Origin of the sequence: Rhizobacter sp. LjRoot28, from assembly GCF_964253025.1 — a bacterium.
Classification (GTDB): domain Bacteria; phylum Pseudomonadota; class Gammaproteobacteria; order Burkholderiales; family Burkholderiaceae_C; genus Rhizobacter.
Genome location: NZ_CAXUQC020000001.1, coordinates 2,238,358 through 2,295,701, shown reverse-complemented (window position 1 = coordinate 2,295,701; position 57,344 = coordinate 2,238,358). Strand labels below are relative to the sequence as shown.

46 protein-coding genes (2 of these 46 only partly in view) are annotated in these 57,344 nt (G+C 69.4%); 27 read left to right on the top strand and 19 right to left on the bottom strand.

All coding sequences use genetic code 11. The annotated features are described in order from the left end of the window. Positions 1-393, bottom strand: partial view of a hydroxyacylglutathione hydrolase gene (gene gloB / locus ACSQ2F_RS10575; RefSeq protein ID WP_436022503.1) — the 5' portion only. 378 nt of this gene lie to the left of the window's left edge; only the first 393 of its 771 coding nucleotides appear in the window; it begins with the start codon at positions 391-393; the stop codon falls past the left edge of the window. Here gloB and ACSQ2F_RS10570 point away from each other — a divergent pair. The 4 genes from ACSQ2F_RS10570 to ACSQ2F_RS10555 all read left to right on the top strand — a co-directional run bounded on the left by ACSQ2F_RS10570 (position 392) and on the right by ACSQ2F_RS10555 (position 6,173). Then, complete coding sequence (locus ACSQ2F_RS10570; protein WP_436022501.1) at positions 392-1,246, top strand: class I SAM-dependent methyltransferase; 855 nt, start codon at positions 392-394, stop codon at positions 1,244-1,246. The two genes, gloB and ACSQ2F_RS10570, sit on opposite strands and share 2 nt — an antisense overlap. A gap of 117 nt (positions 1,247-1,363) precedes the next feature. Further along, complete coding sequence (locus ACSQ2F_RS10565) at positions 1,364-1,816, top strand: ribonuclease H family protein (protein WP_436022499.1); 453 nt, start codon at positions 1,364-1,366, stop codon at positions 1,814-1,816. Between the two features lie 61 nt (positions 1,817-1,877). After that, the gene (locus ACSQ2F_RS10560; protein WP_436022497.1) at positions 1,878-3,086 is read left to right on the top strand and encodes an efflux RND transporter periplasmic adaptor subunit; all 1,209 of its coding nucleotides are present in this window, start codon (positions 1,878-1,880) and stop codon (positions 3,084-3,086) included. A 12-nt stretch (positions 3,087-3,098) separates the two neighbouring features. Beyond that, a complete protein-coding gene (locus ACSQ2F_RS10555) occupies positions 3,099-6,173 on the top strand; it encodes an efflux RND transporter permease subunit (protein ID WP_436022495.1) in 3,075 nt (1,024 codons plus the stop codon). Between the two features lie 30 nt (positions 6,174-6,203). Here ACSQ2F_RS10555 and ACSQ2F_RS10550 read toward each other — a convergent pair whose 3' ends face one another. From ACSQ2F_RS10550 to ACSQ2F_RS10535, 4 genes are read right to left on the bottom strand one after another with little or no spacing between them, the layout of a single operon-like run. Beyond that, on the bottom strand, positions 6,204-6,773 hold the full coding sequence (locus ACSQ2F_RS10550; protein ID WP_436022493.1) for an N-acetyltransferase family protein: 570 nt from the start codon (positions 6,771-6,773) through the stop codon (positions 6,204-6,206). Beyond that, positions 6,748-7,341, bottom strand: a complete 594-nt coding sequence (mobA, locus tag ACSQ2F_RS10545) for a molybdenum cofactor guanylyltransferase MobA (RefSeq protein WP_436022491.1) — start codon at positions 7,339-7,341, stop codon at positions 6,748-6,750. The genes ACSQ2F_RS10550 and mobA overlap by 26 nt, the downstream gene beginning before the upstream one ends. Before the next feature lie 14 nt (positions 7,342-7,355). Further along, complete coding sequence (moaA, locus tag ACSQ2F_RS10540; protein ID WP_436022489.1) at positions 7,356-8,471, bottom strand: GTP 3',8-cyclase MoaA; 1,116 nt, start codon at positions 8,469-8,471, stop codon at positions 7,356-7,358. A 43-nt stretch (positions 8,472-8,514) separates the two neighbouring features. Next, a complete protein-coding gene (locus ACSQ2F_RS10535) occupies positions 8,515-9,261 on the bottom strand; it encodes a C40 family peptidase (protein ID WP_436022487.1) in 747 nt (248 codons plus the stop codon). A 254-nt stretch (positions 9,262-9,515) separates the two neighbouring features. On the opposite strand from ACSQ2F_RS10535, the gene ACSQ2F_RS10530 reads away from it, so the two are divergent. After that, complete coding sequence (locus tag ACSQ2F_RS10530; RefSeq protein ID WP_436022485.1) at positions 9,516-11,414, top strand: propionate--CoA ligase; 1,899 nt, start codon at positions 9,516-9,518, stop codon at positions 11,412-11,414. Here ACSQ2F_RS10530 and ACSQ2F_RS10525 read toward each other — a convergent pair. The 4 genes from ACSQ2F_RS10525 to ACSQ2F_RS10510 form a co-directional block, all read right to left on the bottom strand. Further along, entirely contained in the window at positions 11,411-13,024 is a 1,614-nt protein-coding gene (locus ACSQ2F_RS10525) for an ATP-binding protein (protein ID WP_436022483.1), read from the bottom strand. The two genes, ACSQ2F_RS10530 and ACSQ2F_RS10525, sit on opposite strands and share 4 nt — an antisense overlap. A 342-nt stretch (positions 13,025-13,366) precedes the next feature. Next, positions 13,367-15,019, bottom strand: a complete 1,653-nt coding sequence (locus tag ACSQ2F_RS10520; protein WP_436022481.1) for a PhoH family protein — start codon at positions 15,017-15,019, stop codon at positions 13,367-13,369. A 229-nt stretch (positions 15,020-15,248) separates the two neighbouring features. Further along, positions 15,249-15,725 (bottom strand): peroxiredoxin, encoded by a 477-nt coding sequence (locus ACSQ2F_RS10515; protein WP_436022479.1) that lies wholly within the window; start codon positions 15,723-15,725, stop codon positions 15,249-15,251. A 125-nt stretch (positions 15,726-15,850) separates the two neighbouring features. Beyond that, complete coding sequence (locus ACSQ2F_RS10510) at positions 15,851-16,231, bottom strand: Mth938-like domain-containing protein (protein ID WP_436022477.1); 381 nt, start codon at positions 16,229-16,231, stop codon at positions 15,851-15,853. Between the two features lie 69 nt (positions 16,232-16,300). Between ACSQ2F_RS10510 and ACSQ2F_RS10505 the strand changes: the two genes are divergently transcribed. From ACSQ2F_RS10505 to clpB, 10 genes are all read left to right on the top strand, one after another. Further along, entirely contained in the window at positions 16,301-17,527 is a 1,227-nt protein-coding gene (locus tag ACSQ2F_RS10505) for a pyridoxal phosphate-dependent aminotransferase (RefSeq protein WP_436022475.1), read from the top strand. 50 nt (positions 17,528-17,577) lie between these two features. Continuing rightward, positions 17,578-18,888 (top strand): homoserine dehydrogenase, encoded by a 1,311-nt coding sequence (locus ACSQ2F_RS10500; RefSeq protein WP_436022473.1) that lies wholly within the window; start codon positions 17,578-17,580, stop codon positions 18,886-18,888. Between the two features lies 1 nt (position 18,889). After that, a complete protein-coding gene (gene thrC / locus ACSQ2F_RS10495; RefSeq protein ID WP_436022471.1) occupies positions 18,890-20,305 on the top strand; it encodes a threonine synthase in 1,416 nt (471 codons plus the stop codon). Positions 20,306-20,326: 21 nt separating this feature from the next. Continuing rightward, on the top strand, positions 20,327-20,875 hold the full coding sequence (gene mobB, locus ACSQ2F_RS10490; protein ID WP_436022469.1) for a molybdopterin-guanine dinucleotide biosynthesis protein B: 549 nt from the start codon (positions 20,327-20,329) through the stop codon (positions 20,873-20,875). Next, on the top strand, positions 20,829-22,085 hold the full coding sequence (locus tag ACSQ2F_RS10485; RefSeq protein WP_436022467.1) for a molybdopterin molybdotransferase MoeA: 1,257 nt from the start codon (positions 20,829-20,831) through the stop codon (positions 22,083-22,085). Before mobB ends, ACSQ2F_RS10485 begins: the two co-directional genes overlap by 47 nt. Beyond that, on the top strand, positions 22,082-22,333 hold the full coding sequence (locus tag ACSQ2F_RS10480) for a MoaD/ThiS family protein (RefSeq protein WP_436022464.1): 252 nt from the start codon (positions 22,082-22,084) through the stop codon (positions 22,331-22,333). Before ACSQ2F_RS10485 ends, ACSQ2F_RS10480 begins: the two co-directional genes overlap by 4 nt. 4 nt (positions 22,334-22,337) lie before the next feature. Continuing rightward, on the top strand, positions 22,338-22,823 hold the full coding sequence (locus tag ACSQ2F_RS10475; RefSeq protein ID WP_436022462.1) for a molybdenum cofactor biosynthesis protein MoaE: 486 nt from the start codon (positions 22,338-22,340) through the stop codon (positions 22,821-22,823). A gap of 61 nt (positions 22,824-22,884) precedes the next feature. Further along, positions 22,885-23,286 (top strand): CrcB family protein, encoded by a 402-nt coding sequence (locus ACSQ2F_RS10470; protein WP_436022460.1) that lies wholly within the window; start codon positions 22,885-22,887, stop codon positions 23,284-23,286. Between the two features lie 37 nt (positions 23,287-23,323). Then, positions 23,324-23,863, top strand: coding sequence for a hypothetical protein (locus ACSQ2F_RS10465; RefSeq protein WP_436022458.1), 540 nt, complete (start codon positions 23,324-23,326; stop codon positions 23,861-23,863). 48 nt (positions 23,864-23,911) lie between these two features. Beyond that, positions 23,912-26,506, top strand: a complete 2,595-nt coding sequence (clpB, locus tag ACSQ2F_RS10460) for an ATP-dependent chaperone ClpB (protein WP_436022456.1) — start codon at positions 23,912-23,914, stop codon at positions 26,504-26,506. Between the two features lie 138 nt (positions 26,507-26,644). Here clpB and ACSQ2F_RS10455 read toward each other — a convergent pair whose 3' ends face one another. Continuing rightward, positions 26,645-27,901 carry a hypothetical protein gene (locus ACSQ2F_RS10455; protein WP_436022454.1) on the bottom strand — a complete coding sequence of 419 codons (1,257 nt, stop codon included), beginning with the start codon at positions 27,899-27,901 and terminating at the stop codon, positions 26,645-26,647. A 207-nt stretch (positions 27,902-28,108) separates the two neighbouring features. On the opposite strand from ACSQ2F_RS10455, the gene nadB reads away from it, so the two are divergent. Further along, on the top strand, positions 28,109-29,782 hold the full coding sequence (gene nadB, locus ACSQ2F_RS10450) for an L-aspartate oxidase (RefSeq protein WP_436022452.1): 1,674 nt from the start codon (positions 28,109-28,111) through the stop codon (positions 29,780-29,782). A gap of 115 nt (positions 29,783-29,897) precedes the next feature. On the opposite strand, the gene ACSQ2F_RS10445 is transcribed toward nadB, so the two are convergent. The 5 genes from ACSQ2F_RS10445 to ACSQ2F_RS10425 all read right to left on the bottom strand — a co-directional run bounded on the left by ACSQ2F_RS10445 (position 29,898) and on the right by ACSQ2F_RS10425 (position 34,794). Then, positions 29,898-30,185: a late competence development ComFB family protein gene (locus ACSQ2F_RS10445; RefSeq protein WP_436022450.1), complete on the bottom strand. Its 288-nt coding sequence runs from the start codon at positions 30,183-30,185 to the stop codon at positions 29,898-29,900. Positions 30,186-30,323: 138 nt separating this feature from the next. Further along, positions 30,324-31,190 carry a carboxylating nicotinate-nucleotide diphosphorylase gene (gene nadC / locus ACSQ2F_RS10440; protein WP_436022448.1) on the bottom strand — a complete coding sequence of 289 codons (867 nt, stop codon included), beginning with the start codon at positions 31,188-31,190 and terminating at the stop codon, positions 30,324-30,326. A gap of 20 nt (positions 31,191-31,210) precedes the next feature. Then, on the bottom strand, positions 31,211-32,317 hold the full coding sequence (nadA, locus tag ACSQ2F_RS10435) for a quinolinate synthase NadA (protein ID WP_436022446.1): 1,107 nt from the start codon (positions 32,315-32,317) through the stop codon (positions 31,211-31,213). Positions 32,318-32,566: 249 nt separating this feature from the next. Beyond that, positions 32,567-33,793, bottom strand: coding sequence for a hypothetical protein (locus ACSQ2F_RS10430; RefSeq protein WP_436022444.1), 1,227 nt, complete (start codon positions 33,791-33,793; stop codon positions 32,567-32,569). Between the two features lie 149 nt (positions 33,794-33,942). Further along, positions 33,943-34,794, bottom strand: coding sequence for an AraC family transcriptional regulator (locus ACSQ2F_RS10425; RefSeq protein ID WP_436022442.1), 852 nt, complete (start codon positions 34,792-34,794; stop codon positions 33,943-33,945). 104 nt (positions 34,795-34,898) lie between these two features. Here ACSQ2F_RS10425 and ACSQ2F_RS10420 point away from each other — a divergent pair, with 104 nt between their 5' ends. The 8 genes from ACSQ2F_RS10420 to ACSQ2F_RS10385 all read left to right on the top strand — a co-directional run bounded on the left by ACSQ2F_RS10420 (position 34,899) and on the right by ACSQ2F_RS10385 (position 48,544). Further along, on the top strand, positions 34,899-36,152 hold the full coding sequence (locus ACSQ2F_RS10420; RefSeq protein WP_436022440.1) for an MFS transporter: 1,254 nt from the start codon (positions 34,899-34,901) through the stop codon (positions 36,150-36,152). After that, a complete protein-coding gene (locus tag ACSQ2F_RS10415) occupies positions 36,149-37,906 on the top strand; it encodes a thiamine pyrophosphate-binding protein (RefSeq protein WP_436022438.1) in 1,758 nt (585 codons plus the stop codon). The genes ACSQ2F_RS10420 and ACSQ2F_RS10415 overlap by 4 nt, the downstream gene beginning before the upstream one ends. 198 nt (positions 37,907-38,104) lie before the next feature. Continuing rightward, positions 38,105-38,590, top strand: a complete 486-nt coding sequence (locus ACSQ2F_RS10410) for an Lrp/AsnC family transcriptional regulator (protein WP_436022436.1) — start codon at positions 38,105-38,107, stop codon at positions 38,588-38,590. Next, on the top strand, positions 38,587-39,084 hold the full coding sequence (rraA, locus tag ACSQ2F_RS10405) for a ribonuclease E activity regulator RraA (RefSeq protein ID WP_436022434.1): 498 nt from the start codon (positions 38,587-38,589) through the stop codon (positions 39,082-39,084). Before ACSQ2F_RS10410 ends, rraA begins: the two co-directional genes overlap by 4 nt. A gap of 140 nt (positions 39,085-39,224) precedes the next feature. Continuing rightward, entirely contained in the window at positions 39,225-42,641 is a 3,417-nt protein-coding gene (gene recC / locus ACSQ2F_RS10400; RefSeq protein WP_436022432.1) for an exodeoxyribonuclease V subunit gamma, read from the top strand. Further along, positions 42,634-46,269 (top strand): exodeoxyribonuclease V subunit beta, encoded by a 3,636-nt coding sequence (recB, locus tag ACSQ2F_RS10395; RefSeq protein WP_436022430.1) that lies wholly within the window; start codon positions 42,634-42,636, stop codon positions 46,267-46,269. Before recC ends, recB begins: the two co-directional genes overlap by 8 nt. After that, on the top strand, positions 46,266-48,302 hold the full coding sequence (gene recD, locus ACSQ2F_RS10390; RefSeq protein ID WP_436022428.1) for an exodeoxyribonuclease V subunit alpha: 2,037 nt from the start codon (positions 46,266-46,268) through the stop codon (positions 48,300-48,302). The genes recB and recD overlap by 4 nt, the downstream gene beginning before the upstream one ends. A 92-nt stretch (positions 48,303-48,394) precedes the next feature. Further along, complete coding sequence (locus ACSQ2F_RS10385) at positions 48,395-48,544, top strand: hypothetical protein (protein ID WP_436022426.1); 150 nt, start codon at positions 48,395-48,397, stop codon at positions 48,542-48,544. Positions 48,545-48,852: 308 nt separating this feature from the next. Here the strand turns inward: ACSQ2F_RS10385 and serB are convergent, their stop codons facing one another. Beyond that, positions 48,853-49,548, bottom strand: coding sequence for a phosphoserine phosphatase SerB (gene serB / locus ACSQ2F_RS10380; protein ID WP_436022424.1), 696 nt, complete (start codon positions 49,546-49,548; stop codon positions 48,853-48,855). A gap of 44 nt (positions 49,549-49,592) precedes the next feature. Further along, on the bottom strand, positions 49,593-53,021 hold the full coding sequence (gene mfd, locus ACSQ2F_RS10375; RefSeq protein ID WP_436022422.1) for a transcription-repair coupling factor: 3,429 nt from the start codon (positions 53,019-53,021) through the stop codon (positions 49,593-49,595). A gap of 87 nt (positions 53,022-53,108) precedes the next feature. Between mfd and ispD the strand changes: the two genes are divergently transcribed. Beyond that, entirely contained in the window at positions 53,109-53,801 is a 693-nt protein-coding gene (gene ispD / locus ACSQ2F_RS10370) for a 2-C-methyl-D-erythritol 4-phosphate cytidylyltransferase (RefSeq protein ID WP_436022420.1), read from the top strand. Beyond that, a complete protein-coding gene (gene ispF / locus ACSQ2F_RS10365; RefSeq protein WP_436022418.1) occupies positions 53,801-54,301 on the top strand; it encodes a 2-C-methyl-D-erythritol 2,4-cyclodiphosphate synthase in 501 nt (166 codons plus the stop codon). Before ispD ends, ispF begins: the two co-directional genes overlap by 1 nt. A 27-nt stretch (positions 54,302-54,328) precedes the next feature. Here the strand turns inward: ispF and ACSQ2F_RS10360 are convergent, their stop codons facing one another. Together ACSQ2F_RS10360 and ompR are read right to left on the bottom strand one after the other, a co-directional pair. After that, positions 54,329-55,591: an ATP-binding protein gene (locus tag ACSQ2F_RS10360; RefSeq protein WP_436026792.1), complete on the bottom strand. Its 1,263-nt coding sequence runs from the start codon at positions 55,589-55,591 to the stop codon at positions 54,329-54,331. 154 nt (positions 55,592-55,745) lie between these two features. Continuing rightward, positions 55,746-56,480, bottom strand: a complete 735-nt coding sequence (gene ompR, locus ACSQ2F_RS10355; RefSeq protein ID WP_436022416.1) for an osmolarity response regulator transcription factor OmpR — start codon at positions 56,478-56,480, stop codon at positions 55,746-55,748. 270 nt (positions 56,481-56,750) lie between these two features. Between ompR and ACSQ2F_RS10350 the strand changes: the two genes are divergently transcribed. Further along, positions 56,751-57,344, top strand: the 5' portion of a protein-coding gene (locus ACSQ2F_RS10350) for an SIMPL domain-containing protein (protein WP_436022414.1). It continues 129 nt past the right edge of the window; only the first 594 of its 723 coding nucleotides appear in the window; the start codon lies at positions 56,751-56,753; its stop codon lies off the right edge, out of view.

Sequence of the window (57,344 nt, the reverse complement as noted above, 5' to 3'; positions counted from 1 at the left end):
GGTGTCGCCACAGAAGAGGACCGGCGCGCCGGAGGTCGGGCGCTGCACGTACGCGACGTGGCCGGCGGTGTGGCCCGGCACGTCGAGCACGTCGAAGCGAAGGCCCATGACCTCGACCGCATCGCCCTGGCGGACCGGCTCGCAGGGCCCCGGAATGGATTCGTTGGCCGGGCCGAACACGGGCCCCTGCAGCCGGGGCCGAAGGGCCGCGAGGCCTCCGACATGGTCGCCGTGGTGGTGAGTCACTAGAATGCCGACCAGCGCCAACCCGTGGGCATCGAGCGCCCGTTGCACCGGCTCGGCCTCACCCGGATCGACGACGAGCGCGCGCTGCCCATCGTGAAGCATCCAGATGTAGTTGTCGGCAAAGGCGGGCAGTGCAAGCAGGTTCATGACACAAGTCGACGGGATTATAAGTTTGGGCCAATGGCTCGAAACGCCACCGGGACGCTACCTCCTGGCCTGGGAGCAAGCACAGCTCGACCGAGGCGTGGCCGACGTGTTCGGATTTCACGCGCTGCAGCTCGGCTTGCCCCAACTCGACGCCCTGCGCGACAACCGCATGCCGCACCGCTGGCTGGCGATCGACCAGCCCACGCTCGCGGTGGAGTCGCCGGGCAGTGACGAAGTTCCGATCATGACACCGTCGCCGGCGGCTCCGCGGGCGAGGGTCGTGCTCCAATGCGATTTCGATGCGCTGCCCTTCGACAGCCAGAGCCTGGACCTCGTCGTGCTGCCTCACGCGCTCGAACTCACCCGCGATCCGCACCTGGCCCTGCGCGAGGTGGAGCGGGTGCTGATGCCGGAGGGCAAGGTCCTGATCCTCGGCTTCAATCCCAACAGCCTGTGGGGTGTGCGCCAGCGCTTTGGCCGGCTTCGTCGGCAGATGGGCTTTGGCGCCCGGGACGGCTTGTTCCTGCCCGGCGAGAGCGAGTTCATCGGCTACCGGCGTCTGCGAGACTGGCTGCGCCTGCTCAGCTTCGAGGTCGAGGCCGGGCAGTTCGGCTGTTATGCCCCCGCCCTGCGGTCGGAGCGCTGGCTCACCCGGTTTGCCTGGGCCGAGCGGGTGGGCGAACGCTGGTGGCCGGTGTTCGGCTCGGTCTACATGGTGCTGGCCGTCAAGCGCGTGCGCGGCATGCGGCTCGTCGGCCTGGCGCGCCAGCACCGGCAGGCGGTGAAGGCCGCTGCCCCGGTGGTGAGCCATCGCCAAGGGAGCGCCCGCCGGGCGAAGGCGCCCGACCGCTGAGCGAGGCCGCCGGGCACCCTCCCGTTTCCTGCTCCTCGCGGTGGCGCGGCTGGCGGCCACGCCGCGGCGCCCACCACCACTTCTGCTTTTTTTCACTGACAAGGGAATCTTCCATCCATGAAATGGGTCGCTTACACCGACGGGGCCTGTGCGCCCTCCAACCCCGGCCCCGCTGGCTGGGGTGTCGTCCTGATCGCCGCTGACGGCGTCACCGAGACCGACCACTACGGGTTCATCGGCCCGGGCACCAACCAGATCGCCGAACTCACTGCGGCGCTGGAAGGGCTCAGCCGCGTGCCCGTGGGCGCCGCGGTGGAACTCGTCTCCGACAGTCAATACGTGCTCAAGGGCCTGAGCGAGTGGCGCGCGGGCTGGGAGCGCAAGGGTTACCGCAACTCGAAGGGCGAGCAGGTGGCCAACCTCGCCCTTTGGAAACAACTGTTTGCCGCCGCCGATGCGAGAAAAGTCACGACACGATGGGTCCGAGGCCACAACGGCGATGTCTACAACGAACGGGCCGATGCCCTGGCCAACAAGGCGCTTGCCACCCGTTCGGCCAGTCCCCGCTGAGTTGCGCGCGCGTGCACGAAATGCGTCGGATCGCTAGAGTGCACGCCGGAGATCCTTATTCATGACCATCAAGAAGTTGCACGCGATCGTGGCCGTGGTCGGCCTTGCCGGGCTGAGCGCCGCTGCGTACTGGTATCAGCGCCAGGACGGCGCATCAGGGCGAGGGTCCGCGCCGGTTGCGGCGCAGGGCGCGTCGGCGCCTGCCGCCTCCGAGCCCGTTCCCTCCGTCGAGGTGGCCCGGGTGGCGGCGATGCGGCTCAATGACGAGACGGTCACCGTCGGGTCCGTTCGCTCCCGCCAGGGCGTGATGCTGCGACCCGAGACGAGTGGCCGCATCGACAAGCTCGGCTTCACCGATGGGGCACGCGTGCGGCGCGGGCAGCTGCTCGTGCAGCTCGACGACACGCTGCAGCGGGCGCAGCTCGCCCAGGCCAAGGCGCAGGCGAGCATCGCTCGCACCAACCTGCAGCGCAATCGCGACCTGGCCGCCCAGAACTTCGTCAGCCAGAGCGCGGTCGACCAATCCGCCGCCGCGCTCGAGGTGGCGCAGGCGCAGGTGGCCCTGGCCGACGCGCAGCTCCTGCGCATGCGGGTGGTCTCGCCGTTCGACGGCGTCGCCGGCATCCGCCTCGTCAACGTGGGCGACTACGTCAAGGACGGCGCCGACCTCGTCAGCATCGATGACGTCGCGGCGATGTATGTGGACTTCCGGCTGCCCGAGAGCGTGCTGACGCGGCTGAAGGTCGGACAGGGCGTGGATGTCACGCTGGACGGCCTGCCGGGTCGCAGCTTCAAGGGCCGGGTCGACGCCTTCGATTCGCAACTCGAGGCCAACGGCCGCTCCCTGCTGGTGCGGGCAAGCATCGCCAACACCGAGGGCCTGCTGCGGCCGGGCATGTTTGCCCGCGCCCGCATCGTCTTCTCGTCGCGCGACGATGCCGTGGTGGTGCCCGAGGAAGCCCTCGTGCCCCAGGGCGGACGCCAGTACGTGATCAAGGTCGTCGAGGGCCCTGGAGGCCCGACGACACGCCGCCTGGAGGCGCGGCTCGGGCTGCGCGTGCCAGGCAAGGTCGAGATCACCCAGGGCCTGCAGCCGGGCGACGTCGTGGTGACGGCCGGTCAATCCCGCGTCATGCGGGCCGACGGCCTGCCGGTGCGCATCGTGCAGATCGGTGAGGCGGTGGCGTCGGGCGCTCCCGCCTCTGCCGCGGGGTCGACGCCAGGCGGGCCCAAGGTGGCGGCTGCTGCCAGCGCCGCGCCGCTGCGCTGAACGGAACCGGTCATGAGAATCTCCGAGACCTCCATCCGTCGCCCGGTGTTCGCGACGGTCATGTCGCTGCTCATCATCCTCATCGGCGCGGTGTCGTTCTCCCGGCTGCAGGTGCGCGAATACCCGCGCATCGACGAGCCGGTGGTCAACGTCACGACCCGGCTCACCGGAGCGTCGTCCGAAGTCATCGAGTCGCAGGTGACCAAGGTGCTCGAAGACTCGGTGGCCGGCATCGAGGGCGTGGACATCATCACGTCGGTCTCGCGCGCCGAGGAAAGCCGCATCACCGCGCGCTTCAAGCTCGACAAGAGCCCGGAGGACGCCGCGGCCGACGTGCGCGACCGCGTCTCGCGGGTGCGTGGCCGCCTGCCCGACGCGATCGACGAGCCGGTCATCTCCAAGGTCGAGGCCGACGCCACGCCCACCATCTGGCTGGCGTTCAGCAGCGACACGCTGTCGCCGCTCGTGATCACCGATGTGCTCAACCGCGTGGTGAAGCCGCGCCTGCAGACGGTGCCCGGCGTGGCCGACGTGCAGATCAACGGGGACCGCAAGTTCTCGATGCGCGTGTGGGTCGACCCCGACAAGCTGGCCGCCTACCAGCTCACCGTCCAGGACGTCGAGGATGCGCTGCGGCGACAGAACCTCGAGGTGCCCGCAGGACGCATCGAGAGCCAGCAGCGCGAGTTCAGCGTCACCGCCCAGACCGACCTCACCACGCCGGAGCAGTTCGCCGACGTCGCGCTCAAGACCGTGAACGGCCACTCGGTGCGGCTGCGCGATGTGGCCCGCGTGGAGGAAGGCCCTGCGAGTGAACGCTCCAGCGTGCGCCTGAACGGCAAGCCCGCCGTCTCGATGGGCGTGATCCGCCAGGCCACTGCCAATCCGCTGGAGGTGTCCGCCGGCGTCTATGCCGTGCTGCCTCGCATCCAGGAGGATCTGCCGGAAGGCCTGGTCGTGCAGCAGGCGAACGACAACGCCGTCTTCATCGACCGTTCGGTGAAGTCGGTCTACTCGACGATCGCCGAGGCGGTGGTGCTGGTCGCGGTGGTGGTGTTCGTCTTCCTGCGCACCCTGCGGGCCTCCATCATTCCGCTCGTCACCATTCCGGTGAGCCTGATTGGCGTGTTCGCCCTCATGGCCCTGGCCGGCTTCACCATCAACACGCTGACCCTGCTGGCGCTGGTGCTGGCCATCGGCCTCGTGGTCGACGACGCCATCGTGATGCTGGAGAACATCTTCCGCCACATCGAGGAGGGGCTGAGTCCCTTCCAGGCCTCCCTGAAGGGCGCCCGGGAAGTGGCCTTCGCCGTGCTGGCGATGACCATGACGCTGGCCGCCGTGTTCGCGCCGCTGGCCTTCACGCCGGGCCGCACCGGTCGCCTGTTCGTGGAGTTCGCCCTCACCCTGGCCGGGGCGGTGATCGTCTCCGGATTCACCGCACTCACCCTCACGCCGATGATGTGCAGCAAGCTGCTGCGCCACAACCCGAACCCGAATCGCTTCGACCGCATGATGGAGTCCTGGCTCGTCTGGCTGACGGGGCGCTATGAAGTCGCGCTGCGCTGGACCCTCGGCCGGCGCTGGCTGGTGCTGGTCGTGATGGCGGTGTCCGCGGGCGCGAGCTGGTGGCTCTTTTCCACCACCAAGAGCGAGCTCGCGCCGCTCGAGGACCGCGGCGTCGTGCTGGCCTCGGTCAATGCGCCGGACGGGTCCACCATGGCCTACACCGCGCGCTACATGCAGGAGATCGAGAAGATCGGCCTGCAGTACCCCGAGTTCGACCGCGTGTTCGTCGTGACCGGCAACCCGACCGTGTCCCAGGGCGTGGCCTTCATGCGCACCACCGACTGGTCGGTGCGGGACCGCAGCACCCAGTGGCTCGCCCGCGACATGCTGCCCAAGTTCGGCAACCTGCCGGGGGTAAGCGCCTTCCCGGTCACGCCGCCGTCGCTCGGGCAGGGCTTTCGCGAGCGGGCGATCAACTTCGTCATCGTCACCTCCGATTCGTACCAGAACCTGGCCCAGGTCGCGCAGCAGATCATGGCCGAGATGAACAAGAACCCCGGCATCGTGCAGCCGGACAGCGACCTGCGGCTGAACAAGCCGGAGATCTTCATCCAGGTCGATCGCAAGCGCGCAGCCGATGCCGGCGTTCCGGTCGACCAGGTCGCGCGCGCCATCGAGACCATGCTCGGCGGACGCAACGTCACCCGCTACAAGCGTGAGGCGGAGCAGTACGACGTCATCGTGCAGACCGACGTCTCGGGACGGACGACCCCCGAGGACATCGAGCGGATCTTCGTGCGCGGGCGAGGCGACGCCATGATCCCGCTCTCGTCCCTGGTCGAGGTGCGCGAATCGGTCAGTCCACGTGAACTGAATCACTTCAACCAGCGGCGCTCGGTCACCATCTCCGCCAACCTCGCCCCAGGGTATGCGCTGGGCGAGGCGCTGACGTTCATGGATGACACGGCGGCCAAGGTGCTCAAGCCCGGCTACTCGACGGAACTCAACGGCGCGTCGCGCGAGTTCCGTTCGTCGAGCGGCGCCCTCGGCCTCGTGTTCGTGCTGGCCCTGCTCTTCATCTTCCTCGTGCTCGCCGCCCAGTTCGAGAGCTTCGTCGATCCGTTCGTCATCATGCTCAGCGTGCCCTTGTCGATGCTGGGCGCGCTGGGCGCGCTTCAGCTGTCAGGGGGCACGTTGAACGTGTACTCGCAGATCGGGCTGATCACGCTCGTCGGCTTGATCACCAAGCACGGCATCCTGATCGTCGAGTTCGCCAACCAGATGCGACAGCAGGGCCTGGACACCCTCGAGGCCGTCGTCACCGGCGCTGCCTTGCGCCTGCGCCCCATCCTCATGACGACCGGTGCCATGGTGCTGGGCGCGCTGCCGCTGGCGCTGGCGAGCGGCGCGGGCGCGGAGAGCCGCCAGCAGATCGGCTGGGTGATCGTGGGCGGCATGACGGTGGGGACGCTGCTCACCATCTTCGTGGTGCCGACCATGTACATGCTGTTGGCGCGCAAGAACGTGCCCGGTGAGATTGCCGAGGCCTCGCTCGACCAGCCCGGCACCGCGCACTGAGACTGCGCCGCGCCAGGCGCGGTGCAGAGCTCAGTGCGCCGCGAGCATCAGGCGCAGCAGGTGCTTGTCGACATCGCCTTCGTCCAGGCGCAGCGCCTGGGTGAGGGTGCCGTAGCGCACGAAACCCGCGGCCTCGTAGAGCGCGATGGCGCGGGGATTCGTAGCCGTGACGGTCAGGAGGAGTTGTTCGAGCGTGGTGACGGTGCGCACCCGATCGATGCAGCCGCGAAGCAGGGCGCGTCCCACGCCGCGCCCCCCGTGCTCCGGAAGCACCATCATGCCGACGATGTGGCCGATGTGGGCCACCTTGGGCAGCGACTCATGCTCGCAACTGATGGCGCCCACCAGGCGGTCGCCGCTGAGCGCGCCCAGGGTGAACGTGGCCGGGTCATCGCCGCCGAGCCCGAAGCGGGCCTGGTACACCTCCGCGGCCTTGGGCCACTCGCTCTGCGGGTCGGCGGTGAAGGCATCCGGAGCCAGCAGCAGCATGGTGTCGCGCAAGGCCTTGTAGTCGGCCAGGTCGTCCGCGCCGAGCCGGCGCACGGCAAAGGGAGCTGCCGCGGCGGCCAGCGTTTCAGTGAAGGCGCTGGAGTTCTTCAAGGGTGTTCGCGTTCGTGAATGCCTCGGGAGTCTCGAAGGCCGCCACCGCAGCCCCGAGCGTCGCCGCCCAGTGGCTCAGACCTCGACCGCCCTGTTGCACGAAACTGCCGAGCGCCGGTTCGAGCGTTCGGCGGAGCAGGCAGAACACGGGCTGGCGTTGCAGGCCACCGTCGGGCGTGCGGCTGGCCGCCAGCACGATGTCGGCGCCATCGAGCACGGCTTGCGTGGCCATGCGCTCCGCGAGATCGAGCGGGAAGGCAGGCGTGTCACAGGGCACGGTGAGCAGCCAGTCGGTGGCTGCCGCCTGCAGCCCCGCAAGCAGCCCGCCCAGCGGCCCAGGGTGGTCCGGCAGCGCGTCGCTCACCACGGGCACACCGAAGCTCGCGTACGTGGGCAGGTTGCGGTTGGCCGACACCAGGCAGCGCTCGACCTGCGGCGCGAGCCGGCGCAGCGCGTGCAATGCCAGCGGCACGCCGCGCAGCGGCTGCAGGCCCTTGTCGGCGCCCCCCATGCGCGCGCCACGTCCACCGGCAAGCACGAGACCCGTGATGTCGCGGCGCTCGATCATCGAGGGGCGAGGGCTCAGCCGCCGATGTAGTGCATCTCGACCCGGCGTGCGCCATCGGCCGGTGCCGGCGGCAGCTGCGCCCGCAGTTCGGAATAGCGGTCGCTCCGGCCCTGCCAGATGCCGGCGATGGCGCCGCCGATCGCTGCATCGGCATGGTCGCCGCGCAGCAGCGCGCGCAGGTCGTGGCCCTGGGTGCCGAACAGGCAGAGGAAGAGCTTGCCCTCGGTCGTGAGGCGGGCGCGGTTGCAGTCGCGGCAGAAGGCCTGCGTCACGCTGGAGATGACGCCGATCTCGCCCTGCCCGTCGCGGTAGCGCCAGCGCGCAGCGGTCTCGCCCTGGGCCGCGGCGCCGAGGGGCTCCAGCGGGAAGACCTCGCCCAACCGGGCGATGAGTTCACCCGAGGGCAACACCTCGTCCATGCGCCAGCCATTGGTGGCCCCGACGTCCATGTACTCGATGAAGCGCAGCACCACGGGCGTGCCGCGGAAGCGCTCGGCCATGGCGACGACCTCATGGTCGTTGGTGCCGCGCTTCACGACCATGTTGACCTTGACGGGGCCGAGGCCGACGGTGTGGGCCTCGTCGATGCCCTCGAGCACGTCTGCGACGGGGAAGTCGGCGTCGTTCATGCGCCGAAAGATGGCGTCATCCAGCGCGTCGAGGCTGACCGTGACCCGCTGCAGCCCGGCATCCTTCAAAGCCCGGGCCTTGCGCTTCAGCAGCGAGCCGTTCGTGGTGAGGGTCAGGTCGAGCGGCTGGCCTTCGAGCGTGCGCAGACCGGCGAGCATCTCCACCAGGCGTTCAAGGTTCTTGCGCAGCAGCGGTTCGCCGCCGGTGAGGCGGATCTTGCGCACGCCGAGCGACACGAACACGCGCGCGGCTCGGGTGATCTCCTCGAAGCTCAGCAGCGCGTCGTGTGGCAGGAAGCGGTAGTGCTTGTCGAAGATCTCCTTCGGCATGCAGTAGCTGCAGCGGAAGTTGCAGCGGTCGGTGACGGAGATGCGCAGGTCGTGCAGCGGCCGGCCGAGGGCATCGCGCAAGTCGCCCTCGAACGGGGCCGCGGGTGCGGGCGGGGGGGGCGTGCTCGCCAGACGGCGGAGGTCGGCGAGCGGAATCACTTTGGCGACCATCGCCGGATTGTCCCTCAGCGAAACGACCGCGTCTTGTCCGGGGTCAGTTCCAGTGGTTCTCGGTCGCGGCCGAGAAAGCCGGGGGCGTGGCGGGCGCCGAGGTGTGGACCATCGCCGGCTGGGACGACGGGAGCGGCGTCGCAGCCACCGTGAGGTGCTTGTCGGCGACGCGGCGTGCACCGGTGAAGCGCTTGGCCCAGTAGGACACCCGCATGTTCTCGACCCGAACATTGCCGCCGCTGCGCGGAGCATGGATGAACTTGCCCTCGCCGACGTAGATGCCCACGTGCGAGAAGGTGCGGCGCAAGGTGTTGAAAAAGACGAGGTCGCCGGGTTGCAGTTCTTCGCGGCGAACCTTCACGAGGCCGGGTGCGGTGGCCTGCTCGTCGGCCCGACGCGGAAGGATGAGGCCGATGCTGTTCTCGAACACGTGGCGCGTGAAGCCGCTGCAGTCGAAGCCTTCTTCGGCGGAGTCGCCGCCGCGCACATAGCGCACGCCGAGGAAATTCATTGCCGACACGACCATGCCCGAGGCGGATTCCCGTACCTGCTGCGCAAAGGTGGCAGGGCGCTGTACCGCCGGCGCAGTGCCGGCCGGCAGCAGGTGGCCGGGGTTCGGGTTGGCCACGAAGGGGGCGGCCAGGCCGCGGTCTTCGATGAGGCCGGCAAGCGGGTCGGTGCCGGGCTGCGGCGATGCGACTGCTGCGCCGCTCACGAGCGCGCCAGCGAGCAACAGGCTTGCGGCTCGAGCGGCATGGCGGGACAGGGCAGGGCGGTACAGCGTCGACATGGGGCGGAGCATAGGGAAGGCGCTGGGCTCAGTCAACCCGGAAATCCTTTGTACAACGCGGACTTAGCACGGCTTTTCGAGCCTTCGGATGAGCATCGCGCAGGGCTCAGGGTCTGCCCTCATCAGGTTTCCCCGGGGGAATTGCGTCAGTGGCCCGTCAGTCCGCGGGCCTGCAATGCCATCGCGTCCCGCATCACGGCGACACAACTGGATGCAATTCAGCAGGCGATCCGGCCTGCCCCAAGGAGAGACCGATGACCCGCTATGCCGACTTCTACCAGCGCTCGATCCACGACCGCGACAGCTTCTGGTCCGAGCAGGCCTCGCTCGTCGACTGGCATCGCCCCTTCGACCAGGTGTGCGACTACAGCAACCCACCCTTCGCCCGCTGGTTCGTGGGTGGCGAGACCAACCTGTGCCACAACGCGGTCGACCGGCACCTCGCGGCGCGGGCCGAGCAGAACGCACTCGTCTGGGTGTCCACCGAAACGGACCAGGAGCGGGTCTACACCTTCGCGGCGCTCCACGAGGAAGTGCAGCGGATGGCGGCGATCCTGCAATCGCTGGGTGTCGGCCAGGGCGACCGCGTGCTGATCTACATGCCGATGATTCCGGAAGCGGCCTTCGCCATGCTGGCGTGCACGCGCATCGGCGCCATCCATTCGGTGGTGTTCGGCGGCTTCGCCAGCGCGAGCCTCGCCAACCGCATCGATGACGCGTCGCCACGCGTCATCGTGAGCGCCGACGCAGGCAGCCGCGGCGGCAAGGTGCTGGCGTACAAGCCCCTGCTCGACGAAGCGATCGAGCTGGCGAAGCACAAGCCCGAACGCGTGCTGCTGGTGGATCGCGGCCTCGCGCCCATGGCCGTCAGCAGCCCCCGCGACGAGGACTATGGCGCGCTCCGCGAGCGCCACCTCGATGCCCGTGTGCCGTGCACCTGGGCGCCTGCCACGCATCCGAGCTACACCCTCTACACCAGCGGCACCACCGGCAAGCCCAAGGGCGTGCAGCGCGACACCGGCGGCTATGCCGTGGCGTTGGCGGCCAGCATGAAGCACATCTACCAGGGGCAACCCGGCGAGACCTTCTTCTGCACGAGCGACATCGGCTGGGTCGTCGGGCACAGCTACATCGTGTACGGGCCGCTCGTGGCCGGCATGGCGACCATCATGTACGAAGGCCTGCCGGTGCGTCCGGACGCCGGCATCTGGTGGCGGCTGGTCGAGAAGTACCGCGTGAGCGTGATGTTCTCGGCGCCCACGGCTGTGCGCGTGCTGCGCAAGCACGACGAATCGCACCTCAAGACCCACGACCTGTCCTCGCTGCGGACCCTGTTCCTGGCCGGCGAACCGCTGGACGAGCCGACCTCGCGCTGGATCACCGGCGCGCTCGGCAAACCGGTGATCGACAACTACTGGCAGACCGAGACCGGCTGGCCCATCCTGTCGATCGCCAACGGCGTCGAACGGGCAGAGGGCAGGTTCGGCAGCCCGGGCCTTGCCATGTACGGCTACGACGTCAGGCTGATCGACGAGAACACCGGCCTGGAGCTCACCGCCCCGAACCAGAAGGGCGTGATCGCGATCGAGGGGCCGCTGCCCCCGGGCTGCATGCAGACCGTCTGGGGCGACGACGCCCGTTTCGTCAACACCTACTGGAAGACCGTGCCGGGCCGCCTGGTCTACAGCACCTTCGACTGGGGCGTGCGCGACGAAGACGGCTTCTACTTCATTCTCGGCCGCACCGACGACGTGATCAACGTCGCGGGCCACCGGCTGGGCACGCGCGAGATCGAGGAGAGCATCTCGCACCATCCCGCCGTGGCCGAAGTGGCGGTCGTCGGCATCGCCGATGCACTCAAGGGCCAGGTGGCCGTCGCGTTCGCCGTGCTCAAGGATCCGTCGCTGGCCGATGGGGATGCACGGGCCCGGGCCCTGGAGGCCGAGGTGATGAAGACGGTCGACCAGCAGCTCGGCTCGGTCGCACGTCCGGCGCGCGTCCGCTTCGTCACGGCACTGCCCAAGACGCGCTCGGGCAAGCTGCTGCGGCGGGCCATCCAGGCGGTCTGCGAGGCGCGCGATCCGGGGGACCTCACGACGATGGAAGACCCGGGCGCGCTGCAGCAGATCCGCGAGCACATGCAGGCGCATTAACTCCTGCGGTCGTGACGAGGAAGACTCACACGGAAATGGGATCCTGCTTCAGGGGCCGAAGTCACGTCGAGGCTGCCACCCATGGCCTGGACCAGCGCCTTGGCGATGACGAGACCCAGCCCGGTGCCCGGCACGGCGGAGCGTTCGGCGCCGAGCCGGTTGTACGGCTCGTAGAGCTTGGCCAGCTGCGCCGGCGTCATTCCGTGGCCGGTGTCTTCGACATGGAGAACGACGGTGTCGGTGTCCGAGGTGGCGTGGATGCGCACCTGGCCCGATTCGCGGTTGTACTTCACCGCGTTGCTCAGCAGGTTGCTGACGACACGGTCGAGGGCCTTGGCGTCGGCCAGCACCTGGACGTCGTCGGCCAGGTCGATGTCGACCGTGACGTGCTTGCGGCTGGCGTCGTTGGCCACCATGAACGCTGCTGAACGAACGATGGGCGCGAGGAGCACGCCGGTGCGAGCCAACTCGATGACGCCGTTCTCGATTCGCCCGAGGTTCAGCATGTCGTTGGTCAGTGCGAGCAATCGATCCGAGGCGTCCCGGATGTGGCCGAGGTGAGCGCGCTGCGTGTCGGTGAAGCCAGACTCGTCCAGCTGCAGGAGCTGGGTAAAGCCCATGATCGCGTTCAGGGGAGTCCGGAACTCATGGCTGACCTGCGAAATGAATGCCGTCTTGCCCTGGCTGGCTCGTTCGGCCGCCTCCTTCATGACCGTGGCCTGGTGCAGCCGCTTGTTTGCCTCGATGAGGGCCGTCATGTCGGTTGAAACGCCGAGGTAGCCCTCGAATCGCCCGCGGTGGACGAGGGGCACGCCGGAACGGTTGGCCACGACGTGCCCCGACGCGGTGGGAATCCGGATGAGCCTGTTGGCGAACGGTTCGCGGGTGGCCAGCAAGTCTTCGAACGATTGCGGCGGCTCGACGGGCTGCCCCAGGAAGTCGACCTCCGGTCCCCCGAGGATCTTCTCGCCGATGAGGCTTTCCGGCGTGCGTCCCACCTTGGCTTGAAAGGTGGCGCCTCGGATCCGGACGTACCGGTTGTCGGGGTCGGTGACCCAGGTCCAATCGCTCGAGATTTCCGCGAGGGCCCGGGCCTCGATCTCGTCCTGCTGCATCTGCCAGCGTGCCATGCGGGAGTCGAGAAGCCCCTCGGTGACGGAGGCGAGGTGCGACAGAATGGCGTACTCCTCGCGGGTGAAGGTCCGCGGGACCGTGTCCAGGGCGCTTAGCGTGCCGATGAACTTGCCGGCGTACTTGATGGCGATGCCAGCGTACGCGGCGACTTCCGGGTGGCTTCGTACCACGGGCAAACTGCCGAAGCGCGGGTCGGCGTGCACGTCCCGGATGGCCAGCGGTCCCGGCATCCCTTCGACGAATCTGCACAGCGAGTCCCCGGTGGGGTACCGACGGTCCTGCCAGCCGACGGCGGCTTTCACCCACACCCATTCATTCTCGAAGAACGACAACATGGCCGAAGGGGTGTGAAGGGCCTCGACCGCCACCCGGACGAGCGACTCGAAGCACGCCTCGGCGACCGCGTCGCGCACCCCGAGGGCGTCCAGCAGTTCAGTTCTGCTGAGGGGGACCTGGGTGAGTCGATGGGTGAGCATGCCTTCCCTTTGGCTTCCGGGGCGGGACCGGATGCAAAGCACAGTATGGCGCCGTGATGACTCAGCATGCACTCCCATGTTTCACCACGGGTTACTTTGCAACAGGACCGGGATGGGCGCGACGAGCTGAACCCGTCGGACGCAGGGTGCGTCAGGGAGCCGCCGCCAAGGGGCGGTGTGCCCAGCGACGATGAGGACGCCGCCCCCAACGCATCCGAAGTGCGCCAAAGGCACGGCCGCCAAGCGCGGTTCGGTCGGTCGACGAGCCGTGAGCGCGGCAGTGTGGGTGCCGTCCCGGCTGGCACCGGGACGGACGGGATCAAGCTGCCGTGGGGTTCCGGATCAGAGCACCTCGGAGGCGAAGTCGGCCAGCCGCGAACGCTCGCCACGCGCCAGGGTGACGTGGCCGCTGTGCGGCCAGCCCTTGAAGCGATCGACGGCGTAGGTGAGGCCGGAGCTGCCTTCGGTCAGGTAGGGCGTGTCGATCTGGGCCAGGTTGCCCAGGCAGACGATCTTGGTGCCCGGACCTGCCCGGGTGATGAGCGTCTTCATCTGCTTGGGCGTCAGGTTCTGGGCCTCGTCGATGATGACGAACTTGTTGAGGAAGGTGCGCCCCCGCATGAAGTTCAGGCTCTTGATCTTGATCTTGCTGCGCACCAGGTCGTTGGTGGCGGCACGCCCCCATTCACCGGCCCCGCCATCGGTCTTGGACAGCACTTCGAGGTTGTCGTCGAGGGCGCCCATCCAGGGCGACATCTTCTCTTCCTCGGTGCCCGGCAGGAAGCCGATGTCCTCGCCGACCGGCACGGTGACGCGGGTGACGATGATCTCGGTGTAGCGTCGATCGTCCATCACCTGCGACAGCGCCGCGGCCAGTGTCATGAGTGTCTTGCCCGTGCCGGCGGTTCCGGTGAGGGTGATGAAGTCGCAGTCCGGGTCCATCAGCAGGTTGAGCCCGAAGTTCTGCTCGCGGTTGCGTGCGGTGACGCCCCACACCGCGTTCTTCTGGTGGGTGTACTCGCGCAGCGTGCGCAGCACCGCCGTCTTGCCGGTGATCTCCGTGACCTTGGCGTAGAGCGGCGTGGCGCCGGGCGCCTCCAGGTAGACGAACTGGTTGATGAGGAGCGACGGGACGAGCGGCCCGCTGATGCGGTAGTAGGTGAGCCCGCCCTGGTTCCAGCTTTCCATCGTCTTGCCGTGCAGCTCCCAGAAGTCGGAGGGCAGGGCCATGACGCCGGTGTAGAGCAGGTCGCCGTCGTCCAGCGTCTTGTCGTTGTAGTAGTCCTCCGCACACAGGCCCAGCGCGCGGGCCTTGATGCGCATGTTGATGTCCTTGGACACCAGGACGACCTCGCGGCCCGTGTGCTGGTCGCGCAGCGCCTTCACCACGCCCAGGATCTGGTTGTCGGCCTTGCCCTGCGGCAGGCCGGCGGGCAGCTCGACGTTGAGCAGCTGCGTCTGGAAGAAGAGCTTGCCGCCGGCCTCCCGGTGGCCGGTGTGGTCGAGCGGCAGGCCGTCGGCCATGTCGGCGCCAGGTCGGTCGGTCAGGCTCGCGGCCAGTGCGTCGAGGTCACGACTGACCTGGCGGGCATTGCGTGCCACTTCGGACATGCCCTTTTTGTGATCGTCGAGCTCCTCGAGCGTGATCATGGGCAGGTAGACGTCGTGCTCCTCGAAGCGGAACACGCACATCGGGTCGTGCATCAGCACGTTGGTGTCGAGCACGAACAGCTTCGCGGGGCCCGTGCCACGCGGCGTGCGGGCCCGGGGCTTGGCTGCTGGACGGGGCGGCTGCGGTGCCGGAGCGCGGGCCACCACGGGCGCGAGGGGCGCGGCTTCGCGGGGCGGCTCGTAGAGGTCGAGTGCCGCAGGGGCGGGCTCGGCCGCGGCGTGTTTCTGGGTGGTCCGTTTGCCCGGTTTGGGCGCGGCCTGCGATTCGAAGTCGGCGGGGGTCAGGAGACTGGCACGTTTGGCAGGCGGCTTGGGCAGTGGCATGGGTGTTCAGGTTGGCTGGAAAACAAAAAAGCCGCACAGTCGCCCGTGCGGCTTCGATGGGTGTTGATGGGGTTCAGGCACCAGGAACATGGAATTGATTATGCACATCTTGAGTGACCGCTCAACCCGCACCGGTGGCTGAGGGCCTGGAATTGAAAAAAGCCGGCAGAGCCGGCTTTTCGATGCGGGGCCTTGGCCCCTCCCCACAGTGCCCCGCGAACCGCCGGGGTCAGGCTGCCTTCTTCAGCGCCTTCACTTCCTTCAGCACTTCGTCGACGTGCCCCGCCACCTTGAGCCCGCGCCACTCGGCCCGCAGCACGCCGCTGCCATCGATGAGGAACGTCGAGCGCTCGATGCCCTTGACCTTCTTGCCGTACATGATCTTGTTCTTGACCACGCCGAACATGTGGCACAGCTTCTCTTCGGTATCGGCGATCAGCTCGAAGGGCAGTTCCAGGTTCTGCTTGAACTTGTCGTGCGAACTCATGTTGTCGCGGGAGACGCCGAAGACGATGGCGCCCGCCTTCACGAAGTCCTTGTGACGGTCACGGAATTGCATGGCCTCCGTGGTGCACCCTGGGGTATTGTCTTTCGGGTAGAAGTACAAGACGACGGTTTGCCCCGCGAATGCCTGTGGCGTGAACTTCACGCCACCGGTTGCGAGCGCTTCAAATTCCGGGAGGGGTTTGTTGAGGGCTGGCGTCATGAAGAATTCTGGGAAGTTGCGCCTTTGGGGGAAGGCGTAGCCCGCAATTATAAGCCCTGGCCGGTTATCGATCCCGGGGCTGACCGGTCCGCACTTAGGGGGATAGCATCAGCCGTGCGCGACGCTCATGTCCCGGCCGACAGCACCGCCGCCAGAACCACCGAGCGGCCTTCGGCGGCCAGCACGTTGTAGGTGCGGCAGGCCGCGCCGGTGTCCATGGTCTCGAGGCCGATCCCTCGTTCGATCAGTGGACGCATCAGGGCAGCCGCTGGAAAACGGATGCGCGGCCCGGAGCCGAAGATCACCAGCTCCGGCTTCAGGGCGGCCACCCGGGCGAAGTGATCGGCGGTCAACTGCTCGAAGCCTGCCACCTGCCAATCGATGATCTCACCCACCCAGGGCACGATCACGCTGTGGCGGTAGACGGTCGTGTTGACCGAGATCTCGCCCGGTCCGTGACCGAACACGGCGTTGACGCCTTCGAGGCGGTCGGGATGGAGTTTCATATGGTTAAATTATAGGTTTTGCGCGGCCGCACAAGCGATGCTGCGCCCTTGACCCCTCCGGGAGCCCGTGTGAAACCCATCCTCAAATCCGGCAAGCTGGCCAACGTCGCCTACGACATCCGTGGGCCCGTGCTCGACAAGGCCCGCCAGATGGAGGAAGAGGGCCACAAGATCATCAAGCTGAACATCGGCAACGTCGCCGCGTTCGGCCTCGAGCCGCCCGATGAGATCGTGCAGGACATGATCCGCAACCTCCCGTCCGCGGCCGGCTATACCGACAGCAAGGGCTTGTTCGCGCCTCGCAAGGCGGTCGTGCACTACATGCAGTCCAAGCACGTCCAGGGCGTGTCGGTGGACGACGTCTACCTCGGCAACGGCGCCTCCGAACTCATCGCCATGGCGATGAACGCCTTGCTCAACGACGGCGACGAAGTGCTCATCCCGGCGCCCGACTACCCGCTGCACACCGCGGTGGTGGGACTGTCCGGCGGCACGCCGGTGCACTACGTGTGCGACGAGCAGTCGGACTGGATGCCCGACATCGCCGACATCCGCAGCAAGGTCACGCCGCGCACCAAGGGCATCGTCGTGATCAACCCGAACAACCCGACCGGTGCGGTGTATCCCGACAGCGTGCTGCTCGAGATCGTGCAGATTGCCCGGGAGCACGACCTGATCGTGTTCGCCGACGAGATCTACGACAAGACCCTGTACGACGGTGCGAAGCACACCAGCATCGCCTCGCTCGCCGACGACGTGCTGTTCGTCACCTTCAACGGCCTCTCGAAGAACTACCGCTCCTGCGGCTACCGCGCCGGATGGATGGTGGTCTCCGGCGAGAAGCGCCCGGCGCAGGACTACATCGAAGGCCTGAACATGCTCGCGTCGTTGCGCCTGTGCGCCAACACGCCTGGCCAGCTGGCCATCCAGACGGCCCTCGGCGGCTACCAGAGCATCGACGACCTGGTTGCCCCCGGCGGGCGCTTGCGCCGCCAGCGCGACCTGGCCCACCAGCTGCTGACCGACATCCCGGGCGTGACCTGCGTGAAGCCCAAGGGTGCCCTGTACATGTTCCCCCGCCTGGATCCCAAGATGTACCCCATCGTCGACGACCAGCAGTTCGCCTACGACCTGCTGGCCGAGGAGAAGGTGCTGATCGTGCAGGGCACGGGCTTCAACTGGTTCCACCCCGACCACTTCCGCCTGGTGTTCCTGCCCAACTCGGACGACCTCTCCGAGTCCATCGCCCGCATCGCCCGATTCCTGCACGGCTATCGCAAACGCCACGCCACCTGATTTTCCAGCGTCCTGAACTCCCTACTGCGGCCCACGAGGCCGGTCTGACCATGAAACCCATCCAAGTCGGCCTCCTGGGCATCGGCACCGTCGGCAGCGGCACGTACAACGTGCTCCTTCGCAACGAGGAGGAGATCCGCCGTCGCGCGGGCCGCAGCATTCGCATTGCGATGGTGGCCGACCTGGATACCGAACGTGCGCGCAGCGTCGTCGGCAAGGATGTCGAGGTGGTCGGGGATGCGCGCCAGGTGATCGCCAACCCGGACATCGACATCGTGGTCGAGCTGATCGGCGGCTACGGCGTGGCCCGTGCACTGGTGCTCGAGGCCATTGCGGCCGGCAAGCATGTGGTCACGGCGAACAAGGCCTTGCTGGCGGTGCACGGCACCGAGATCTTCGCCGCGGCGCAGGCCAAGGGCGTGGTCGTCGCCTTCGAGGCCGCGGTGGCCGGCGGCATCCCCATCATCAAGACCCTGCGCGAAGGCCTGACGGCCAACCGCATCGAGTGGCTGGCCGGCATCATCAACGGCACCACGAACTTCATCCTGTCGGAGATGCGCGACAAGGGCCTCAACTTCGACGTGGTGCTCAAGGAAGCGCAGCGGCTCGGGTACGCCGAAGCCGACCCGACCTTCGACATCGAGGGCATCGACGCCGCCCACAAGGTGACGCTGATGAGCGCCATCGCTTTCGGCATCCCGGTGCAGTTCGATCGCGCCTATGTCGAGGGGATCACCCAGCTCTCGGCGGCCGACATCACCTACGCCGAACAACTGGGCTACCGCATCAAGCTGCTCGGCATCACCAAGCGCCGTGACACCGGCATCGAACTGCGCGTGCACCCGACCCTCGTCCCGGCCAAGCGCCTCATTGCCAATGTCGAAGGCGCGATGAACGCGGTGGTGGTGCACGGCGACGCCGTCGGCACCACGCTGTACTACGGCAAGGGCGCCGGCAGCGAGCCCACCGCCTCCGCCGTGGTCGCCGACCTGGTCGACATCACCCGCCTGCACACCGCCGACCCGGACCATCGCGTGCCCCACCTGGCCTTCCAGCCGGGCGAGCTGACGAACACGCCGGTGCTCGCCATGGAGGAGGTCGTCACCTCGTTCTACCTGCGCCTGCAGGTGGCCGACGAAGCCGGGGTGCTGGCCCGCATCACCGGCATCCTCGCCGACCGCAAGATCTCGATCGACGCGCTGCTGCAGCGCGAGTCGGCCGAGGGCGAGGCACAGACCGACGTCATCATCCTCACGCACGACACCCGCGAGGGCGACATGAACCAGGCCATCGCCGCGATGCAGGCCCTGCCCACCGTGCTGGCGCCCATCGTGCGCATCCGCAAAGAGGAACTGAGCTGACATGAAGTACATCAGCACGCGCGCTGCCGCGGCCGACGCCGCGCCACGCGGCTTCTCGGACATCCTCCTCGAGGGCCTCGCGCCCGATGGCGGCCTGTACCTGCCCACGCACTACCCGGTGATCGGCCGGGCGACGCTGGCCCAGTGGCGTGCGTTGCCGTACCCGGAGCTCGCCTTCGAGATCCTGTCGCGCTTCATCGACGACATCCCGGCCCATGACCTGCGCGAGATCACCCGCCGCACCTACACCCGCGAGGTGTTCGGGACCGACGCCATCGTGCCGCTGAAGACGCTCGAGCCCGGGCTGCACCTGGAGGCCTTGTCCAACGGCCCCACGCTCGCGTTCAAGGACATGGCGATGCAGCTGCTCGGCAACCTGTTCGAGTACGAACTGGGCCGCCGTGGCGAGACGCTCAACATCCTCGGGGCCACCTCGGGCGACACCGGCAGCGCGGCCGAGTACGCCATGCGCGGCAAGAAGGGCGTGAACGTGTTCATGCTGTCGCCGCTCGGCCGCATGAGCCCGTTCCAGCAGGCGCAGATGTTCAGCCTGCAGGACCCGAACATTCACAACATCGCCATCCAGGGCGTGTTCGACGACTGCCAGGACATCGTCAAGGCGGTGTCCAACGACCTGGCCTTCAAGCGCCAGCACAAGATCGGCACCGTCAACTCGATCAACTGGGCACGCCTGCTGGCCCAGGTCGTGTACTACTTCGCCGGCTACTTCCAGGCGACGACCTCCGACGACGAGCAGGTGAGCTTCGCCGTGCCCTCGGGCAACTTCGGCAACATCTGCGCCGGCCACGTTGCCCGCATGATGGGCCTGCCGATCAAGCACCTGGTGCTGGCCACCAACGAGAACCGGGTGCTCGACGAGTTCTTCCGCACGGGCACCTACCGCCCGCGCGCCAGCGCCGAGACCTTCGAGACCTCGAGCCCCTCGATGGACATCTCCAAGGCTTCGAACTTCGAGCGCTTCGTGTTCGACCTTCTGGGCCGGGACGGCACGGCGACCCGTGACCTCTTCAAGACGCAACTGGAGCAGCAGGGCCACTTCACCGTGACGCCGGAGCAGTTCGCGCGCATCGCCGGGTATGGCTTCCAGTCGGGCTTCAGCACCCATGCGGAGCGCCTGGCCACCATCCGCGACACCTGGACGCGCTTCGGCACGATGATCGACACCCACACGGCCGACGGCCTGAAGGTGGCCGCCGAGTACCAGGAGCCCGGGGTGCCGATGATCGTGCTCGAAACGGCGCTGCCGGTGAAGTTCGCCGACACCATCGTGGAAGCGCTGGGCCGTCAACCCGAACGTCCCGCCGCCCTGGAAGGCATCGAGCAGCTGCCCAAGCGCTTCGAGGCGATGCCGGCCGATGCGGAGCGGGTGAAGCAGTTCATCGCCACCCATGCCTGAGCGGCTGCAGGTCGTCCGGGCATGAAGGTCGTCGGCTTCTGCGGCTACTCCGGCTCGGGCAAGACCACGCTCATCGAGCAGGTCATCCCGGCCCTCAAGGCGACCGGGGCACGCGTGTCGGTCGTCAAGCACGCCCACCATCGCTTCGACATCGACCACCCCGGCAAGGATTCCTGGCGCCATCGCCAGGCCGGCGCCTTCGAGACCATCATTGCCTCGGACCGGCGCCTTGCCATCGTGCGCGAGTACGAGGTGCAGGCCGAGACGGGCGTCCACCAGATGCTGGCCGAACTCTCGGGCTGCGACTGGGCGATCGTCGAAGGTTTCAAGCATGCCGACCTGCCGAAGGTGGAGGTCTGGCGTGGCGTGACCGGCCACCCGGTCCAGTACCCGGTCGACCCGTTCATCGTCGCCGTGGCGACGGACGATCCGGGCGCATTGCCCGAGCCGACCGGCCTGCCGCGCCTGCGGCTCGACGACGCGGCCGGCGTGGTGGCCTTCCTGCTTTCGGACCCCGCACGCTATGAGTACAACCCTCCCGAATTCCCGTCCGCCGCTGCTGGCGCTTGACGAGGCGCTGGTCCGGCTGCGCGATGCCGTCGCGCCGCTGGAAGGAAGCGACACCGTGTCCACCTTCGACGGCCTCGGCCGTGTGCTGGCACGCGACGTGGTGGCCCAGGTCGACGTGCCGCCCGCTGACAACAGCGCCATGGACGGCTATGCACTGCGTGTGGCCGACGTGGGTGTGGCCGGTACGGTGCTGCCGGTGAGCCAGCGGGTGGCCGCCGGGCAGGTGGGGGCGACGCTCGCCCCCGGCAGCGCGGCGCGCATCTTCACGGGTGCGCCCGTGCCCGACGGCGCAGACGCCGTCGTGATGCAGGAGCAGTGCGAGCCGGTCGACGCGGGTGTGAAGATCGGGATCGTGCCCTCGACCGGGCTTGCGATTCGCCGGCGCGGTGAGGACGTGGCCCGGGGCAGCGTGGTGCTTCCCGCCGGTACGCGCCTGACCCCGCAGGCGCTCGGCCTGGCTGCCTCGGTGGGCGCCGCGACGCTGGACGTGGTGCGCCGGCCGCGGGTGGCGCTGTTCTCCACCGGCGACGAACTGGCCATGCCCGGCGAGGCCCTGAAGCCCGGCGCCATCTACAACTCGAACCGGTTCACCCTCCGCGCGCTGCTCGAAGCGGCGGGGGCGGAGTGCACCGACCTCGGCATCGTGCCCGACCGCCTGGACGCCACGCGCGAGGCGCTTCGACGCGCGGCCGAGGGGCACGACCTCATCGTCACGAGCGGAGGCGTGTCCGATGGCGAGGAGGATCACCTGCGACCCGCACTGCTCGCCGAGGGCGGGCTCGACCTCTGGCAGCTCGCCATCAAGCCCGGCAAGCCGCTCGCGTTCGGCAGCGTGCGCCGGCCTGCAGGGCAGGGCGGGGCTGGCGACCAACCGGTGTGGTTCATCGGCCTGCCGGGCAACCCGGTCTCGAGCTTCGTCACCTTCCTGCTGGCCGCTCGCGTGGTGCTGCGCCGTCTGCAAGGCGCCGACGCCGAATTGCCGGCGCCGCTGATGGTGCGCGCCGATTTCGCCTGGCCCGGCGACCGTCGCCGCGAGTTCCTGCGCGTGCGTCGCAACGCCCAGGGCGGGCTCGACCTTTTCCCCAACCAGGGGTCCGGGGTGCTCACCTCGGCGGTGTGGGGTGACGGCCTGGTGGACAATCCATCGCAGACGGCCATCGCACGGGGCGATCTCGTGCGCTATGTGCCGTTCTCGGAGTGGCTCGCATGAAGGTGACCCTGAAGTTCTTCGCCTCGCTGCGCGAGGCGCTCGGCCCCGGCGAAGTGCTGGAGCTGCCGGACGGCCTGACCGTCGCCGAAGTGCGGCAGCGGCTGCAAGCCCGCGATGCGGCGCATGCGCAGGCGCTCGACGGCCAGCGCGCCCTGCGGGCCGCCCTGGACCAGACGCTGTGCCGCGACGATGCCGTGGTGACGGACGGCGCCGAGCTGGCGTTCTTCCCGCCGGTGACAGGGGGCTGATCCCATGACGGCCGCTGCACGCGTCTCCGTCCAGACCGCCGACTTTGACCTGGCCGCCGAGGTGTCCGCCCTGCGTGCCGGAGACGGTGGCGTCGGTGCCGTCGTGAGCTTCGTCGGCACGGTACGTGACCGCAGCGAGGGCCGGGGCGTCTCCCTGATGGAGCTCGAACACTACCCGGGCATGACCGAGCGTGCCATCGAGGCCATGATCGACGCGGCGATGGCGCGCTTCGACATCCGCGCTGCCCGGGTCATCCACCGGGTCGGTCCGCTGCGGGCCTGCGACCAGATCGTGCTCGTCGTGGTCAGCTCCGCCCACCGCGGCCAGGCTTTCCAGGCGTGCGAATTCCTGATGGACTACCTCAAGACGCAGGCGCCCTTCTGGAAGAAGGAGCACACGCCCGAAGGTGCGCACTGGGTGGACGCCCGCAGCCATGACGACGAGGCCCTGGCGCGCTGGGGCATCGACAGCGGCAACGTGGCGCCATGAGTGCCTTGCGCGGGCGCGATCGCGACCTGATGTCCCGTACGCAGGCCATGGCGGGCGCCGCATGAGCGGCTCGATGCAGGCCTGGTTGCAGGGCGCTGCGGTGGCCGCGGGCGCTGCGGTCGGTGCGGTGCTGCGCTGGCGCGCGGGCGTGTGGCTGAACAGCGCGTACGCGCCGCTGCCGCTCGGAACGCTGCTCGTCAATTGCGTGGGCGGCCTGCTCATCGGCGTGGCCCTGGTGGCGTTCGAACGGCTGCCCAACGAGCTGATGCGCCTCCTGCTGGTCACCGGCTTCCTCGGCGGGTTGACGACCTTCTCCGCCTTCTCGGGCGAGTCCCTCGGTCTGCTCCAGCGAGGCGCCTGGCCATGGGCGCTCGTGCACACCGCGGCCCATGTCGTGGGCGCCCTCGGCTGCGCGGCCTTCGGTGCGGCGGCGGCACGCGGGCTGTTCGGCGCCGCCGCGTGAGCTTTGCACGCCCGGCGCCCGAGGCGTTCCGGGTGTCATGGAAGGTTCATCGCCGGTCGGGACACTGGCCCGCTCCACGCCTTCCCCGCACACGATGGAACGCCACCTGTCGCCCCGCAAGACTCCGCTCGCCCACGAGTGGCTCGCCCGCCGCGACACCCGGCTCGACCGGGCCCGTCGGGCGCTGCTCATCACCGTCGATGGCCGCCGCAGCGGCGCCGAACTGGCGCACCTCGCCCAGGGCCTGGGGCTGGACGACCGCGTCTTCGGCGAGCTCCAGGCCGACGGGCTGATCGCCTGGCCGACGGTCATCGCGGCGGCCCCGCCGGCGCGGGTCACGAAACCGGCCGCCGCCTTGTCACTGGCCGGCGCGAAGCTCTACGCGCTCGACCTCGTCACCCTGATGCTGGGCGGGCGCGACGAGTCGCTGCGGGCGCTGGCCCCCGAGGTGCAGAGCCGCGAGGCGCTGGTGGCCTGGTGCGAGATCGCGGCTCGCGCCATCGAGGCGCACGCCGGAATTGACCGGGCGCAACGCTTCCTGGAAAAGACGACGGCGGTCCTGCCCGCCGAGGCTTGAAAAGGCCAGTGCTCTCCTCACATGATGCGCAATCGGAGGATTGTTCACATGCGACTCGACAAGCTCACCACCCAGTTCCAGACCGCGCTGTCCGAGGCTCAGAGCCTGGCCCTTGCGCGCGACAACCCGTACATCGAACCGGCCCACGTGCTGGCCGCAATGCTTGCCCAGCCCGAAGGCCCCAAGGCGCTCATCGAGCGCGCCGGCGTGAAGGCGCAAGCCCTGCAGACCGCCCTCGACGGCGCCATGCGCAAACTGCCGCAAGTGCAGGGCGGCGAGCCCGTGCAGGCCAGCCGCGACACCGCGGCCTTGCTGCAGGCCGCGGAGAAGGAAGCCACGCGGCGGGGCGACCAGTTCATCGCCAGCGAGATGTTCCTGCTGGCGGCGACCGACAGCAAGTCGGGCATCGGCACGGTCCTCAAGGAAAGCGGCCTCACCCGCAAGGCGCTCGAGGGCGCCATCGATGCCGTCCGAGGCGGCCAGAAGGTCGACAACCCCGACGCCGAAGGGCAGCGCGAGGCGCTGAAGAAGTACACCCTCGACCTGACCGACCGTGCCCGCCAGGGCAAGCTCGACCCGGTCATCGGCCGCGACGACGAGATCCGCCGCGCCATCCAGGTGCTGCAGCGCCGCTCCAAGAACAACCCGGTGCTCATCGGCGAGCCGGGCGTCGGCAAGACGGCCATCGTCGAGGGCCTGGCCCAGCGCATCGTCTCGGGTGAGGTGCCCGATTCGCTGAAGAACAAGCGCGTGCTGGTGCTCGACATGGCCTTGCTGCTGGCCGGCGCCAAGTACCGCGGGGACTTCGAGGAGCGCCTCAAGGGCGTGCTGAAGGAAGTGGCCCAGGACGAGGGCCGCACCATCCTCTTCATCGACGAGATCCACACCATGGTGGGCGCGGGCAAGGCCGAGGGCGCCATCGACGCCGGCAACATGCTCAAGCCCGCGCTCGCCCGCGGCGAGCTGCACTGCATCGGCGCGACCACCCTCGACGAATACCGCAAGTACGTCGAGAAGGACGCCGCGCTGGAACGCCGCTTCCAGAAGGTGCTGGTGGGCGAGCCCACCGTGGAGGCGACGATCGCCATCCTGCGGGGCCTCCAGGAGAAGTACGAGGTGCACCATGGCGTCGAAATCACCGACCCGGCCATCGTGGCCGCGGCCGAGCTCAGCCACCGCTACATCACCGACCGTTTCCTGCCCGACAAGGCGATCGACCTGATCGACGAGGCCGCGGCCAAGATCAAGATCGAGATCGACTCCAAGCCGGAGCTGATGGACCGCCTCGACCGCCGGCTCATCCAGCTGCAGATCGAGCGGGAGGCGGTGCGCCGCGAGAAGGACGAGTCCTCCCAGAAGCGCTTCGCCCTCATCGAGGAGGAGATCGCCAAGCTGCAGCGCGAGGCTGCCGACCTGGACGAGATCTGGAAGGCCGAGAAGGCCGCCGCCCAAGGCTCTGCCCACGTCAAGGAGGAGATCGACCGCATCCGCACGCAGATCGAGGACCTCAAGCGCAAGGGCGACTTCAACAAGGTGGCCGAGCTCCAGTACGGCCGGCTGCCCGAACTCGAGCGCACCCTGAAGGAAGCCCAGGCCAAGGAAGTGAAGAAGGGCGCTGCGACCGAGGGGCGGCCGCAACTGCTGCGCACCATGGTGGGCGCCGAGGAAATTGCCGAGGTGGTCGCGCGGGCCACCGGCATTCCGGTTGCCAAGCTGATGCAGGGGGAGCGCGACAAGCTGCTGCAGATGGAAGGCAAGCTGCATGAGCGGGTGGTGGGCCAGGAGGAGGCGATTGCCGCGGTGTCGAACGCCATCCGGCGCTCCCGCTCGGGCCTGTCCGACCCGAACCGCCCCACCGGCTCCTTCCTGTTCCTCGGTCCGACCGGGGTCGGCAAGACGGAGCTGTGCAAGGCCCTGGCGGGCTTCCTGTTCGACAGTGAAGACCACCTCATCCGCATCGACATGAGCGAGTTCATGGAGAAGCACTCGGTGAGCCGCCTCATCGGTGCCCCTCCGGGCTATGTCGGCTACGACGAAGGCGGTGGCCTGACCGAGGCCGTGCGACGCAAGCCCTACAGCGTGGTGCTGCTCGACGAGGTGGAGAAGGCGCACCCGGACGTGTTCAACGTGCTGCTGCAGGTGCTGGACGATGGCCGGCTCACCGATGGCCAGGGCCGTACCGTGGACTTCAAGAACACGGTGATCGTGATGACCTCCAACCTCGGCTCGCACCAGATCATGCAGCTGGCCGGGCAGCCGAGCGAGGTCATTCGCGACGCCGTCTGGGCCGAGGTCAAGCAGCACTTCCGCCCGGAGTTCCTGAACCGGATCGACGAGACGGTGGTGTTCCATGCGCTCGACCGGGCCAACATCGAGTCCATCGCCAGGATCCAGCTCAAGACGCTCGAGAAGCGCCTGGAGAAGATGGAGATGAAGCTCGACGTGTCGCCGGCAGCCCTGGCCGAGCTGGCCAAGGCCGGCTTCGACCCGGTGTTCGGCGCGCGGCCGCTGAAGCGGGCCATCCAGCAGCACCTGGAGAACCCGGTGTCGCGGCTCATCCTCGAGGGCAAGTTCGGTCCGAAGGACGTGATCCCGGTGGACGTGGAGGACGGCGAGTTCGTCTTCAGCCGCATGGTCCACTGAGGGATAGGCCGGCGTGCGGCCTTCCGCCGGCCCGGCCGGCGCATGCCGCCCGCCCGTCATGCCGATCGGCGCCGACCCGCAAGGGCGGCGCTTTTTTTCTTGCCCCGTCGGTCGATGCGACCGCAGGCCGGACGCGGGTCAGGACGAGGGTTCGTCGAAGAGCGCGTCGTGGCGGCCGATCTGCAAGCGGGCCAGCGTGGGATTGGCGTGGTGCATGTCCAGCACGGCATGCAGGGCGACGCCCGGGTGCTTGGGCACGCCACGCAGGAGGAGGTGGTGGTTGCCCACGGTGATGGCCGCTTCCGGCAGGGCATGGCTGAAGCCGAGCGCACGGCTCGTGCCGCCCAGTGCCGCCAGCAGCGAGGCACCCTGCGTGGCGAGCTCCTCGGGACCGGGGCGCGCGCCGGCGTGCACCAGGGGGCGGCCTCCGGCGATCTCGAACACGCAGCAGCTGACCACCCCGGGCAGGTCGGCCAGCAAGCGGACATAGCGGCCGAGCGTCGACTCCACCACGGGCGTGCCCTGACGGCGAAGCGGCGGCATCGGCGTCATGCGGGCGCTTGACGACGACGCGGGCGGTGCCGGCGCGGGCGTCGGCTGGACGGGCGCAGCGGCCGGCGCAGCCTGTTCGCGCAGCTTGTTGAACGCGCCGCTGATGAACGACCAGGCATCCGCCGGCCGTGTCACCTGTGGGGTGGTGCGCACCTGAACGCCCGTGCCGTTGGCCAGCGCCGGCGCCTCGTGGGCCAGCGTGGCCGCGGAGGCAAGCGGCAGCATCAACAGCTCACGGTTCGGCCACGGGCCGGCGATCATCGCGTCGCGCAGCGGCTCCAGGGACGACTTCAGCAGGTGGGCCGGCAGGTCGCCCACCATCACCACGCCCAGGCGGCTGTAGGCAAGAAGCACACGCGACAGCTGGTGGCGGGTCGCCGTGTCGGCATCCACCTCGGTGGTGTACACCCGAAGCGACCGGCCGTCGCCGGTCGGCAGGTCGAGGAACTCCAGCGTGGCCAGCGGGGTACCGAAGCCCTGGCGACGGATCATCAGTTTCTGCAGGGCGCGCTGGCTGGCGGCGGCCACGCCGGCCAGGAGCTTGCGGGTGGACGCGGTGCCCAGGTCGTGCAGCGCGATGTACTCGGGGCGCAGGTGCTCGAGCTGCTGCTGGACGGCCTCGGCCGGGTCGCATGACACGAACAGCTCGTGCTGGTCGCCGGCCACGTGGCGGCCGATCTGTCCGACGTCCTTCGGGCCGGCGAGGTAGTCGTTCTCGTCACGGGCGAACTGCGTGGGCGCCACCGTCTCCGAGCGCGTCGAACCCCAGTCATCGGGTGCGTCCTTGCCGGGCATGCCGGATGTGGACGAGGCGCGAACGGGCCTCATGGAGATGGCGGTCATGCGGGGGATCCCTCCGGGAGTCGGGCACTCCGGGGCCCGTTGCCCGAAGTATCGCCGATTGTTTCTGAATGTGACGAGCCGTTTTGGCGGCCGGCGCCGGCGATGCGAACGCGGCGAAGCGACATCGTGCTGTCACGGGAGCCATGCCTCGATAGAATCGCGGTCTCCCAGAACTCCCGAAGCGGCTGCGACGGCGGCTTCCCTGTCATGTCCTCCATCGAAGCCGAGTCGTCTGCCCTTCCCGTGGTGATCGTCGGCGCGGGGCTGGCCGGCTTGACCGTCGCGCTGCACCTCGCCGAGCACCGTCCGGTGGTCGTGCTGGCCAAGCGTGGCCTCGACGAAGCGGCCACCGCCTGGGCCCAGGGCGGCATCGTGGGTGTGCTCGGCACCGACGACAGCATCGAGTCCCATGTGCGCGACACGCAGGATGCAGGGGCCGGCCTCGTCGACGAGCACACCGCCCGCTTCATCGCCCAGCACAGCGCGGACGTGATCGCGTGGCTGGTCGAGCGGGGCGTGCCGTTCTCACCCGACCCGGAAGGGCCGCTCGGCCTGCACCTCACCCGCGAAGGCGGCCACGCGGTGCGCCGCATCGCCCACGCTGCCGATGCCACCGGCAAGGCTATCCACGACGTGCTGCTCGACGAAGTGGGCCGCCATCCCAACATCCGCTTGCTCGAACGCTGGATGGCGCTCGACGTCATCACGTCACGCCATCTCAAGCGTGACGAGCCGGCCCGGTGCTACGGCATCTACGCGCTGGACATCGATGCGCAGCGGGTGGAGACACTGCCCGCCTCGGCCGTGGTGATGGCCACCGGTGGTGCCGGCAAGGTGTACCGCTACACCACGAACCCCGAGACCTCCACGGGCGACGGCATCGCCATGGCCTGGCGGGCCGGCTGCCGGGTGGGCAACATGGAATTCATCCAGTTCCACCCGACCTGCCTGTACCACCCGCAGGAGCGCAGCTTCCTCATCACCGAGGCGCTGCGCGGGGAGGGCGGGCGACTGCTGCTGCCCGACGGCACGCGCTTCATGCCGGAGCATGACGAGCGGGGCGAACTGGCGCCGCGGGACATCGTGGCCCGGGCCATCGACTTCGAGATGAAGAAGCACGGCGTCGACTACGTGCTGCTCGACGCGACCCACCTGGGTGAAGCCTTCCTCAAGGAGCACTTTCCCACCATCCATGCCCGCTGCCTGCAGCTCGGCATCGACATCGCCCGCCAGCCGATCCCGGTGGTGCCTGCGGCCCACTACACCTGCGGCGGGGTGGTCACCGACCTGCTCGGGCGCACCGACCTGCCGGGGCTTTACGCGGTGGGCGAGACCACCTACACCGGGCTGCACGGTGCCAACCGCCTGGCCAGCAACTCGCTGCTGGAGTGCGTGGTGTTCGGGCGCACCTGCGCCGAGGACATCCTCTCGCGCCGCACGGGCCCGCATCCGGTGCTGCCCGCGTGGGACGAGAGCAAGGTCGAGAACGCCGACGAACAGGTGGTCATCGCCCACAACTGGGACGAGCTGCGCCTGCTGATGTGGAACTACGTCGGCATCGTGCGCACGACCAAGCGCCTGGAGCGGGCGCTGCACCGCATCCTGCTGCTGCGCAGCGAGATCCAGGACTACTACGCCAACTTCCGTGTCAGCCGCGACTTGCTCGAGCTGCGCAACCTCGTGGACTGCGCCGAACTGATCGTGCGGTCGGCGCTCATGCGCCACGAAAGCCGCGGCCTGCACTACAGCCGCGACTTCCCGCAAACCTTGCCGGTGAGCTTCCCCACGGTGCTGGTGCGTCCGGCCGCGAGCGCCTCGCAGGGCGGCGGCCGGGCCATCGAAGGCAAGGCGCCCGACGTGCTGTCCGGCTGGGGCAACTGAGAGAGGCGCTCAGGCCCCTGCGCTGCCGGCCGCAGCGCGGCAACGCTGACCGCTCAGCGGCGCCGTGCCGCTTCGCGCCGTTGCCGGCCGAGCCTGTGGCCCCGCCGGGCTTGCATCACGAGCGTGCGCGCATGGCCGCCCGGGCCTGGACGAACTGGAAGGCGAAGGCCACCGATTCGCTGATGGCCTTCTCGATCTCGTTGCGCTCCTTCTCGCTGAGGTAGAACGAGAAGTCGACCGCGTGACGGATGTAGCGCGGGGGCAGCCGGTTCAGGGCGACGCAGGCGATGTCGGCCAGCAGTTCACTGCCTTGCAGGTGCGGGTGGTCCGGCAGCGCCGCCAGCACCGCATCGAAGACGGCACGCTCATGGTAGTTGTGGATGGACTCGAAGTCGGCAGTCATGGGTCACGCCTCGCGGCCCCGGGATGGGGCGCTCAAGCATCCACTGTAGGCCGGCCCGCGCTTTCGTGGGAGCCGATAGCGTGACGGCTGCCACGGCCGCGCCGGACACGCGTGCGGCCGCCGGCGCGGTGGGCGGGTTCAGAGCCGCTCGAGCACCCGCATGGAATAGTCGGTCGCGCGCACGTCCTTCGTCAGGCGGCCGATCGAGATGCGGTCGACGCCGGTCGCCGCGATGGCGGCGATCTCGTCGAGCTTCACATTGCCCGACACCTCGAGCAGGGCGCGCCCGGCCGTCACGGCCACGGCCTCGCTCATCATGGGGCGGGTGAAGTTGTCGAGCAGGATGCTGCGCGCGCCGGCGTCCAGCGCCTCGCGCAGCTGTTCGAGCGTCTCCACCTCGACCTGGATGTCCACGCCGGACTGGAGTGCCTGAGCTCGCTGCACCGCTTGCGCCACGCCGCCGGCGGCAGCGATGTGGTTCTCCTTGATGAGAATGCCGTCCCAGAGCGCCATGCGCTGGTTCTTGCCGCCACCCACCCGCACCGCGTACTTCTGCGCCTGGCGCAGGCCAGGCAGCGTCTTGCGGGTGTCGAGCACCGCGCAACCGCGCGGGTTGGTGGAGGCCGAGCCCATGGCGTCGACGTGACGGCGTGTGAGCGTGGCCGTGCCCGAGAGCAGCTGCAGGAAGTTGAGGGCCGGGCGTTCGGCGGTGAGCAGCGCGCGGCCATTGGCTTCGATGTGGCACACGAGGGTGTCGGGCGCCATCAGGGCGCCTTCGTCTGCATGCCAGTCGATGCGCGCGCCCGGGTCGACCGCCGCGAAGCAGCCCTCGAACCAGTCGCGGCCACACAGCACCGCCTCCTCGCGCACCAGCACGCGGGCTCGCACCCGCTGCTCCGCCGGCACGAGCTGCGCGGTCCAGTCCTGCCGGCCCACGTCTTCGAGCAGGGCGTCGCGGATGTTGCGCGTGCGCGCCTGTTCCAGGTTTTCGTTGTAGTCGAACATGAGGCGTGGGAGCAAAAGGGTCAGGCGGCGCCGATGTTCTTGACGAAGCCGGGTTTCTGGATCGCCGAGGGGTTCTGGCGCACGAAGTCGAGCATGCGGTCGATGCAGCCGAGGGCCTGCGAGCGAACGGGTTCGTCGACGGTGATCTCGCCCGTGCCGCGCTCCAGGCAGTCGACCACGCCTTGCAGGGCATTCATGGCCATCCACGGACAGTGTGCGCAGCTCTTGCAGGTGGCGCTGGCGCCGGCCGTCGGGGCCTCGATCAAGGTCTTGGTGGGCGCGAGCTGCCGCATGCGGTGCAGGATGCCGTTGTCCGTCGCCACGATGAAGGCGGGCGCGTCCATCTGCAGCACGGCGTTGAGCAACTGGGAGGTGGAGCCGACCACGTCGGCCTGGGCCACCACGCTTTGCGGCGACTCGGGGTGCACCAGCACCTTGGCTTCCGGGTGCTGCGCGCGCAGCAAGTCGAGTTCGACGCCGCGGAACTCGTCGTGCACGATGCAGGCGCCGTTCCACATCAGCATGTCGGCCCCGGTCTGCTCCTGGATGTAGCGGCCCAGGTGGCGGTCGGGTGCCCAGAGGATCTTCTCGCCCTGGTCCTTCAGGTGCTGCACGATGGCGAGCGCACAGGAACTGGTGACCATCCAGTCGGCCCGGGCCTTCACGGCCGCGCTGGTGTTGGCGTAGACCACCACCTTGCGGTCGGGATGGGCGTCGCAGAAGCGGGCGAAATCCTCGGGCGGGCAGCCGAGGTCGAGCGAGCAGGTGGCGTCCAGGTCGGGCATGAGGACGCGCTTCTCGGGGCTCAGGATCTTGGCGCTCTCGCCCATGAAGCGCACGCCAGCCACCACCAGGGTTCGGGCGGCGTGATCGCGGCCGAAGCGGGCCATCTCGAGAGAGTCGGACACGCAGCCGCCGGTTTCGAGCGCCAGGTCCTGCAGGTCGCCGTCCACATAGTAGTGGGCGACGAGGACGGCATCACGCGCCTTCAGCAGTTCGCGGGCGCGCGCCTTCAGGGCGTCCCGCTGCGGCGGGCTCAGCGGCTCCGGAACCTTGGCCCACGCGTGGGCCGTGCAGCTCTCGCCGCGGGAATCCTGTTTGGTGTAGTCGAAGAGGACTTGGGTCATGGCACTGCGCAGACAGATGGGCACGGCGTGCCCAGTCTTCAATGGTAGCCCAGGGGGCCCGTCATCGCAGGGCAGGGTGCCGGCGGGGCGACCACCGTGCCGCCGCAAGTTTCCCGACGAGGAAGCCACTCGGCCATGGGCGACCCGGCCGGCGCCTCTTCGTTGTCACCGCTCCGGGCCGGGGCAGCAGGCGGCACCTCATGGGGCCGGCCCGCGGAGGCACCTCGGCCTTCCTGGCCCGAACCCAGCTCAGAGACCTTGCTCCGCTTCCATGAGCTTGTAGCGCGCCAGGGCCAGGTTGGTGTGCTGGCGGTCGAGCACCGCGAACAGGAAGAGGCCCGGGTGGTGGGCAACGCTGCGCAGCAGGTGGTGGCGGTCGCCAGCGCTGCTCATGACCTCGTCGACGTGGTCGGCCAGGGCCAGGTCGGCCGCGGCCTGGCGGTGGGCGTGCAGCAGGCGGGCGCTGGCCGCAGCGGCCCGGTCCAGTTGCTCCGGCGGCCCGACGCGGCCGTGTCGGGCCAGCGCGAAGCCGGTGTCGGCATCGACGAGGGCGCAGCCCAGCAGGCCTTCCACGCCGGACAGGATGGACAGCGCGCGCGCCGTCGCCTTCGGATCGAGCGGTGAGCGGGGGCGGGGCTCGGGCATGCGGGCGAAGTCGGCCACCTTGATGGGGAAGCCTTCGAGACCATGTGCGTTGGGCGCCTGGCGCGGCTGCCAGGTCGGAACGCCCTTCACATGGTTCCAGATGCTGAGGAGCGAATTCCAGACCGCCGAGGCGCTGGTCAGCGCCTCGTTCAGGATCTGCACGCGCAGGGCGCCGGGCCACTCCTGCATCGCGATCTTGTTGGCGATCCAGACGGCGTTCGGCGGCAGCATGAAGAGCAGGGTGGGGCAGCGCCAGTTGGGGTGCGCGACCGCGCGTTGCAGTCCGGCGAGCATGTCGTCGATGGCATGGGGTGACATGGCGCCGACGATCACCGCCGTCATGTGGCTGCGCTCCATCAGGGCGAGCGGCACGGCGGCGTTGTCGTCGCCCGGAGCGCGAACGTCGGCGTGGTAGATGCGCACGGTGTCTTCGTTGCGGCGCGCGAGCGTGGTGCGTTCGATGACGGCCAGCGTGCGCAAGGTGCCTTGTTCGCGCAGGTGGAGCTTTTCCACCGGGCGGCCCGTGGCGTCCGACAGCGCCTTGATCACCGCGTTGGCCCAGACGCCGGTCGGGTCGAGCAGGGTGATCTGGCGCTTGGCGCTATCGAGGTCGGCGCGCGTGGTGGCGAAGTGGTCGCGGATGGCCTGGGCGGCCGAGCCCGTGACGACCAGGTCGCTCTGGTGGCTGTCGACCATCTGCCCGTGGTCGTTGACCTCGGTGGCCGTGCTTTCCATCAGGGCGGTGGCGGCGAACCCGCTGTCGTCCGGACCGTGGCCATCGGAGCGGATGGTTCGCAGCGAGCGCAGTTCGCCGAAGAGCGATGAAAGCATGGTCGTCTCCTTCCGGATGCCGTGTGCGTGTGCACTATGTCACGGAAGTCTAGGCCGCGCCGGGCTCGGGCGGGGCGGCGCGATTGTGACCAATCGTTGACGGACGTCAAAAACGCCCGGACGGCCACCGGTCGCCGGGCATGACCCGTTCAGGTGAAGAACCGGCTCGGCGGCGCCCCGACCGACCGCCGCACCATCGCCGTGAAGGCGCTCGGGCTCGCGTAGCCGAGTTCGGCGGAGATGACGGCCATCGGCACCTTGCGGGCGGCCAGGGTCAGTGCCTTGGCGAGCAGCACCTGCTGGCGCCACTGCAGGAAGGTGGTGCCGAGTTCGCTGCGGAAGAGGCGGGCCAGCGTGCGCGGGCTGGCGCCGGTGCTGCGGGCGCCGTCCTCCAGCGTGTGCCAGCGCACGGGGTCCTCGATGACGGCTTCGCAGAGGGCGAGCAGGCGCTTGTCCTGCGGCAGGTCAACGCCCAGGGGAACGGGCTGGGCGTGGCGGAGTTCGTCGAGGATGAGGGCGCTCAGGTGGTGCTCGCGGTCGGTCGCCCGGCCGGGTCCGGGCTCCACCGTCAGCTGCATCACCAGCTCCCGCATCAGGTTGGACACCTCGAGGACTCGGCATTCGCGCCAAGGCGAGTCCGCGCCGTCGCACGCGTCGGGGCCGCAGTGGTGCTCGTCCTGGTACAGGTACAGCGTGCGCAGTTCCGCGTCCTCGACGACGCTCACCACGTGTTCGACGCCGGGCGGGATCCACACCGCGCGCGACGGCGGAACGATGTAGGTGCCCCGGCCGGCGGTCATGCGCACGACACCGGTGACCGAGAAGGCCAGCTGGCCCCAGGGGTGGCTGTGCGGATCGATGCCGGTGTCGGCGCGCAGCTTGCGGGCCTTCGCGCGCACCGGCCGCTCCGCCGTGGGGGCGTAGCGCACCGGGTCGACCGGCGGGACGCTGGCCCGTCGGCGGTCGGGCGAGGGTCGGGTGACGGCGGCAGGGCGGGCCATTGGCTGAATCTCGATAGAAGTTGACAAGTTATCGTAACCCCGCCCGCCGTCCGGCGCCTAGAGTCTGCGCATTCCCTCTCGAGCCCCTTGGGGCACCGCTCCCGATGTCCTCTCCCGCTGCTGTCGTTCCCTGGCGCCAGGATGCCCGCACCATCGGCCTCATCGGCCTGGCGCATGCGTCCTCGCACTTCTTTCACCTGATGCTGCCGCCCCTGTTCCCGCTCTTCATCCGGGACTTCGGGGTGAGCTATGCCGAGCTCGGCCTGCTGGTGACCACCTTCTTCGTGATCTCGGGCATCGGCCAGGCGCTGTCGGGCTTCCTCGTCGACCGCGTCGGTGCACGGCCCATCCTGTTCCTGGCCCTGGGCTGCTTTGCGCTCGGCGCGGTGGCGACGGCCACGGCGGCCGGCTACCCGGGTCTGGTGCTGGGAGCGGCGCTGGCCGGCCTCGGCAATGCGCCGTTCCACCCGGTCGACTTCACCATCCTGAACAAGCGGGTGTCCCAGGCCCGGCTCGGCCACGCCTTCTCGGCACACGGCATCAGCGGCAACCTGGGCTGGGCGTTCGCGCCGGTGTTCCTCACCGGTTTGACCGCGGCGACCGGTTCCTGGCGCATCGCCGCCGGCAGCATGGCGGCCTACGCCGTGCTCGTGATCGGCATCATGTGGTGGAACCGCGATGCGCTGGACGACCGCGCCGGTGCCTGGGCCCATGAGTCGGCGGTGCGTTCCGGGCCAGCCGTGGCGAAGGAACACCCGATGGCCTTCCTGCAGCTGCCGTCGGTGTGGCTGTGCTTCTCGTTCTTCTTCTTCTCGACCTGCGCCCTGAGCGCGATCCAGAGCTTCGCCAGCCCCGCGCTCAAGGACATGTACGGCCTGCCCATCGAGGCCACCGCCTTCGTGGTCACCGGCTACATGCTCTTCGGCGCGGCCGGCATGGTGGTGGGTGGTTTCATGGCCAACCGGGCGGAGCGCCTGGAGAAGATCATCGGCATCTGCCTGCTGGCCTCGGCCGCGCTGCTGTGCTTCGTCGCCTCGGGCGTGCTGCCGGGCATCGTGGCCGCGTCGGTGGCGGCCATCGCGGGTTTCGGCACGGGCCTCGCCGGCCCGTCGCGCGACATGCTCATCAAGCAGGCCGCGCCGCCCGGGGCGACGGGCCGCGTCTACGGCACGGTCTACTCCGGTCTGGACCTGGGCTTCGCCATGGCCTCGCCGATCTTCGGCGCCTTGCTGGACCGCGGCATGCCCGAAGGCGTGTTCTACGGCTCGGCGCTGACACTGGCCATGGGCGTGCTGGCGGCCTCGCTGGTCGGCGTGGGTGTCGCGCAGCGCCGCGGCGCGCTTAAAGTGGCGGCATGACCGCCGGCGCCCCCGACCCATCGCTGACCCCCAGCGCCCCATCCGGCGGCGCACCTGCGCCCCGGCTGGCCGGCCACCTGCTCGTCGAAGCCCTCATCGCGCAGGGCGTGGACACCGTCTTCGGCGTGCCCGGCGAGAGCTTCCTGGCCGTGCTCGACGGCTTCCACGAGCACCGCGACCGCATCCGCTTCATCGGGTGCCGACAGGAGGGCGGGGCGGCCTTCATGGCCGAGGCCCAGGGCAAGCTCACGGGGCGGCCCGGGGTGTGCTTCGTGACGCGGGGCCCGGGGGCCACCAATGCGAGCATCGGCCTGCACACCGCCTTCCAGGACAGCACGCCCCTGGTGTTGTTCATCGGCCAGGTGGCAAGCGACCAGCGCGACCGCGAGGCCTTCCAGGAGCTCGACTACCGGCAGGTGTTCGGCCCGGGAACGCTCGGCTTCGCCAAGTGGGTGGGCGAGGTGCACGATGCCGACCGGTTGCCCGAGTACATCTCGCGGGCCTTTCACACGGCCATGCAGGGGCGGCCGGGGCCCGTGGTGCTGGTGCTGCCTGAGGACATGCTCACACGCATGACCCCCGTGCCGGTGTTGCCGCGCGCGGTGGCCGCCACCAGCTGGCCTGCACCCGGCGTGCTGCGTGACCTGCGGGCCATGTTGATGGCCGCCGAGCGGCCGTTCGTGATCGCCGGGGGCAGCGGCTGGGATGCGGCGGCGTGCGACGCGCTGCAGCGCTTCGCCGAGAACTGGGACCTGCCGGTCGGCTGCGCCTTCCGCTTCCAGGACACCTTCGACAACCGCCATCGCAACTACGCCGGCGACGTGGGCATCGGCATCAACCCGCGCCTGGCACGCCGCATCGCCGAAGCCGACCTGGTGATCGCCGTCGGTCCCCGCCTGGGCGAGATGACCACCGGTGGCTATGCCTTGCTCAAGGCGCCACGGCCGGCGCAGCGGCTGGTCCACCTGCATGCCGGCCCCGAGGAACTCGGGCGGGTGTATGCAGCCGACCTTCTGCTGTGCGCGTCCATGCAGAACGCCGCGAAGGCTCTGGAGACGCTTGCGGCTCCCGTCGCCGTGCCCTGGTCCGCCTGGACCGCGGCGGCGCACGCCGACTACGAAGCCAACCACGTGGCCGAGCCTGTCGAGCCGCTCGACATGGCCGAGGTGATCAAGACCGTTCAGCGGCTCTCGCCGGCCGACACCGTCTACACCAACGGCGCTGGCAACTATGCCGGCTGGCTGCATCGCTTCTGCCGCTATCACGGCCTGCAACATCACGGACGCACCCAGCTGGCTCCCACCTCGGGTGCCATGGGCTATGGCCTGGCGGCCGCGGTGGGCGCGGCCTTGCTGTATCCGGAGCGCACCGTGGTCAACATCGCCGGGGACGGCGACTTCCTGATGACCGGGCAGGAGATGGCCACCGCGACCGGCTACGGCGCGGGCCGGCTCGTCAGCATCGTGGTCGACAACGGCACCTACGGCACCATCCGGATGCACCAGGAGCGCGAGTACCCCGGGCGCGTGAGCGGCAGCGTCTTGTTCAACCCTGACTTCGCCGCGCTGGCCCGGGCCTACGGTTGGCGCGCCGAGAGCGTCTCGACCACGGCCGCCTTCGCCCCGGCCTTCGAAGCGGCGCTGGCCAGCGGACGGCCCAGCCTGCTGCACCTGCGACTGGACGCCGACGTCAGCACCAGCCGCAGCACGCTGACCGCCATCCGCGATGCCGCCCTGGCCCGACGGGCCGGATGACGGGGTGCGCCGCCCAGCGGTGCGTTGGAACAGGCGGTATGATCCGGTTGCGGGCGCTGCCCGCATCGCCGTTCCATCTGAAAGAACCGCAGTCTCGAATGCATTGCGGTCACGGAGCAGTCTTCGCCGTCGGCCACTGATGCCTTCAACGTTCCCGAATGGAACCTTGGGTATGGACTGAACGACTGGAGGCGTCTCTTGCACCCCCACCTGGACGAACACGACACGCGCATCCTCGCCGAGCTGCAGGGCGACGCGCGCCTTTCCATGGCAGAACTCGGCCGAAGGGTGCAACTCAGCCAGCCGGGTGTGACCGAACGGGTGCGCAAGCTGGAATCCGCGGGCGTCATCACGGGGTATGCCGCCACCGTGGATTTCGGCAAGCTCGGCTACGGCATTCGCGCCTTGCTCAGGCTCGGCCGGGGCGAGTCGGCCCGGGTGACCAAGCTCGTGCAGCAGACCCCCGAGGTGGTCAATGCCTACAATGTGGCGGGAGAGGGCAGCTGGCTGCTCGAGATCGCCGTCGTGGACGTGCCGCACCTCGATGCCGTGATCTCGAAGTTCGGCCTGCTGACCGATGTGTCCACCGCCGTCATCCTGAACGCCCTCCGGGAGCACGAGCCGATGCTGCCGGCGCGTCGGGATGACGCCCGAACCTCCATCAGGAAAGTCTCCATCGCATGACCACCTCCTTTGCCACGTGTGACCTCTGCGACGCTCACAAGGGCAGCACCGACGGCCGCTTCCGCGTGCTCGCGCCCGTCTTCCACGACTACGGCCAGCGCCGCAAGTTCGCCGGCCCGGTGGTGACCGTCAAGTGCTTCGAGGACAACTCCCTGGTGAAGCAGGCTTTGGAATCCCCTGGCGAGGGGCGGGTGCTGGTGGTCGATGGCGGCGGGTCGCTGCGCCGCGCGCTGATCGGCGGCAACATCGGTGCGGCAGCGGCTCGCAACGGCTGGGCCGGCGTGGTGGTCGACGGCTGCGTGCGGGATGCCGCCGAGCTGGCGGTGTGTGACGTCGGCATCCGCGCGCTCGCGCTCATGCCGTGGCCCACCGAGCGGCGCAATGAAGGCCAGCGTGACCTGCCGGTGATGATCCAGGGCACCCCCGTCCGCCCGGGCGACTGGCTCTATGCGGACGAAGACGGCATCGTGGTCTCGGCCGAAGCCCTGACCTGAGCGCATCCTTCGACTCGACCCCCGGCGAGGGGGCTCGCTGGCTCACCTGGCGAGCCAGCGCCGGGTGATCATGAGCGCATGCGCAGGCCCATCACCGAGAATGCCGCTTGCATCCGCCCTCGAACGAGTCCCACCCGCCCATGACCTCCGACGTCCAGCCAGGCCTGCTCGTGCTGCACGGCAACCGCTCGGAGCTGTTGCGTGATGCGCTCTTCGAGTGGATCCAGCGCCAGCCACTGGAGCCGCTCGAGGAAGAGGTGTTCCTCGTGCAGAGCAACGGCGTGGCCGAGTGGCTCAAGATGGCCCTGGCCGAACGGCTTGGCGTGTGCGCGGCGACGCGGGTGGAGTTGCCCGCCCGCTTCCTGTGGCGAACGTACGCGCAGGCGCTCGGCCGGGATGCCGTGCCGCCGGTGTCGCCGTTCGACAAGACCGCGCTCACCTGGCGCCTGATGGCGCAACTGCCCGACTTGCTCGAGCGCGAGGCATTCGAGCCGCTGGCCGGGTTTCTGCGGGGCGACGACATCGTGCGCCGCCTGCAGCTGTGCCAGCGCCTGGCCGACCTGTTCGACCAGTACCAGGTCTACCGGAGCGACTGGCTCGACGCCTGGGAGCACGGGCGCGACCTGCTTCCGCGGCCTGGCGCGAACGCTGCACCGGTGCCGGCCGACCAGCGGTGGCAACCCGCGCTCTGGCGCGAGTTGATCGGGGGCCTGGCGCCCGAGCAGCGCGCGGGCATTCGCCCGCAATTGCACCGGCGTTTCGTCGAGGCGATGGAGCGGGGCCAGGCCCCGGCCGCCCCTGTGGCGCGCCGTGTGGTGCTGTTCGGCATGTCGCACCTGCCCATGCAGACCCTGCAGTCGCTGGCGGCCCTGTCGCGGCGGGCCCAGGTCCTCATGGCGGTACCCAACCCCTGTCGCTACCACTGGGCCGACATCCTCCAGGGCCGTGAAGCCCTCCGGCTGCCGCGGCATCGGCAGCCGCTTCGTGAGGGTCGCGACCTGGCGGCCGTGCCGCTCGAGGACATGCACCTGCATGCCCATCCCCTGCTGGCCGCCTGGGGACGCCAGGGCGGCGACTTCATCCGCCAGCTCGATGCATTCGACGACGTGCAGGCCGCTCGGGCGCAGGTGCCCTTGCCGCAGGTGGACCTGTTCGACGACGGTCCGGGCGGGTCCCTGCTGGAGCAGGTGCAGGCGGCCATCCGTGACCTGGTCCCTCTGGCCGAGCACCCGCGGGTCGATGTGCCGCCGGCCGATCGGTCCATCGTCTTCCATGTGGCCCACAGCGCCCAGCGCGAGGTGGAGGTGCTTCACGACCAGCTGCTCGCCTTGCTGGCCGCACCGCCCGCCGCCGGCCAGGCGCCGCTCAAGCCACGCGACATCGTGGTGATGGTGCCCGAGATCGAGCGCTTCGCGCCTTCCATCCGTGCGGTGTTCGGCCAGTACGGCCGGGGTGATGCCCGGCACATCCCCTACGACATCGCCGACGTGAGCGAGCGGGGAACCAACCCGCTCGTGATGGCGATCGAATGGCTCATGCGCCTGCCCCAGGAGCGTTGCCGCCTGAATGACGTGCGCGACCTGCTGGATGTGCCCGCCATCGCCGGCCGCTTCGGCATCGGCGAGGACGACCTGCCCCTCCTCACCGCGTGGATGTCGGGCGCCGGCGTGCGTTGGGGCCTGCACGGCGCGCAACGGGCCGACCTCGGCCTGGGGGCCTGTGGCGAGCAGAACACCTGGCTGTTCGGCCTGCGTCGCATGCTGCTGGGCTACGCGAGCGGGTTGGTGTCGGCCGGCGTGCCGTTCGAAGGCATCGAGCCGTATCCGGAGGTGGGCGGGCTCGAGGCGCGGCTCGCCGGATCCCTCGCCGCCCTGGTGGATGCGCTGGCCTCGTGGTGGCAGGCGGCGGTGATGCCCGTCACCCCGGGTGAATGGGCCGAGCGCTTGCGCGGCCTGCTGGTGGCCCTCGTCAAGGCCGAGGACGAGCGGGACCGCCTGGTGCTCGGCGCACTCGACGACGCGCTGCGCCGCTGGCTCGAAGCCTGCGACACGGCCGGTTTCGATGAGCGCCTGCCGCTCGCCGCGGTGCGCGAAGCGTGGTTGTCGGGCCTTGACGAACCCGGCGTCGGCCGCCGCTTCCTCGGGGGTGGGGTCACGTTCTGCACCCTGATGCCGATGCGCTCCATCCCGTTCGAGGTGGTGTGCCTGCTCGGCATGAACGACGGCGACTACCCGCGCTCCACCACGCGCAGCGACTTCGACCTCATGGGCCTGCCCGGCCAGTCACGTCCCGGGGACCGGTCGCGGCGTGACGACGATCGGCAGCTCATGCTGGAGGCGGTGCTGTCCGCCCGCCGCGTGCTCTACATCAGCTGGACCGGCCGCAATGCACGCGACAACAGCGAACTGCCGCCCTCGGTGCTGGTGTCCCAGTTGCGCGATCACCTGCAGGCCGGCTGGTCCGGCCCGGTGCTCGCCGACCGCACCATCGAGCACCCCTTGCAGCCGTTCAGCCGGCGCTACTTCGAGGGCGGGGCGCTTTTCACCCACGCACGCGAGTGGCGGGCCGCGCACGAAGGCCGTGATGGCGACGCGCATGCGTTCGTTCCGGTGCCGCTCGAACGCACGGTGCCGCTGTCGATCGATGCCTTGCTCGCATTCCTGCGGCACCCGGTCCGCGAGTTCTTCCGCCGCCGGCTCGGCGTGGTGTTCTCCGACCGTGACGCCGTGCCGGAAGACGAAGAGACCTTCAGCCTCGACGGTCTCGAGGAGTACCAGCTCGTGCGCGAGCTCATCGCCGACCCGGGCGACGGCGACGTCCAGGCGCTTCTCTCGCGCCGGGCCGACGCCTTGCAGCGCGCGGGGCGCCTGCCCATCGGTGCGCTTGGCGAACGCCGCCAGGCGGAGCTCGTGCAATCGGTCGCACCGATGCTGTCGCGCTGGCGGGAGGTGCTGGGCACCTACGCCGCGCCGGCCGCCAAGCTGCCCATTCGGCACGAGGCCGACGGCGTCGTGCTGGAGGACTGGCTCGATGGCCTGCGCAGCGACGGCACACGCATCGTCTGGGTGGCCCTCATGCCGAACCGCCTGCTCGCTGGCGGCCGGCCGCCGACGCCGCGGGCGGACCAGCTCATGCTGGCCTGGGTCCGTGCCCTGGTGGCCGGAGCGGCCGGGGTGCCGGTGGCCGGGGTGATGGTCGGGCGTGACGCAAGCCTGATCGTCGAGCCGGTCGCTCGGGCAGAGGCTGCCGACCAGCTCGACGTGCTGATGGCCGCCTGGCGGGCCGGCATGGCCGAACCCTTACCGGTGGCCTTGAAGACGGCGCTGGCCCATGTCGCCGACCCCGCCCGCGCGAGCGCCGCCTACGAGGGCAGCGCCCATGCCGAGGGAGAGGTGGCGGACACCGCGCTCGCGCGCACTTATCCCGACTTCGAGCACCTCGTCGCGGATGGCCGCTTCGCCACATTCGCGGAGAGTCTCTACGGCCCGCTGGTCACCTGGATTGCCACTTCCGTGCAGGTGGTCCCGCACGGACAGATCGGGGGCACCGATGAGTGACGCCGTGGACCTGTCGACATCAGGCAGCGAGCCGCTGCGGCCGCTCGAACTGCCGCTGTGGGGCAGCCGGCTCATCGAGGCCAGCGCCGGCACGGGCAAGACGTGGACCATCGCCGCGCTCTACCTGCGCCTGGTGCTCGGACACGGCGGGCCGGATCAGGCCTTCGCCCGACCACTCGCGCCGGCCGAGGTGCTGGTGCTGACCTTCACCCGGGCGGCGACGCGCGAGCTGTCCGACCGGATCCGCGCGCGCCTGCTGGAGGCGGCGCGCTGCTTCCGCGGCGAGACCGAGCCGGGCGATGACTTGCTCCAAGCCTTGCTGGCCGACTATCCGGATGGCCCGGCGCGAACCGCGGCCGCATGGCGCCTGGCCAGTGCGGCCGAGGGCATGGACGACGCGGCGGTGTTCACCATCGACGCCTGGTGCCAGCGCATGCTGCGCGAGCATGCCTTCGACAGCGGCAGCCTGTTCGACGAGGAACTCCTGCCCGACGATGGCGGTCTGCGTGAGGAGGCCGTGCGCGACTACTGGCGTCAGCACCTGTACCCGCTCAGCGCGACGCAGCTCGATGTCGCGCTGTCGGTCTGGAAGGATGTCGGCGCCCTGGCCGAGGACATGCGCAACCTGCTGCGCCATGCGCCGGTCGATGCCCGGAGCGAACCGCTGGGCGACCTGATCGACCGGCTGGGCCAGGCCTTCCATGGCCAGAAGCCGCGATGGGCGCAGCGGGTCGACGCGATGCGGCGTTGGCTGCATGCCCAGTGCGAAGCCAAGCGGTTCAACGGCACCAGGCTGCGACCTGCGCTGTTTGAACCCTGGCTCGACGCCTTGCTGGCCTGGGCGCCGACGCCGCAGGCGCTGGTGGCGGCCATGAAGACCGGCGCCCGTCGTCTCGTCCCCGATGGCCTGCACGAGGCCTGGAAAGGCCCGGAACCCTTGCAGGTGCCGGCTGACTTCGAGGCCTTCGCGACTCTGATGGCCGAGCCGTCCTGGGGGCCGCAACTGCGGCTTCATGCGGCCGCCCATGTGGCGCGCCGGGCGCAGCACCTCAAGCAGCAGTCCGGCCGCTTCGGCTTCGAGGACATGCTTGAACGGCTCGATGCCGCGCTGCACGGCCCCAACGGCGAGCGCCTGCGCCATCGCATCGTCACCCAGTATCCGGTGGCGCTGATCGACGAGTTCCAGGACACCTCGCCGATCCAGTACCGGCTCTTCGACCGGCTGTACCGCACCGCCGAGAACGACGCCGGCACGGCCCTCATGCTGATCGGCGACCCGAAGCAGTCCATCTACGGATTCCGTGGCGCCGACATCCACAGCTACCTGGCCGCGCGCCGCGCCACGGCGGGTCGCCACTACGTCCTGGGCACCAACCACCGCTCCACCGCGGGGGTGGTCGAGGCCATCAATCAGCTCTTCCTGCGCGCGGAGGAACGAAGCGGCGCGGGCGCGTTCCTGTTGCGCGAGGCCGCCGGGAATCCTTTGCCGTTCCTGCCGGTGGCGGCCCGTGGCCGCGACGAGCAGCTGCAGACCGCGGCCGGGCCGGTGCCACCGCTCACGCTGTGCGTCGACAACGAACTGCTGGACGGCCGCAGCAGCCAGCGGCGGTTCGCTGCGGCCTGCGCCGAACGCATCGTCACCTGGCTCAACGATGCGCAGGCAGGGTTCATGTCAGGCGACGGCGCGCTGAGACGACTGCGGCCCGCCGACATCGCGGTGCTCGTGCGCACCGGACGCGAAGCCGAAGCCGTTCGGCGCGAGCTGCGGCGCCGGCAGGTGGCCTCGGTGTTCCTCTCCGACCGCGACTCGGTGTTCGCCAGCGTCGAAGCGCAGGACCTGCTTCGCTGGTTGCGGGCGGTGGCCTTGCCCCTGGATGCGCATCTGGTGCGAGCGGCGCTGGCAACCCGCACCATGGCACGCACCCTGGAGGAACTCGCCACGCTGGCCGACGACGACACCGCGTTCGACGCCCGCACCGAACAACTGCGCGAGCTGCACCGCATCTGGCTCAGCCAGGGCGTGCTCACCATGCTGCGCCAGACCTTGCACGCCTTGTCGCTGCCGGCGCGCTGGCTGGGTCAGCCCGATGGAGAGCGCCGCCTCACCAACTACCTTCACCTGGCCGAACTGCTGCAGACCGCCAGCGCCCACCTCGACAACGAGCATGCGCTGGTGCGCTGGCTGGCCGACCGCCTCGCCGACCCGTCCGAGGCCGCCGACGAACAGATCGTCCGGCTGGAGAGCGACGCCGACCTCGTCAAGGTGGTGACCATCCACAAGAGCAAGGGACTGGAGTACCCGGTGGTGATGCTGCCCTTCGCCACCGCGGTCCGCTCGGCCCGGCCAGGCGGCCTGACCACCATCGAGCTCGTGGGCGACGACGCGGCCCGTGAACTGCACCTGGAGCCCAGCGACGATGTCGTGCAGCGCGCCGACCGCGAGCGCCTGCGCGAGGACCTGCGCCTGCTGTACGTCGCCGTCACGCGGGCCCGGCATGCCGTGTGGGTGGGCGTGTCGCCGCTGAAGGTGGGCAACTCCCAGGACTGCGTGGCCCATCGCAGCGCGATCGGCTACCTGCTGGGTGGCCCGGGACAGATGGAGGTGGATCACCTGCTGTCGGCAGTGCAGGCCGTGGCCGCGGCCAGCCCCGACATCGTGGCGGTGAAGGTGGATGTGGAGCCGGTGCGCACCCGGCTCAAGGCGCACGAAGTGCTGCCGCCGCTGCAGCGGCCCGTGCCCTACGCGGCCGCGTTTGAACGCCGCTGGACGGTCGGCAGCTTCTCGGCCATCGTGCGGCACATCGCCAGCGCCCCCATGCCGGCGTTGGCGGGCGCCGTGCGGGAAGACGAGGTGCTCCTGCTCGACCAGCCGGCGGCGCCCGGCCCGGTGGTGGCCGCCCAGCCCTGGCACACCTTCCCGCGAGGCGCGATGCCGGGCAACTTCCTGCACGACCAGCTGGAGTGGCTGGCCGCCGAGCAGTTTGCGTTGGCGGACGCCACCGTGCTCGAAGAGCGTTTGCGCCGTCGCTGCGAGCGCCAGGGCTGGGGCCACCGGGCCGATGAGGTCGTCACCTGGCTGCGCGACGTGGTGTCCCGGCCGCTGCCGCCAGTGGGTGCGTCGCTCGGTGAGTTGGAGCGGCTGTTGCCCGAAATGGAGTTCTGGTTCCCGAGCGATGCCTTGCCCACCGCCGAAGTCGATTGGCTCTGCCAGCTCCATCTGCTGGACGGCCACGCGCGGCCGCAGCTGCCCGCGCGCGAGTTGCAGGGCATGCTGATGGGGTTCGCCGACCTGGTGTTCTTCCATGGCGGCCGCTACTGGGTGCTCGACTACAAGTCGAATGCCCTGGGGACGCGGGATGCCGACTACACCCACGCGGCCCTGGCGGCCTCGATGGCGGAGCATCGCTACGACGTGCAGGCGGGGCTCTACCTGCTGGCCCTGCATCGCTTGCTGAAGGCCCGGCTGGGCCGACGCTACGACCCTGCGCGCCAGCTCGGTGGGGCGGTGTACCTGTTCCTGCGCGGCGTCCATGGCCCGGCAGGCGGGTGCTACCACGTGCCGCCGGACGCCGACTTCCTCGATGCGCTCGACCAGGCCTTCGGCCCAAGCGGGGAGGGCGGGCCATGAGCGGCATCCAGATGGACGCCTTCGAGGACCTGCTTCCGCCGGAGCGCCGCCCGCCGCTCTCCGCAGCCGAGCTTCTGGCGGAACTGCACCGCTGGGCCGACGCCGGCTGGCTGCGCCACCTCGACCACATGTTCGCCCGCTTCGTGCACGAGCTGTCTCCCCATGACCCGGCCCCGGTGCTGGCTGCCGCCGCGCTGCTGGTGCACATGGAGGGGCGGGGCCACACCTGCCTGGTGGTCGAGGAGGCCGTGCTGCGCCTGGAGGAGCTGACCGGCTGGAGCGGTCCGACCCTTGAAGCCTGGCGCGCGATCGCGACGCGCTTGCCGCGGTCGGCGGCCGATTGGCAGGCGGCGCTGCGGGCGTCGCCGATGATCGACGACGGACAGCCGCTCGCGGTGACCGTTCCGGATGACGACGCCCAGACAGGGGCGCCGCAGGGCGCGGCGCCGATGGTGCTCCACGGCGGCCGCCTTTACCTTCGGCGGCACTGGATCGACGAGCAGCGTGTGGCGCGGCAGGTGCGCTCCCGCGTAGCGGCCCCCGCGGCCGTCGACGAGGGCGCTGCACGGCGGTGGCTGGATGCCCTGTTCGACGCGTCGTCCGAAGGCGCTGCGTTCGATTGGCAGAAGTTCGCCTGCGCCGTGGCGCTTCGCTCGCGCATGTCGGTGATCACGGGCGGGCCCGGCACGGGCAAGACCTACACCGCCGCACGCCTGCTGGCGCTGCTGTGGGCAATGGACCCGGCGCCCGAGCGCCTTCGCATCGCCCTGGCGGCCCCCACCGGCAAGGCCGCTGCGCGACTGAAGCAGTCGATTGCCTCGGCCCTGGTCGACCTGCAGTCCCGGGTGGGCGACGCGCTGGCCTTGACCGAATGGGCCTCCCACCTGGAGAGCGCCCGCACCTTGCACTCGCTGCTGGGTGCGCGCCCGGACACTCGGCGTCTGCAGCGCGATGCGGCGCATCCTCTGGATGTCGACGTGCTCCTGGTGGACGAGGCCTCCATGGTGCACCTGGAGATGATGGCCTCGCTGCTCGACGCGCTTCCGCCCGGCGCGCGCATCGTGCTGCTCGGAGACAAGGACCAACTGGCTTCGGTGGAGGCCGGGGCCGTGCTCGGTGACCTGTGCCGTGGTGCCGAGCACGGCCACTACGATGCCGAGACCGCCCGCTACGCCGAGGTGGTGACCGGACAAGCGTTGCCACCGGGATTTGCGCGCGGCGGGCCGGCGCTTGCACAACAGACGGTGATGCTGCGCGAGAGCCGCCGCTTCGATGGGCCCATCGGCCGGTTGGCGATGGCCGTCAACGAAGGCGATGGGGCGCGGGCCGCGTCGCTGCTCCGCACGCCTGCGGCCGAGGGTGTGCTGGCCTGGCCCGGTCACGCCAATGCCCAGGTCGCCGTGCAGTTGGCTGCGGCGGGCTACCGACCCTTCCTCGACCTGCTGGGCCAGCGGCCGGAGGATGCCGGCCATGCCGCGTGGGCGCACGCCGTGCTCACTGCATTCGACCGCTTCCGCCTGCTCTGCGCCGTGCGAGAAGGCGACTGGGGCGTGGAAGGACTCAACGCGGCCGTGCAACGTGCCCTGGCGGCGGACGGTGCCCTGGCGCCGCGCGGCGAGTGGTTCGAGGGCCGGCCGGTCATGGTCACGCGCAACATCGCCAGCGCGGGCGTCTACAACGGCGACATCGGCATCGCCCTCAGGGCACCTGGCACGTCGGGCGCCATCCGCGTCTACTTCCTGGACGGCGATGACGTGCGCTCGATCGGCGTGAGCCGGCTGCCTGATGTGGAGACGGCCTTTGCGATGACAGTGCACAAGTCGCAGGGCTCGGAGTTCGAACACACGGTGCTCGTGTTGCCGGAGGCCCCCAGCCGCGTGCTCACGCGCGAGCTCGTCTACACCGGCATCACCCGGGCCCGCAAGCGGTTCACGCTGGTGACGGGCCGGGAGCGCGCATTCGCGGAGGCGCTGGGCGAGCGCACGCGCCGGTTCAGCGGCCTGCTGGAGGCGCTGGAAGGCCCGTCCGGGTAGGGTGAGTTGCATCAAGGATCGCTGGCTCGGGGGCGCCGGGGGGCCTCGCGTACCTGTATCCTTGAGGGTTCAACCAACTCAAGAGGATTGCAATGGCATTGGCAAAGAAGAAGCGCGTCGGCAAGAGAACCATTTCGGCAAGCCAGGTCCGCAAGACCGCCAGCGGCCGCAAGCGTCGCAAGGCCGACGGTACGCAGCCGCGCAAGGTGGTGTTCCCCACCCCGGCACCCGCAGCGTCCTGAGGACCTGCCGATTCCCCGCAAGCCATGGCCTTGCAACGCGGTCGCCGCGGCGCAGGAACGATGGCGTGGTGACTCGGGCAGGGCGGTCGACGAACGTCGCCTGCCCGCCTTCGCCGGCGTCCTGAACGGACGATCGGCGGGCTCGGACCGGCGGTTCGAGCCCGCATCCCTTCGGGGATGACCCGGTCCACGGGCGAAACCCCATCAGCCCGGTACGCTTTCCCTGACTCGCTGGGTGCGCCACCCTGCGCCACACGCACTCCGGCAACCGGTGTGCGTGCGCCGCCTCGACCCTGATCAGCGCAAGATCAGCGCAGCACTTCGAGCAGCCGGTCCAGGCCGCCCAGGTTGATCGCCACCATCGCCTGCTCGCGCACCTTGGGCTTGGCATGGAAGGCCACCGACAACCCGGCCGCCGACATCATGGGCAGGTCGTTGGCACCATCCCCCACGGCAATGGCCTGCGACGGCTCGCAGCCGGCTTCCTCACAGGCCCGCAGCAGCTGCCGGCGCTTCTCGGCACCATCGACGATGTCGCCGATGACCTCGCCGGTGAGCAGGCCGTCCTCGACGCCGAGCACGTTGGACTGGGCGCGGTGGATCTGCAGCCGTTCGCGCACGCGGTCGGCAAAGAAGGTGAACCCCCCCGAGACGAGCAGGCTGCGCAAGCCGGCCCGGTGCACGGCCGTCAGCAACGCCTCGGCCCCGGGGTTCAGCCGCAGGCGGTCGGTGTAGACCTGGTCCAGGAAGTCCGCCCGGACGCCCTTGAGCAGGGCGACCCGGCGGCGCAGGCTGTCCTTGAAATCCGTGATCTCGCCCCGCATGGCCGCCTCGGTGATGGCCGAGACCTCGGCCTTCTTGCCGGCGGCGTCGGCGATTTCGTCGATGCACTCGATGTTGATCAGCGTCGAATCCATGTCGAAGGCGATGACCTTGAAGCGGTCGAGTTCGAGCGGCGGCTGAAAGCCCTGGATCACGAGGCCGGGGCTGATTTCGGTGGTCATGGCGCGAAGGGTGTTGGACTGCGGGGAAGGGCGGGTCTGGCGGCTCAGGCTTCCACCTTGGGCGTGCCGAGCTGGCGCAGCACGTCGCGCACCAGTTGGGCCCGTTCCTTGGGGTCCTTGGTGGCGCGCTCGATGCGCAGCTTGTCGTTGCCGGCGAGCTTGATGTGGCGGTTCTTCTGCACGAGCTCGATGATGCGGATGGCATCCACCGGCGGGTTGGGGCGGAAGCTCAGCACCATCAGCGCGGGGGCCGCGTCGATCTTGATCACGCCGTACGGCTTGGCCAGCACGCGCAGGCGGTGCACATCGAAGAGAGTCTGGCCCTGGGCGGGCAGCTTGCCGAAGCGGTCGGTGATCTCCTCGAGCATGGCGTCGATCTGGTCGGCCTTCTCGGCCGAGGCGAGCCGCTTGTAGAGGCTCAGGCGGGTGTGCACGTCGCCACAGTAATCGTCGGGCAGCAGGGCCGGCGCGTGCAGATTGATCTCGGTCGTGACGGACAGGGGCGAGAGCAGGTCGGGCTCGCGACCCGCCTTCAGCGAGCGCACGGCTTCGGCCAGCATCTCGTTGTAGAGCTGGAAGCCGACCTCCATCATGTTGCCGCTCTGGTTGTCGCCCAGGACCTCGCCCGCGCCGCGGATCTCGAGGTCGTGCATGGCGAGGTAGAAGCCCGAGCCGAGCTCCTCCATGTTCTGGATGGCTTCCAGCCGCTGCGAGGCCTGCTTGGTGAGGCCCTCGACATCGGGCACCAGCAGGTAGGCATAGGCCTGGTGGTGCGAGCGTCCCACGCGGCCGCGCAGCTGGTGCAGCTGCGCGAGGCCGAACTTGTCGGCGCGGCTGATGACGATCGTGTTGGCGCTCGGCACGTCGATGCCGGTCTCGATGATGGTGGAGCACAGCAGCACGTTGTGGCGCTGGGCCACGAAGTCGCGCATGACATGCTCCAGCTCGCGCTCGGGCATCTGGCCGTGGGCGATGGCGATGCGGGCCTCGGGCACCAGTTCCTGCAGCTTCTGCAGCCGGTTGCCGATGGTCTCGACCTCGTTGTGCAGGAAGTACACCTGGCCACCGCGCTTGAGTTCGCGCAGCACGGCCTCGCGAATGGTGCCGCTGCTTTCGTTGCGCACGAAGGTCTTGATCGCCAGGCGGCGCTGCGGCGCCGTGGCGATGACGCTCAGGTCGCGCAGGCCCTCGAGCGCCATGCCGAGCGTGCGGGGGATCGGGGTGGCGGTGAGCGTGAGCACGTCGACCTCCGCGCGCATGGCCTTCACCGCCTCCTTGTGGCGCACGCCGAAGCGGTGCTCCTCGTCGATGATGAGCAGGCCCAGGCGCTTGAACTTCACGCTCTGGCTGATGAGCTTGTGGGTGCCGACCACGATGTCGATCGTGCCGTCCTCGATGCCTTCGAGCGCGGCCTTGATTTCCTTGGCGGAGCGGAAGCGGGAAAGTTCGGCCACCTTCACCGGCCACTTGCCGAAGCGGTCCGAGATGTTCTGGTAGTGCTGCTCGGCGAGCAGCGTGGTCGGCGCGAGGATGGCGACCTGCTTGCCGGCGTTCACCGCGACGAAGGCAGCGCGGAGGGCGACCTCCGTCTTGCCGAAGCCCACGTCGCCGCACACCAGGCGGTCCATGGGCTTCGGGGAGATCATGTCCTGGATGACCGCGTGGATGGCGGCCTTCTGGTCGGGCGTCTCCTCGAAGCCGAAACTGGCGGCGAACGCCTCGTAGTCGTGCGGCGTGAAGCGGAAGGCATGGCCTTCGCGGGCGGCACGGCGCGCGTAGAGGTTGAGCAGTTCGGCCGCGGTGTCACGCACCTGTTCGGCGGCCTTGCGGCGGGCCTTGTCCCACTGGCCCGAGCCGAGGCGGTGCAGCGGCGCTTCGTCGGCGCTCACGCCGGTGTAGCGGCTGATGAGGTGCAACTGGGCCACCGGCACGTACAGCGTCGCCTTGTCGGCGTACTCCAGGTGCAGGAACTCGCTCGGACCGTCGCCCAGGTCGATGTTCATCAGGCCGACATAGCGGCCGATGCCGTGGTTGGCGTGCACCACCGGGTCGCCGACCTTGAGCTCGGACAGGTCCTTGATGAGCGCATTGACGTCGCTGACCTGCTCCTGCTTGCGGCGCCGGCGGGTGGTCGGCGTCGTCGCGAAGAGTTCGGTCTCGGTGACGAACTGGATGCCGGGCTCCGTCCAGAAGAAGCCTTCGGCCAGGGGCGCCACGGCGATGGCGAACTTGTCCGCACCGGACTCGAAGGACACCAGGCCCTCGACGCTCGGCGGCTCGATGCGGCTGTCACGCAGCAACTCGAGCAGGCTCTCGCGACGCCCGGCGCTCTCGGCCACGATCAACACCCGGTGCGGAGTGGCCGCGAGGTGCTGCTGCAGGCGCTTGAGCGGCTCCGGCGCGCCCCGGTCGACGCTCAGGTCGGGCAGCGGGCGGGCCCATTCGACGGGCTCCTTCCCGCGCACCGCCAGGGCCGGGTGCACGTTGGCGAGGGTAAAGAAGTCCTCCGGTCGCAGGAACAGGTCCTCGGGCGGCAGGATGGGCCGCTCACGATCGTGCTGCAGGAAGCGGTGACGCTCGCGGGTGTCGGTCCAGAAGCGCTTGAGCGACTCGTCGATCTCGCCGTGCAGCACGAGCGAGGCCTGCTCGCCCAGGTACTCGAAGATGCTGGCGGTGCTGTCGAAGAAGAGCGGCAGGTAGTACTCGATGCCGGCCGTGGCGATGCCGGTGCCGATGTCCTTGTAGACGCGGACCTTCGTCGGGTCGCCCTCCATGCGCTCGCGCCAGCGGGCCCGGAAGGCGGTGCGCGCCTCGTCGTCCATCGGGAACTCGCGACCAGGCAACAGGCGCACTTCCGGCACCGGGTACAGGCTGCGCTGGCTGTCGGGGTCGAAGGTGCGGATGCTGTCGACCTCGTCGCCGAAGAGATCGACGCGGTAGGGCACGAGCGAGCCCATCGGGAACAGGTCGATCAGGCCGCCGCGCACGGCGTATTCACCCGGGGAGACGACCTGGCTCACATGCGTGTAGCCGGCGAGCGTGAGCTGCGCCTTGAGGGCCGCCTCGTCGAGCTTTTCCTTCTGCTTGAAGTGGAAGGTGTAGGCGGCGAGGAAGCTGGGGGGCGCCAGCCGCACCAGCGCGGTGGAGGCCGGCATCAGCACGATGTCGATCTCGCGCTGCTGGATGCGCCACAAGGTCGCCAGGCGTTCGGAGATCAGGTCCTGGTGCGGCGAGAAGGTGTCGTACGGCAGCGTCTCCCAGTCGGGGAAGACGGCGATCCGCAACTCGGGGGCGAAGAAGGCAAGTTCGTCTTCCAGCCGCTGCGTGTCGGCCGGCTCGGCCGTGAAGACGGCGGTCAGGCGCCCGGCGGCCTGCTGCGCTTGGGCGAAGCGCGCCAGCAACAGGGCGTCGGAGGAGCCGACGGAGCGGGGCAGCGTGAAGCGTTTGCCGGGGGCGATGTGGGGTAGCTGCATGCGGATCGACAAAATCAAAACGCCCCGGGCCTGCGGCCAGGGGCGGTGAACGCCGAATTATAGAATTCCCCCTCCCGAGAACGCCCGATGACCGATTCCATTCCCCCAGATTTGTATGCGCTGGTCCCTTGCGCGGGCATCGGCCAGCGCGCCGGTGCCGACGGACCGAAGCAGTACGCCCGCGTGGGCGATCGAAGCCTCGTCGGCCACACGCTCGCTGCGCTGGCTGAGGTTGACCGGCTGAAGGCGGTGCTGGTGGTGCTGAGTCCTGACGACGACCGCTTCGAGGCGAGCGCCCCCGGGCATGCGGCGTGGGTCAGCCGGACGGGGGGCGCCACCCGGGCGGAGACGGTGGCCCAGGGGCTGCGCGAACTGGTGGCCCGAGGCGCCCGTGCCCACGACTGGGTGCTGGTGCACGACGCGGCGCGCTGCCTGGTGCGTCCCGAGTGGGTGGACGCCCTGATCGACGCCTGCCTGCCGGACGAGGTGGGCGGCTTGCTCGCGTTGCCTGTGCCGGACACGCTCAAGCGCGAGCGGGAAGCGAGGGTGGGCGAGACGGTCAGCCGCACCGGCATGTGGCAGGCGCAGACGCCGCAGATGTTCCGGCTCGGTCTCCTTCAGGACGCCCTGGCCACAGCCACGGGCGACGTGACTGACGAGGCCAGCGCCATCGAGGCCACCGGTCGGCGTCCGCTGCTGGTCCCGGGCTCGCTCGAGAACTTCAAGATCACCTGGCCGGCCGATTTCGCGCTGGCCGAACGCCTGCTGAGGACACGCTGATGATGATCAAACCACCGGTGCCGCGCTTTCGTGTCGGCGAGGGATGGGATACGCACGCCCTGGTCGAGGGTCGCAAGCTCATCCTGGGCGGCATCGAGATTCCCCACACGCACGGCCTCCTCGGGCACTCGGATGCGGACGCCCTGTGCCACGCCATCACCGACGCGCTGCTCGGCGGCGCGGCCCTGGGCGATATCGGTCGCCATTTCCCTGACACCAACCCGCAGTTCCAGGGGGCCGACTCGGTGGCCTTGCTGACCGAGGCCGCCCGACGGGTGAGGGTGGCCGGCTGGCAGATCGCCAACGTCGACAGCACGATCGTCGCCCAGGCGCCGAAGATGGCCCCGCACATCCAGGCCATGCGCCAGCGCCTGGCCACGGCCCTCGGCATCCAGCTGGACCAGGTGAACGTCAAGGCCAAGACGGCCGAGAAGATGGGCCCGGTCGGCCGCTACGAGTCCATCGAGACGCGCGCCGTGTGCCTGCTGTTCAAGCCCTGACCCGGCAAGCCACGACCGCTGCGGCGGTCAGGGCGCCTTCTTGAGGCGGATGTGGGCGATGAGCCCGCCGTCCATGGCGTTGGCGATCTCGAAGTGGCCGCCCATGCGCTGCACGGCCTTCTCGACGATCGCCAGGCCCAGGCCGGCACCGGTCGCCGCCGTGCGGGCGGCGTCGCCCCGGAAGAACGGCGTGGTGAGCTGCTTGAGTTTCTCGGGGGCGACGCCGGGACCGTAGTCGCGCACGCTCAGGATCACCCAGGGGCCGGTGCGGGCGTAGGTGACCTGCACGCGGGCGATGCCGGTGTCGGTCGACCGGCCGTAGCGGCGGGCGTTCTCGAACAGGTTCTGGAACACGCGGCCGAGTTCGGTCTCGTCGGCCATGACCTTGGTGTCGATGGCCACCCTGGAGGTGATGCGGATCTGGCTCGGATCGCGGAACCCGGCCATCTCGCGTTCGACCAGGCTGCTCACGTGCACCGGCACGAGCTTGGTTTCGCCCGGGCGCGCGTAGTCCATGAACTTGTCGATGATGGCGTCGAGCTGGTCGATGTCCATCGCCATGTTGCGCTTGGCTTCCTCGTCGTAGACGCTCATCTCCGCCTCGAGCCGCAGGCGTGCGAGGGGCGTGCGCAGGTCGTGCGAGATGCCCGCCAGCATCACGGCGCGGTCCTCCTCCACCTTGGCGAGTTCGCGCGCCATGCGGTTGAAGCCCATGTTCACCTGGCGGATCTCGCTGGTGAGGGTGTTCTCGTCGAGCTGGGATTCGTACTCGCCGTCACGGATGCGGCTGGCGGCGAACGACAGGTCGCGCAGTGGCTGGTTGATCAGGCGGGCGATGCCGGCGGAGCCGACCACCGTGGCCAACAGCGCGATGGTGACCCACAGGATCACGCTGCTGCCGGACATGGGTTGGACCCGGGTGGGGTCGGCCTGCAGCCAGTAGGGGTCGCGGTCGATCGAGAAGCCGACCCACAGGCCACCGATGCCATTGACGCTGCTGGCCACGAGGGTGTCCGGGCCGAGCTTGGAGCGCAGCTCGGAACCGATGGCACGGGAGAAGCGGTCCTGCTCGAAGGGATCCCATTTGTCGCCCGGCTCCCGGGGCAGCACCTTGACCGCTTCGCCCGCCGAGATCGTCTTGACCAGGGTGACGCGTTCGACGCCGTCCACGTACTGCAGCGCCGAGCGGCTCAGGTTGACGAGGCTCGCGATCTGCTGCGCCGACTGCACGGCGCGCGGCTCGAACTCGAGTGCGCGGAAGGTCTGCACCCAGGCAAAGACACCGCCCATCAGCAGCACGGCCAGCAGGAAGAAGGTGCGCCAGAACAAGCTCAGCGCCACCGCGCCGCGCGGCAGGCTGCCCGCGATGGCGTTGGCCGGGGGCTCGAGGACCGTGGCTGCAAAAAAAGGGCCCTTGCTGGGCCCCTTGCGCCGGGTGCTGCGTTTAAGCAGTGCCATCGGGGACGAAGACGTAGCCGACGCCCCAGACCGTCTGGATGTAGCGCGGCTGGGCCGGATCCGGCTCGATCATCTTGCGCAGGCGGGAGATCTGCACGTCCAGGCTGCGGTCGAAGGGCTCGAACTCGCGGCCGCGCGCCAGCTGGGCCAGCTTGTCACGCGACAGCGGCTGCCGCGGATGGCGCACGAGCGCCTTCAGCATGGAGAACTCGCCGGTGGTGAGGGCGATCTGCTCGCCGTCCTTGGACAGGCGGCGCAGGGCCAGGTCGAACTCGAAGGGGCCGAAGGTGACGGTGAGGGCATCCTTGGCCGGCGCCCCGGGGGCTTCCAGCGCCGGGCGACGACGCAGCACGGCGTGGATGCGGGCCAGCAGCTCGCGGGGATTGAACGGCTTGGGCAGGTAATCGTCCGCACCGACTTCCAGGCCGACGATGCGGTCGACGTCTTCCACCTTGGCCGTCAGCATGATGATCGGGGTGAGGTCGTTGGCGGCGCGCAGGCGGCGGCAGATCGACAGGCCGTCTTCACCGGGCAGCATCAGGTCGAGCACGATCATGTCCACCGTCTCGCGGGTCAGCACCCGGTTGAGCGCCTTGGAGTCCTCGGCGAGCAGGACTTCGAAGCCTTCCTGGGTGAGATAGCGGCGCAGCAGATCGCGGATGCGCGCGTCGTCATCCACCACAACGATGCGGTCAGGGCGCTGATTGGCGGTGGTGCTCATGCTGTACTCCCAGTCATTTGTAACGGCGCCGATTGTGCGCACGTTCACACGTGGTTTTAGCAGCTTTGACCGGTTGTTACAAACTCTTGATCCTGGTGTTGGCGCCGCGAAACGGGACGGCGGGGGGCCTCCCCGGGTCAGGGGATGGCACTTCACCGACGCCCTTGCAGGGCGTGTCGTCCGCCGGAGCGGCGGACGCGTTAGGCTGGCAGGCTGCCCGGCAACCGGCCGGGCTGACCTTGAACCGATCGATCCTTTTCGGAGATCCCGATGACCCAGATGAACACGCGCCGCCTCACCCGTTCCGTTGCCGCCACCCTCCTGGTGCTTGCCGCCCCCTGGGCCGCATCCGCACAACCCGCCCCGCAGCCGCAGGGCGTGGTGGGCCTGGCCGCCTCGGCCACGGCCGAGGTGACGCGCGATCTGCTGAACGTCACGCTGAGCACCACCCGCGAGGGGACGGATGCCGCGGCGGTCCAGTCCGGCCTGAAGCAGGCGCTCGACGCGGCGCTGGCCGAGGCCAAGAAGGTCGCCAGGCCGGGCCAGATCGAGGTGCAGACGGGCAACTTCTCGCTGTTCCCGCGCTATTCCAACAAGGGCGTGATCACCGGCTGGCAGGGCACGGCGGAGTTGCAGGTGCAGGGGCGCGACATCCCGGGCATCGCCCGGCTGACCGGTCGCATCAGCACCATGACGATCGCCCGCGTGGGTACCGACCTGTCGCGCGAGCAACGCGAGAAGGTGGAGTCCGACCTCACGGCGCAGGCGATCACCGCCTATCGCGCCAAGGCGGCCGAGTACGCCAAGGCCTTCGGCTATGGCGGCTACGTCATCCGGGAGGTGAACGTCGGCGCCAACGAGCCG

Excerpts from the sequence above, each read along its gene's own strand:
- ACSQ2F_RS10570 (WP_436022501.1), top strand. The coding sequence starts at position 392 with ATGACACAAGTCGACGGGATTATAAGTTTGGGCCAATGGCTCGAAACG.
- ACSQ2F_RS10565 (WP_436022499.1), top strand. The coding sequence starts at position 1,364 with ATGAAATGGGTCGCTTACACCGACGGGGCCTGTGCGCCCTCCAACCCC.
- ACSQ2F_RS10560 (WP_436022497.1), top strand. The coding sequence starts at position 1,878 with ATGACCATCAAGAAGTTGCACGCGATCGTGGCCGTGGTCGGCCTTGCC.
- ACSQ2F_RS10555 (WP_436022495.1), top strand. The coding sequence starts at position 3,099 with ATGAGAATCTCCGAGACCTCCATCCGTCGCCCGGTGTTCGCGACGGTC.
- mobA (WP_436022491.1), bottom strand. The coding sequence starts at position 7,341 with ATGATCGAGCGCCGCGACATCACGGGTCTCGTGCTTGCCGGTGGACGT.
- moaA (WP_436022489.1), bottom strand. The coding sequence starts at position 8,471 with ATGGTCGCCAAAGTGATTCCGCTCGCCGACCTCCGCCGTCTGGCGAGC.
- ACSQ2F_RS10535 (WP_436022487.1), bottom strand. The coding sequence starts at position 9,261 with ATGTCGACGCTGTACCGCCCTGCCCTGTCCCGCCATGCCGCTCGAGCC.
- ACSQ2F_RS10530 (WP_436022485.1), top strand. The coding sequence starts at position 9,516 with ATGACCCGCTATGCCGACTTCTACCAGCGCTCGATCCACGACCGCGAC.
- ACSQ2F_RS10525 (WP_436022483.1), bottom strand. The coding sequence starts at position 13,024 with ATGCTCACCCATCGACTCACCCAGGTCCCCCTCAGCAGAACTGAACTG.
- ACSQ2F_RS10520 (WP_436022481.1), bottom strand. The coding sequence starts at position 15,019 with ATGCCACTGCCCAAGCCGCCTGCCAAACGTGCCAGTCTCCTGACCCCC.
- ACSQ2F_RS10515 (WP_436022479.1), bottom strand. The coding sequence starts at position 15,725 with ATGACGCCAGCCCTCAACAAACCCCTCCCGGAATTTGAAGCGCTCGCA.
- ACSQ2F_RS10510 (WP_436022477.1), bottom strand. The coding sequence starts at position 16,231 with ATGAAACTCCATCCCGACCGCCTCGAAGGCGTCAACGCCGTGTTCGGT.
- ACSQ2F_RS10500 (WP_436022473.1), top strand. The coding sequence starts at position 17,578 with ATGAAACCCATCCAAGTCGGCCTCCTGGGCATCGGCACCGTCGGCAGC.
- thrC (WP_436022471.1), top strand. The coding sequence starts at position 18,890 with ATGAAGTACATCAGCACGCGCGCTGCCGCGGCCGACGCCGCGCCACGC.
- mobB (WP_436022469.1), top strand. The coding sequence starts at position 20,327 with ATGAAGGTCGTCGGCTTCTGCGGCTACTCCGGCTCGGGCAAGACCACG.
- ACSQ2F_RS10485 (WP_436022467.1), top strand. The coding sequence starts at position 20,829 with ATGAGTACAACCCTCCCGAATTCCCGTCCGCCGCTGCTGGCGCTTGAC.
- ACSQ2F_RS10480 (WP_436022464.1), top strand. The coding sequence starts at position 22,082 with ATGAAGGTGACCCTGAAGTTCTTCGCCTCGCTGCGCGAGGCGCTCGGC.
- ACSQ2F_RS10475 (WP_436022462.1), top strand. The coding sequence starts at position 22,338 with ATGACGGCCGCTGCACGCGTCTCCGTCCAGACCGCCGACTTTGACCTG.
- ACSQ2F_RS10470 (WP_436022460.1), top strand. The coding sequence starts at position 22,885 with ATGAGCGGCTCGATGCAGGCCTGGTTGCAGGGCGCTGCGGTGGCCGCG.
- ACSQ2F_RS10465 (WP_436022458.1), top strand. The coding sequence starts at position 23,324 with ATGGAAGGTTCATCGCCGGTCGGGACACTGGCCCGCTCCACGCCTTCC.
- clpB (WP_436022456.1), top strand. The coding sequence starts at position 23,912 with ATGCGACTCGACAAGCTCACCACCCAGTTCCAGACCGCGCTGTCCGAG.
- ACSQ2F_RS10455 (WP_436022454.1), bottom strand. The coding sequence starts at position 27,901 with ATGACCGCCATCTCCATGAGGCCCGTTCGCGCCTCGTCCACATCCGGC.
- nadB (WP_436022452.1), top strand. The coding sequence starts at position 28,109 with ATGTCCTCCATCGAAGCCGAGTCGTCTGCCCTTCCCGTGGTGATCGTC.
- ACSQ2F_RS10445 (WP_436022450.1), bottom strand. The coding sequence starts at position 30,185 with ATGACTGCCGACTTCGAGTCCATCCACAACTACCATGAGCGTGCCGTC.
- nadC (WP_436022448.1), bottom strand. The coding sequence starts at position 31,190 with ATGTTCGACTACAACGAAAACCTGGAACAGGCGCGCACGCGCAACATC.
- nadA (WP_436022446.1), bottom strand. The coding sequence starts at position 32,317 with ATGACCCAAGTCCTCTTCGACTACACCAAACAGGATTCCCGCGGCGAG.
- ACSQ2F_RS10430 (WP_436022444.1), bottom strand. The coding sequence starts at position 33,793 with ATGCTTTCATCGCTCTTCGGCGAACTGCGCTCGCTGCGAACCATCCGC.
- ACSQ2F_RS10425 (WP_436022442.1), bottom strand. The coding sequence starts at position 34,794 with ATGGCCCGCCCTGCCGCCGTCACCCGACCCTCGCCCGACCGCCGACGG.
- ACSQ2F_RS10420 (WP_436022440.1), top strand. The coding sequence starts at position 34,899 with ATGTCCTCTCCCGCTGCTGTCGTTCCCTGGCGCCAGGATGCCCGCACC.
- ACSQ2F_RS10415 (WP_436022438.1), top strand. The coding sequence starts at position 36,149 with ATGACCGCCGGCGCCCCCGACCCATCGCTGACCCCCAGCGCCCCATCC.
- rraA (WP_436022434.1), top strand. The coding sequence starts at position 38,587 with ATGACCACCTCCTTTGCCACGTGTGACCTCTGCGACGCTCACAAGGGC.
- recC (WP_436022432.1), top strand. The coding sequence starts at position 39,225 with ATGACCTCCGACGTCCAGCCAGGCCTGCTCGTGCTGCACGGCAACCGC.
- recB (WP_436022430.1), top strand. The coding sequence starts at position 42,634 with ATGAGTGACGCCGTGGACCTGTCGACATCAGGCAGCGAGCCGCTGCGG.
- recD (WP_436022428.1), top strand. The coding sequence starts at position 46,266 with ATGAGCGGCATCCAGATGGACGCCTTCGAGGACCTGCTTCCGCCGGAG.
- ACSQ2F_RS10385 (WP_436022426.1), top strand. The coding sequence starts at position 48,395 with ATGGCATTGGCAAAGAAGAAGCGCGTCGGCAAGAGAACCATTTCGGCA.
- serB (WP_436022424.1), bottom strand. The coding sequence starts at position 49,548 with ATGACCACCGAAATCAGCCCCGGCCTCGTGATCCAGGGCTTTCAGCCG.
- mfd (WP_436022422.1), bottom strand. The coding sequence starts at position 53,021 with ATGCAGCTACCCCACATCGCCCCCGGCAAACGCTTCACGCTGCCCCGC.
- ispD (WP_436022420.1), top strand. The coding sequence starts at position 53,109 with ATGACCGATTCCATTCCCCCAGATTTGTATGCGCTGGTCCCTTGCGCG.
- ispF (WP_436022418.1), top strand. The coding sequence starts at position 53,801 with ATGATGATCAAACCACCGGTGCCGCGCTTTCGTGTCGGCGAGGGATGG.
- ACSQ2F_RS10360 (WP_436026792.1), bottom strand. The coding sequence starts at position 55,591 with ATGGGCGGTGTCTTTGCCTGGGTGCAGACCTTCCGCGCACTCGAGTTC.
- ompR (WP_436022416.1), bottom strand. The coding sequence starts at position 56,480 with ATGAGCACCACCGCCAATCAGCGCCCTGACCGCATCGTTGTGGTGGAT.